At 43.4% G+C, this 45,894-nt stretch carries 39 protein-coding genes, 1 tRNA gene and 2 pseudogenes (1 of these 42 cut by a window edge); 14 read left to right on the top strand and 28 right to left on the bottom strand.

Annotated features, from left to right (window positions below):
- The first annotated feature begins 13 nt into the window (after positions 1-13).
- Complete coding sequence (locus tag KTR07_RS15785) at positions 14-1,669, top strand: MAC/perforin domain-containing protein (protein WP_217315458.1); 1,656 nt, start codon at positions 14-16, stop codon at positions 1,667-1,669.
- Positions 1,670-1,860: 191 nt separating this feature from the next.
- Entirely contained in the window at positions 1,861-2,262 is a 402-nt protein-coding gene (locus KTR07_RS15780; RefSeq protein ID WP_048696497.1) for a hypothetical protein, read from the top strand.
- Between the two features lie 887 nt (positions 2,263-3,149).
- On the opposite strand, the gene KTR07_RS15775 is transcribed toward KTR07_RS15780, so the two are convergent.
- Together KTR07_RS15775 and KTR07_RS15770 are read right to left on the bottom strand one after the other, a co-directional pair.
- The gene (locus KTR07_RS15775; protein ID WP_048696474.1) at positions 3,150-4,385 is read right to left on the bottom strand and encodes an acyloxyacyl hydrolase; all 1,236 of its coding nucleotides are present in this window, start codon (positions 4,383-4,385) and stop codon (positions 3,150-3,152) included.
- On the bottom strand, positions 4,382-5,329 hold the full coding sequence (locus tag KTR07_RS15770; RefSeq protein ID WP_011108824.1) for a hypothetical protein: 948 nt from the start codon (positions 5,327-5,329) through the stop codon (positions 4,382-4,384). Before KTR07_RS15770 ends, KTR07_RS15775 begins: the two co-directional genes overlap by 4 nt.
- Before the next feature lie 137 nt (positions 5,330-5,466).
- Between KTR07_RS15770 and KTR07_RS15765 the strand changes: the two genes are divergently transcribed.
- Positions 5,467-7,206, top strand: a complete 1,740-nt coding sequence (locus KTR07_RS15765; protein ID WP_113747947.1) for an ATP-binding protein — start codon at positions 5,467-5,469, stop codon at positions 7,204-7,206.
- A 4-nt stretch (positions 7,207-7,210) separates the two neighbouring features.
- Here the strand turns inward: KTR07_RS15765 and recO are convergent, their stop codons facing one another.
- Positions 7,211-7,939 carry a DNA repair protein RecO gene (gene recO / locus KTR07_RS15760; RefSeq protein WP_008767625.1) on the bottom strand — a complete coding sequence of 243 codons (729 nt, stop codon included), beginning with the start codon at positions 7,937-7,939 and terminating at the stop codon, positions 7,211-7,213.
- A 141-nt stretch (positions 7,940-8,080) separates the two neighbouring features.
- On the opposite strand from recO, the pseudogene KTR07_RS15755 reads away from it, so the two are divergent.
- The 5 genes and pseudogenes from KTR07_RS15755 to KTR07_RS15735 all read left to right on the top strand — a co-directional run.
- Positions 8,081-8,203 (top strand): annotated as a pseudogene (locus KTR07_RS15755) (integrase); the annotation flags it as partial.
- A 341-nt stretch (positions 8,204-8,544) separates the two neighbouring features.
- Positions 8,545-8,616: transfer RNA gene (locus tag KTR07_RS15750), tRNA-Glu, on the top strand.
- 42 nt (positions 8,617-8,658) lie between these two features.
- Positions 8,659-8,913: a 30S ribosomal protein S20 gene (gene rpsT / locus KTR07_RS15745; protein ID WP_008763686.1), complete on the top strand. Its 255-nt coding sequence runs from the start codon at positions 8,659-8,661 to the stop codon at positions 8,911-8,913.
- 199 nt (positions 8,914-9,112) lie between these two features.
- The gene (gyrB, locus tag KTR07_RS15740) at positions 9,113-11,074 is read left to right on the top strand and encodes a DNA topoisomerase (ATP-hydrolyzing) subunit B (protein WP_113747948.1); all 1,962 of its coding nucleotides are present in this window, start codon (positions 9,113-9,115) and stop codon (positions 11,072-11,074) included.
- 169 nt (positions 11,075-11,243) lie between these two features.
- A complete protein-coding gene (locus KTR07_RS15735; RefSeq protein ID WP_032850788.1) occupies positions 11,244-11,444 on the top strand; it encodes a hypothetical protein in 201 nt (66 codons plus the stop codon).
- Positions 11,445-11,452: 8 nt separating this feature from the next.
- On the opposite strand, the gene KTR07_RS15730 is transcribed toward KTR07_RS15735, so the two are convergent.
- On the bottom strand, positions 11,453-12,034 hold the full coding sequence (locus KTR07_RS15730; protein ID WP_008763683.1) for a DUF3109 family protein: 582 nt from the start codon (positions 12,032-12,034) through the stop codon (positions 11,453-11,455).
- 63 nt (positions 12,035-12,097) lie between these two features.
- The gene (gene gpmI / locus KTR07_RS15725) at positions 12,098-13,612 is read right to left on the bottom strand and encodes a 2,3-bisphosphoglycerate-independent phosphoglycerate mutase (RefSeq protein WP_048696489.1); all 1,515 of its coding nucleotides are present in this window, start codon (positions 13,610-13,612) and stop codon (positions 12,098-12,100) included.
- A 174-nt stretch (positions 13,613-13,786) separates the two neighbouring features.
- Between gpmI and KTR07_RS15720 the strand changes: the two genes are divergently transcribed.
- Positions 13,787-16,258: a TlpA disulfide reductase family protein gene (locus KTR07_RS15720; RefSeq protein WP_118337238.1), complete on the top strand. Its 2,472-nt coding sequence runs from the start codon at positions 13,787-13,789 to the stop codon at positions 16,256-16,258.
- 632 nt (positions 16,259-16,890) lie between these two features.
- On the opposite strand, the gene KTR07_RS15715 is transcribed toward KTR07_RS15720, so the two are convergent.
- Positions 16,891-17,136, bottom strand: a complete 246-nt coding sequence (locus KTR07_RS15715; protein WP_080979946.1) for a hypothetical protein — start codon at positions 17,134-17,136, stop codon at positions 16,891-16,893.
- A gap of 204 nt (positions 17,137-17,340) precedes the next feature.
- Here KTR07_RS15715 and KTR07_RS15710 point away from each other — a divergent pair, with 204 nt between their 5' ends.
- Positions 17,341-18,270 carry a magnesium transporter CorA family protein gene (locus KTR07_RS15710; RefSeq protein ID WP_008763680.1) on the top strand — a complete coding sequence of 310 codons (930 nt, stop codon included), beginning with the start codon at positions 17,341-17,343 and terminating at the stop codon, positions 18,268-18,270.
- A gap of 175 nt (positions 18,271-18,445) precedes the next feature.
- Here KTR07_RS15710 and KTR07_RS15705 read toward each other — a convergent pair whose 3' ends face one another.
- The 3 genes from KTR07_RS15705 to KTR07_RS15695 form a co-directional block, all read right to left on the bottom strand.
- Positions 18,446-19,903 (bottom strand): DUF5723 family protein, encoded by a 1,458-nt coding sequence (locus KTR07_RS15705; protein ID WP_008767614.1) that lies wholly within the window; start codon positions 19,901-19,903, stop codon positions 18,446-18,448.
- A 172-nt stretch (positions 19,904-20,075) separates the two neighbouring features.
- The gene (locus tag KTR07_RS15700; RefSeq protein ID WP_008763678.1) at positions 20,076-20,678 is read right to left on the bottom strand and encodes a ribonuclease HII; all 603 of its coding nucleotides are present in this window, start codon (positions 20,676-20,678) and stop codon (positions 20,076-20,078) included.
- A gap of 465 nt (positions 20,679-21,143) precedes the next feature.
- Complete coding sequence (locus KTR07_RS15695; RefSeq protein WP_008767612.1) at positions 21,144-23,348, bottom strand: sodium-translocating pyrophosphatase; 2,205 nt, start codon at positions 23,346-23,348, stop codon at positions 21,144-21,146.
- A gap of 391 nt (positions 23,349-23,739) precedes the next feature.
- Here KTR07_RS15695 and KTR07_RS28445 point away from each other — a divergent pair.
- Positions 23,740-23,934, top strand: a pseudogene (locus KTR07_RS28445) (GH36 C-terminal domain-containing protein); the annotation flags it as partial.
- Positions 23,935-24,107: 173 nt separating this feature from the next.
- Here KTR07_RS28445 and KTR07_RS15685 read toward each other — a convergent pair.
- From KTR07_RS15685 to KTR07_RS15640, 10 genes are all read right to left on the bottom strand, one after another.
- On the bottom strand, positions 24,108-24,431 hold the full coding sequence (locus tag KTR07_RS15685; RefSeq protein WP_008767610.1) for a heavy metal-binding domain-containing protein: 324 nt from the start codon (positions 24,429-24,431) through the stop codon (positions 24,108-24,110).
- A gap of 306 nt (positions 24,432-24,737) precedes the next feature.
- On the bottom strand, positions 24,738-25,949 hold the full coding sequence (locus KTR07_RS15680) for a cysteine desulfurase (RefSeq protein WP_008767609.1): 1,212 nt from the start codon (positions 25,947-25,949) through the stop codon (positions 24,738-24,740).
- A gap of 12 nt (positions 25,950-25,961) precedes the next feature.
- Positions 25,962-27,305, bottom strand: coding sequence for a Fe-S cluster assembly protein SufD (sufD, locus tag KTR07_RS15675; protein WP_008767608.1), 1,344 nt, complete (start codon positions 27,303-27,305; stop codon positions 25,962-25,964).
- Positions 27,306-27,307: 2 nt separating this feature from the next.
- Positions 27,308-28,060: a Fe-S cluster assembly ATPase SufC gene (gene sufC / locus KTR07_RS15670; RefSeq protein WP_008763669.1), complete on the bottom strand. Its 753-nt coding sequence runs from the start codon at positions 28,058-28,060 to the stop codon at positions 27,308-27,310.
- A gap of 15 nt (positions 28,061-28,075) precedes the next feature.
- Positions 28,076-29,530, bottom strand: coding sequence for a Fe-S cluster assembly protein SufB (gene sufB / locus KTR07_RS15665; protein WP_008767607.1), 1,455 nt, complete (start codon positions 29,528-29,530; stop codon positions 28,076-28,078).
- Entirely contained in the window at positions 29,508-30,038 is a 531-nt protein-coding gene (locus KTR07_RS15660) for a CvpA family protein (RefSeq protein WP_008767606.1), read from the bottom strand. Before KTR07_RS15660 ends, sufB begins: the two co-directional genes overlap by 23 nt.
- Before the next feature lie 79 nt (positions 30,039-30,117).
- Positions 30,118-33,240 carry a translation initiation factor IF-2 gene (infB, locus tag KTR07_RS15655; protein WP_008767605.1) on the bottom strand — a complete coding sequence of 1,041 codons (3,123 nt, stop codon included), beginning with the start codon at positions 33,238-33,240 and terminating at the stop codon, positions 30,118-30,120.
- 52 nt (positions 33,241-33,292) lie between these two features.
- Positions 33,293-34,612 (bottom strand): transcription termination factor NusA, encoded by a 1,320-nt coding sequence (gene nusA / locus KTR07_RS15650; RefSeq protein WP_008763665.1) that lies wholly within the window; start codon positions 34,610-34,612, stop codon positions 33,293-33,295.
- A gap of 2 nt (positions 34,613-34,614) precedes the next feature.
- Positions 34,615-35,082, bottom strand: a complete 468-nt coding sequence (rimP, locus tag KTR07_RS15645; RefSeq protein ID WP_008767604.1) for a ribosome assembly cofactor RimP — start codon at positions 35,080-35,082, stop codon at positions 34,615-34,617.
- 154 nt (positions 35,083-35,236) lie between these two features.
- Positions 35,237-36,478, bottom strand: coding sequence for a toll/interleukin-1 receptor domain-containing protein (locus KTR07_RS15640; protein WP_008767603.1), 1,242 nt, complete (start codon positions 36,476-36,478; stop codon positions 35,237-35,239).
- A 156-nt stretch (positions 36,479-36,634) separates the two neighbouring features.
- Here KTR07_RS15640 and KTR07_RS15635 point away from each other — a divergent pair, with 156 nt between their 5' ends.
- Positions 36,635-37,030 (top strand): hypothetical protein, encoded by a 396-nt coding sequence (locus tag KTR07_RS15635; RefSeq protein ID WP_217315457.1) that lies wholly within the window; start codon positions 36,635-36,637, stop codon positions 37,028-37,030.
- A gap of 39 nt (positions 37,031-37,069) precedes the next feature.
- On the opposite strand, the gene KTR07_RS15630 is transcribed toward KTR07_RS15635, so the two are convergent.
- Entirely contained in the window at positions 37,070-37,768 is a 699-nt protein-coding gene (locus KTR07_RS15630; RefSeq protein ID WP_008767602.1) for a SprT family zinc-dependent metalloprotease, read from the bottom strand.
- Positions 37,769-37,903: 135 nt separating this feature from the next.
- Between KTR07_RS15630 and KTR07_RS15625 the strand changes: the two genes are divergently transcribed.
- Positions 37,904-38,689 carry a head GIN domain-containing protein gene (locus KTR07_RS15625; RefSeq protein WP_008767601.1) on the top strand — a complete coding sequence of 262 codons (786 nt, stop codon included), beginning with the start codon at positions 37,904-37,906 and terminating at the stop codon, positions 38,687-38,689.
- Positions 38,690-38,864: 175 nt separating this feature from the next.
- Here KTR07_RS15625 and KTR07_RS15620 read toward each other — a convergent pair whose 3' ends face one another.
- The 6 genes from KTR07_RS15620 to KTR07_RS15595 form a co-directional block, all read right to left on the bottom strand.
- Entirely contained in the window at positions 38,865-39,341 is a 477-nt protein-coding gene (locus tag KTR07_RS15620; RefSeq protein WP_008767600.1) for a hypothetical protein, read from the bottom strand.
- A complete protein-coding gene (locus KTR07_RS15615) occupies positions 39,331-39,840 on the bottom strand; it encodes an RNA polymerase sigma factor (RefSeq protein WP_008763658.1) in 510 nt (169 codons plus the stop codon). Before KTR07_RS15615 ends, KTR07_RS15620 begins: the two co-directional genes overlap by 11 nt.
- A 61-nt stretch (positions 39,841-39,901) precedes the next feature.
- Positions 39,902-40,675, bottom strand: a complete 774-nt coding sequence (gene argB, locus KTR07_RS15610; protein ID WP_008767599.1) for an acetylglutamate kinase — start codon at positions 40,673-40,675, stop codon at positions 39,902-39,904.
- 59 nt (positions 40,676-40,734) lie between these two features.
- Positions 40,735-42,627 carry a biosynthetic arginine decarboxylase gene (gene speA / locus KTR07_RS15605; RefSeq protein WP_008767598.1) on the bottom strand — a complete coding sequence of 631 codons (1,893 nt, stop codon included), beginning with the start codon at positions 42,625-42,627 and terminating at the stop codon, positions 40,735-40,737.
- A gap of 117 nt (positions 42,628-42,744) precedes the next feature.
- Positions 42,745-43,272 (bottom strand): shikimate kinase, encoded by a 528-nt coding sequence (locus KTR07_RS15600; RefSeq protein ID WP_113747950.1) that lies wholly within the window; start codon positions 43,270-43,272, stop codon positions 42,745-42,747.
- Positions 43,273-43,332: 60 nt separating this feature from the next.
- Positions 43,333-43,935, bottom strand: a complete 603-nt coding sequence (locus KTR07_RS15595; RefSeq protein ID WP_048698593.1) for a nitroreductase family protein — start codon at positions 43,933-43,935, stop codon at positions 43,333-43,335.
- Between the two features lie 138 nt (positions 43,936-44,073).
- Between KTR07_RS15595 and KTR07_RS15590 the strand changes: the two genes are divergently transcribed.
- Complete coding sequence (locus tag KTR07_RS15590) at positions 44,074-44,709, top strand: viroplasmin family protein (RefSeq protein WP_008763654.1); 636 nt, start codon at positions 44,074-44,076, stop codon at positions 44,707-44,709.
- Positions 44,710-44,721: 12 nt separating this feature from the next.
- On the opposite strand, the gene KTR07_RS15585 is transcribed toward KTR07_RS15590, so the two are convergent.
- Both KTR07_RS15585 and KTR07_RS15580 read right to left on the bottom strand, forming a co-directional pair.
- On the bottom strand, positions 44,722-45,153 hold the full coding sequence (locus KTR07_RS15585) for a GtrA family protein (protein WP_048698591.1): 432 nt from the start codon (positions 45,151-45,153) through the stop codon (positions 44,722-44,724).
- A gap of 44 nt (positions 45,154-45,197) precedes the next feature.
- A protein-coding gene (locus tag KTR07_RS15580) for a glycosyltransferase family 87 protein (protein WP_117981584.1) crosses the window boundary here: on the bottom strand, positions 45,198-45,894 show its 3' portion. 464 nt of this gene lie beyond the right edge of the window; the window shows 697 of its 1,161 coding nt (coding positions 465-1,161); its start codon lies off the right edge, out of view; the stop codon is at positions 45,198-45,200.

The following is a 45,894-nucleotide window of genomic DNA, read 5'->3' as shown; positions in this document are numbered from 1 at the left end:
TGTTCGATTTGCTATAGCGATTCTTTTTTATACGGGTACTTTATCGGGGGCTTACTTTGCATCCTGCACAAATGATATTGAGAATCTCGACATTATTCCGACAAATAATGGACAAAATACAGAAGGCAACATTATACTACAAGAAAGAAATCCAAATCTTCCCTTACCCTTAATAAAGAAGTTCATATTAAACAAGCCACAAACCAGAAATAGCGTTTCAGGCGAAGACAGAACCTTCCTTGGATACAGTTATAAAATAAAAAATGGGGATTATATACAAGGAAGCATAAATAGTTTAGGCTTTCCAATAATAGACATTGACTCTATAAGAAAATATAGACCTTCTTATCTACAAGAGAAACTTATAACTGTAACAGAGACTAATATTTTCACTTATAATAATCTCGACAAATACTTGTATGATTCAAGATTTGGCAAAAAGGTATCATCTGAGTTTACTTTCAATCCTAAAGTTTTCGCAACAGAAAAAAAGGAAGCAATCACAAAGTTATTCGGTAATATAGAAAAAGCTACTTATGGTAAACTCGAAGTTTCTTTTCTAAAAGGGCAATCCACATTAAATCATTTACCAAGTTCAAGACTATGGTATATAAGCCAATTTCAGAATCATATTTTCACAAATATCCTATATAATGCCCCAATGGCATCCATACTTAACGAATTTGGTGAATTCATATTAACAGATTATTTTACAGGAGGAAAGGTTTATGCCTTATTCGCAAGCAAAGCCAAAGAAGGGACAACCGCTCAACAAAAAGAAGATGACATGTATACTTCTATAAACACTTCAGTAATTAACCTCAATAACGCTACTAGTATTAATTTAGGTTTCAACGGTTCCAACTTTGACGCAACAAAAACCTTTAAAAGTACAGATACTTATTTAGATATGAAAACATTTGGAGGGGAAGTAAGTCAAAGCGTAGCAATAAATACAAAAGTTTCTAATATCAATATAGACTTAACACCGTGGAGATATTCTTTAAAAGACATGGCTAACAATACAATGATAGATATAGCAGACAATAGCCTGTATCCTCTATCAGCCTTTGTACTCGAGCAAAATTTCAAACAACGCCTTGATGACACCTTCAACGAGATACTACCTGCGAACAAAGAGCTAGTACCTCCACGCATTGAAATCGTGAGAGTTCTCGCCCGTACAACACCTTCCAATGAAGCTCTTTATGATGTAGCAGCCGTTTTAGTTACAAGGCAAACAGATAGAATAATATTGAGTGACGCTATGGCGTCATCCGCTACAGATGAAGAATTAAGAAAAAATGAGAACAATGAAGTTTTCATGCAGAAAGTAGAAAAAATAGCAACTGAAAAATCTAAGTTTTTTAGTTCTGACATAGAAATATCATATAATAAAGAGACTAAACTGAATCCTACTTTAAAATCACCATTATGCATAGAACTAACAGGATTTAATGAAAGAAACTTTTATAGATTTTATTATGAAAAGACTAATATTGAATATATTTACGATCCTGCTACTCATCTTTGCTTATCATATTACATAAATAAAGGGGACGATAGAATCTTAGATATCTATGGCATTAGAAACTGGATAGAATCACTACCTGAAAAGAAAATATCAATAACAACATTAGCAAATTCATATAAAATCATTGGATTATAGACATTGAGGATAATCGCTAAAACACGAAATCAAGTAGACATCAACTCATATAAAGACAATAATTCATTTGTCCTGTTAGAGTTGAAAACAGATGCTTATGTATGTAAGAATCATGTTAATATATAAACTATTTTTGTAAATTGAAAACTTAATTAGATATGAAATATAATATAAAACAGTCCTCTTTATTGATGCTCTTCGCTTTGTTTTTAGTAGCTTTTTGCTTTATAGCTTGTGATGATCAGGACAATGAAGAGCAGGAACAGGTGGGGCAACTCACTCCCGAAGCTCTCTATCAAACTTCATGGCGTGGCACCGGACATTGTGCCGCATGGAGTTTGAAAGATAGAGGTATCGGTATACAATTCGTAGATACCCAAAAAGGAAAAGTGGTTTGGGAAGATTATGATGAATTTGATATTACCTACATGATAGAAGGGAGCTATATTACATTTAATGATATTGCGTTTCAACTTGCCGGGGCTCCTTGGGTAATTAAAAGTTATACCAAAAATCACATAACTCTTATACAAAATGAAGCTAGTCCTGATAAAGATAAAATAGCTACAATAGAGTTGGATAGGGTAGACTAATTCTTTAAAAGATATAGTTTGAGGTTATAAATTCCTCTTTCAAGTTGTATTGATAATGGAATGCATTTAACAATTAGTAAAGTGCTATATTATAACTAGAAGAAAGAGTGTATCAAAGGCCAGATAGAAGTATCATTCTATCATTCAGAGCGTAGTGAAGAATCTTTTCTTTGATATAAATAAAGAGTAGATCCTTCGGCAAGCTTAGGATGACAGAGCAAAATGATAGCAGTCTTCAATAAATTATTAAGTAGAGTCTGCTGAATTACAAATACCTGCTGCTTGTTAAAATCAAATTTTAGCGAGCGCAGGTATTGAAATTCAAAGATTAATTGATTAGAGTCTCAATTTAACAAGAAATTGAGCATTTCAAACAAGGTATGCAGAAGTTCTTAAGGGGACCTAAAGGCTAGGCCATCTATTTAGATTAAAAATAAACAAGGACATAAAAAGTAAATAAATGAAAAATAGTTATGTCTATAATATTTTTATCATACTTTTGTACAAACTACAATACACAACATTATGGCAAATAGACTGACCATGGATATAATAACAAAAATAATTTCGGAGAAGAAACTTTTTTGGATAAGTTTCGCTATAATCGGTTATTTTTGTTTATTATATCTAAATGCCTATTTCGCAAAATCTGACTTAGTTTTCATAGGGTGGATTCAAGAACTACTAACGATACCATTTATACTTTTTCAGTTTATACTTTTGATCATATCGATTTTGTACTGTATTAAAGATACATTTCGAGTAAATAGATATTCGTTTGGGAGTTTCTTCATTTTATTGACTAATAATCTATTTGTTATCTGTAGTCTAATCTTCAGATAAATATAGTTCAAAAGCGAAGTGTTTCTTGAAAACTACAGCCCCTTTCACCGCTTATCGTGAAATCTATATCCAATCCCCAACATTAAATTGTTAGGGTCTTTAAACTTACTCAACTGATACCCCACGTGCAAAAACAAATGGCGGGTAACATAAGTTTTGAGAGCCAATATTTGATAGAAACCTTCCGTATCATCGCCACTATATATCATATTTCGTCCGATACCGACATTAATGGAGAAAATAGGCATCACCAGTTCTGCCCGAAGAGACAACCCCACCGCAAATTGTTCGCGGAATGGAGGACGGTGAAACTTTATATCATCCCCATAAGTTCCTACTAGCTTATAGTCCTTAATATTAGCACTCTCGTCAAATTGCGCATCCACAGAAAGTCCTGCCCGGAAATAGTTATTGAAATTATACATCGGGGCAAAATTGAGACCTACAATACCGAACGAACCGGGAACCAAAGTGGGGATACCTTCTTTAACGAATCCTCTTTTGCGAGTGGCACCGTATACCAACAAGTCATAGCTGACGTGTGGCTTTATGTAAAGACGTTTGGGAGCAATTGCTCCGGACGCCTTATCTTCGGCATTAAAGGTACGTACAATGCCGACTCTCCCTCCGATAGTATTGAGACCTCCATTGGGATAACGCGTATTTCCATTGGAGAAATGAGTGAAGTCTACCCCTGCTGCTAGTTTCCACTGTGGATAAAACTGCCAGTTCAAGACAAAGCCCAAATTGATATACGCATTGATTTTAGAACCGATAGCGTCATTGTACCAATTGCTATGTTCATCATATTGTTTCCAACCGAAAGAAGCACCGAAATTCCACTCATAATCCAACGACAAACAGGATGAAAGTCGTACAATAGGCGCCCCTTGAAAAGCATATACCGCCACTGGATTTCCCAGTTCAGCGGAATTATAAAATGTATTATGCGAAACACCGATGCCCTGATAGGCATGAGGATACAACCTCCCCAAATAGGAATCTTTGCTGAACTGGAAAGCATACTTCAAGTGCAGGGAAAGTGACCGATCAATTTTCTGCCGTTGTGCATTATCGCCTTCAAGGAAACTGTTTGTCGGAGCTACATAGCCCGGACGAACGTCAAAACCGATCTGATGGATGAGGGCATGGTTGGTGCTGTCATTCGCTTGTCGGACAGATTTCACTACTGTCTGAGCGTCCAATTTGTTGCCGACTGCTGAAAGCAGCAGCAAGCAGATTATATACAGAGACCGTCTGGTATTCATATTTCTACTCATTTGATATTCTCGCGTGCTATGTAACATTTTCCGGGCATTTTACTTTGCAACGTACCGGTTATAGTGCGCTGTCTCCCATTCTTAGGGTGAACAGCATAAAGGGTGTACTCCGTTTCGAACCACTCACATTCTAACAGCACGATGATACGTTGGGTAGTTTTAGGCGGGATAGAAATCTCCTTCTTCTCCGTATCAGGGAAAGGCAAAGGCAGCGCTTGCTGCTCAGACGTATATTGCGCCTGTACACCGTTCATTCCCAACCATTCGTTTTCCATGCTTGGTATCTCTACTGTCGGATTATCTCCTCCCAATAGTCGGAAAGCCTCAGGGTCATCGCTTTTGAACACCACTTCATGGTGGGCGTCCTTGTAAGGGAATAACAGGCATGGGGAGGGAGTACCTAAATTATTAGATTGTATAAAACTCATAGTTTCTTCCAGTCTCCATTCATGAGAATACCCATTTAAAGAATAAGTGATATGATCGAACACATATCTGTCCGACGGAGTAATTTGAACATATATTTCTTGTGATTCATACTCATTGCTCACTACAAGCATGAATCTAAAGTAGTCGTTACGGACGTTTTCGCCCACCGTTATCTTTAGCTCTTTGGGGTTACTGCGTTGAATGATGAAATCGGTCAGCTTTTCATTGCACACAATCTTACCTAATCCTTTCAGGTAGACATCCTGGTTTCTCATTATCAGATTGTCGTCGGCATCATAAACTTCATATTGATGGGTAAAGTCACTATCGTAAGTATACATCCAAACCAAATCCCAATTGGAGGATGCAAAACGAATAGTTACCTCATCACCATTCCCGTCCAAAGTAAATTCGGTATCGGAAGTCCGGAAGTCGTCGACGAATACATCATCGTTACAACTATAAAGTCCTAATAGAATAAGAATATATGCTGTTAAGTTTACGATTGTTTTCATGTCGGTCGTTATCTAGTTATTTTGTTGACGACAAAAGTAATACATATTTTTAGAAGAGAGTTATTATCACCCCTGTTTAGTTGCCACATAAAGGAAAATAAACTATTTTTGTTCTCAACATTAAAGAGGGAGCAATTATGGATGCAGCAATAAAGAAAATACCTTATGGGATGACGGACTTCGAGAGAATAATTCTTGAAAACTATTACTATGTAGACAAAACACAATATATCGCCAAAGTAGAAAAAGTGACCTCCTTCTTCTTCTTTGTCCGTCCTCGACGTTTCGGAAAAAGCCTTTTCCTAAACATGCTCGGTTTATACTACGACATCAACCAAAAAGATAAATTCGAGAAAATCTTTGGTAATCTTTATATAGGCAAGCATCCTACGCCTGATCGCAACAAATATCTGGTGCTTACACTCAATTTCAGTAGTGTAGCCGCCAATATGGATCGTTTGGAAGAAACATTCAACACCTATTGCAAAATCGTAATGGATGGATTTGCAGAACGAAACGCTCATCTGTTAGGGAAAGAAGCCGTTGAAAAGCTACATGAATTAAAAACAGGAGATGCCTTATTGGGATCACTGTGCCAAAGCGCCCAAAACAAGGGACAAAAGATATATCTTATCCTTGATGAGTACGATAACTTTGCCAACAATATTCTGGTAGATTATGGTAATAAACGTTATCGCAGCATCACTCATGGCAGCGGATTCTTCCGTAGTTTCCTTAAAGTGGTAAAAGACTATTCAAGTTCAGTGATCGAGCGCATCTTCCTTACAGGCGTAAGCCCCGTAACAATGGACGATCTCACTAGCGGATTCAACATTGCGGATAATTATAGCAGTTCACCTATCTTTAATAATATGATGGGATTTAATGAACAAGAAGTACGCACTCTGATCGATTATTACAAAAGTTACCGGGAACTACCGCACACTACAGATGAACTAATAACCATCATGAAACCATGGTACGACAATTACTGTTTCGCCATGAAAGCGCTAAAGGAACCGTCTATGTACAATTCAGATATGGTGCTCTATTTCATGAATCATTATATGCTGAATGAAGACATCCCTGACAATATGCTCGATGCTAATATTCGCACCGACTACAACAAGCTGCGCCACCTCATCCACGTAGACAAAACTTTCGGTGAAAATGCAAGCGTTGTACAAGAGATTGTTGAAAAAGGTTCTACTACCGGAATCATTGCAAACAGTTTCCCAGCCGAAGACATTATCAAACCGGAAAACTTTAAAAGCCTACTCTACTATTACGGCATGCTAACCATCAGCGGAATGGAAATGGGTGAGCCCATACTGAGCGTCCCCAACTGGGCAGTGCGCGAACAACTTTACGGTTACATGGCAGACATCTACAAAGATTCCGCCGACCTATATCTGGAGACAGATAAGCTGGTGGACCGAATGAAACGAATGGCATACAAAGGAGAATGGGAAAATTGCTTCACATACATTGCCGACCGCTTGAATGCCCAAAGCAGTGTTCGCGAGTTCATAGAAGGTGAAGCTTATGTAAAAACCTTTATTTTGGCTTACCTCGGATTGACACATTATTATATTGCCCGCCCCGAATATGAAAGCAACAAAGGATATGCAGATATCTTTCTGCAACCTCGTCTACTGCAACTTCCCGACATGGTATACAGCTACTGTATCGAAGTGAAATATGCAAAACGGGATGCTTCTGACACCGAGATAGAAAAATTGCTGTCCAATGCCAAAATACAACTGAAACAGTATGCAGCAAGCGAATGGATTCATCAAGACAAAGGGACTACAGAATTAAAGAGTATCGCATTAGTATTCCAAGGCTGGAAACTGGTGAGAGTGGAAGAAGTATAAACTGCTAATCAAACAATTCTTTCAGTACATCCAGCGACTTTAATGCAGGAAAATCCGGCAGATGCAAACGATAATAATCATTCATAATCGTCAGGCAGCGAGTGCGTTCCGCACGGCTCATGCCAAATAAGTGCATCGTCTCATAGTTCATGCGCATCAGCTGGCGAAGACGTCCAGCCTCTTCGGGATTAATATAAGAAGAATGCAACTGTGGACGAGTAGAAGTGAAACAGGCATTCAGCAAATCAAAGTAATCACCGGTGTGATAATCTTCCAGATTCGGATACAACCCCAAAAAACGGGAAAGACGCATCAGAAAAACCAGATGGAAATTGGCAAACCCTTCGCGACATTCGTCCAGCCAAATGACAGAATGCTGCAAATAAGCGAACAACGGACGGTTTTCAGCCTCTTCACGGATAGCACGATACAGAAACTCTGCCAGAAAAAGTGCCATTGAAGACTTGTACGGGTCATAAGGAATGGAGGTAAAAGGATAAAAAGACTTCGCCTCTTTTACCCGATAGAGAGTAGCATTCGGACGGAAATCCGCCTCAAACTCAATGAAAGACAAAGGCTGGAAGAGCACTGACTTGACTGCCGCCTTCCGCGAACGGGGTACAGGAACGAGAAAAGAAGTCCGCCCGGATAACTCCGTGTACATATCTACAATGATAGAAGTATCATTATATTTAAGCGTATGTAGAACTATTCCTTTCGTCTTTTGCAGCATAATGCACTCCTCTTTTTATCATTCCGGAACAAAACTACAAAAAAATGTTTGGCAATCGGGAGCTTTTTAGAGGCGTTAACAACAAAAAAGATTGCTATTTTTGTTATACTCCCTGAAGAACAAGTAAATATAGACAAGAGTATGAAAAGAAAAAGTAATAAAAACAGCTTTACCGGATGCGCAAAAGCATACATCCGGAATCTACAAGAAGAGGGTCGTTACTCGACGGCACATGTATACAAAAATGCAATTCTGATTTATACATGAAGCAGAAGGTGCAAATAATACACCTGGCTATATCTATAAACACTTTACTTTTCTCATAATTCACAACTATACTCCTTAACCTTTATATATAATAAGGTGTAAATATAGCACATTATTCATAGTCTTATAGACGAAGATATTTTTTTCGAAAAATCGCAATCTCATATTTTATTGAAAATCAAGCACTATAGAGTCACCATACAGAAAAAAAGAGAAAAAACTACATATTTTTTTCATGAATTGTTTGTCAGTTTCAAAAAAGTTCCTACCTTTGCATCCGCAATCGAGAAACAAACACTGATTCGAGAGAGCAAAAAGCAGAAATGCAACAACAGGATGGCCCGTTCGTCTATCGGTTAGGACGCAAGATTTTCATTCTTGAAAGGGGGGTTCGATTCCCCCACGGGCTACAAGTAAAAAGAATAAAGAACTAAAAAAATAGATTAGTCGAAATGGCAAATCACAAATCATCACTGAAGAGAATCAGACAAGAAGAGACAAGAAGACTTCATAACAGATATTATGGTAAGACCATGAGAAATGCTGTTAGAAAACTTCGTGCAACTACTGACAAAACAGAAGCTGTTGCAATGTATCCTGGCATCACTAAGATGTTGGACAAGTTAGCTAAGACAAATGTTATTCACAAGAACAAGGCTAACAATCTGAAATCTAAGCTGGCTCTTTACATCAACAAGCTCGCTTAATAATAGAAAAATAGCAATTCTATATAGCATTCAGGCTGAACTTTTAAGTTCGGCCTTTTGTGTTTATAAACCATTGAATATCAGATTACTTTCCCATTCACTAATTCCGCTTTTATTCTGCATTTTTCACCTCCGAAACTTCGCCAACTCGACAATTTTCACTATATTTGCTCTGTTATTATAACTTAGAAAGGCAATTATGAGCGAAGAACAAATCACTCCCAATAACGGGTCTTATTCTGCGGATAGCATCCAGGTATTGGAAGGTCTTGAAGCAGTGAGAAAACGCCCTGCGATGTACATCGGTGACATCAGCGTAAAGGGACTTCACCACTTGGTATACGAAATCGTTGATAACTCCATTGACGAGGCACTGGCCGGGTATTGCGACCACATCGAAGTGACAATCAACGAAGATAATTCAATCACCGTACAGGACAACGGACGTGGTATTCCGGTCGACTATCATGAAAAAGAAAAGAAGTCGGCACTGGAAGTAGCAATGACCGTACTGCATGCCGGAGGTAAGTTCGACAAAGGGTCGTATAAAGTTTCCGGAGGTTTGCACGGTGTAGGTATGTCTTGCGTAAATGCACTGTCAACACACATGACTACACAGGTATTCCGTGATGGTAAAATCTATCAGCAGGAATATGAAATCGGTAAGCCGCTTTATTCTGTGAAAGAAGTGGGTGTATCGGATATTACAGGAACCCGCCAACAATTCTGGCCGGATGATACAATCTTTACCGAAACGGTATATGATTATAAAATTCTGGCTTCACGTCTGCGTGAGCTGGCGTACCTGAATGCAGGTCTTCGCATCTCACTGACCGACCGTCGGGTAGTGAATGAAGAAGACGGCAGCTTCAAGAGTGAAGTATTCTATTCTGAAGAAGGGCTGAGAGAGTTTGTACGCTTCATCGAGTCTTCACGTGAGCACTTGATCAACGACGTTATCTATCTGAACTCTGAGAAGCAGGGAATACCTATTGAAATAGCTATCATGTACAATACAGGATTCTCCGAAAATGTACATTCCTATGTCAATAACATCAATACAATCGAAGGAGGTACGCATCTTGCCGGCTTCCGCCGTGCACTGACCCGTACGCTGAAGAAATACGCCGAAGACAGCAAGATGCTGGAAAAGGTGAAAGTTGAAATCTCGGGGGACGACTTCCGCGAAGGTCTGACTGCCGTTATTTCCGTTAAAGTTGCCGAACCACAGTTCGAGGGACAGACCAAAACGAAGTTGGGTAACAACGAAGTAATGGGTGCCGTAGACCAGGCTGTCGGTGAAGTACTGGCTTACTACCTGGAAGAACATCCAAAGGAGGCAAAAACGATTGTAGACAAGGTAATCCTTGCTGCCACAGCACGCCACGCAGCAAGAAAAGCCCGTGAAATGGTACAACGCAAGTCTCCGATGTCCGGAGGCGGTCTGCCGGGTAAGCTGGCCGACTGTTCGGATAAAGACCCCTCAAAATGCGAATTGTTCCTCGTCGAGGGAGACTCGGCAGGTGGTACTGCCAAGCAAGGACGTAACCGTATGTTCCAGGCCATCCTTCCGCTACGCGGTAAGATTCTGAACGTCGAAAAAGCGATGTATCACAAAGCACTGGAAAGCGATGAAATCCGCAATATATATACGGCACTGGGTGTCACTATCGGAACAGAAGACGACAGCAAAGAGGCTAACATCGAAAAGCTGCGCTATCACAAGATTATCATCATGACCGATGCCGACGTCGATGGTTCTCACATCGACACACTGATCATGACATTCTTCTTCCGTTATATGCCGCAGATTATTCAGAACGGTTATCTGTACATCGCTACTCCCCCGCTCTACCTCTGCAAAAAGGGTAAAGTAGAAGAGTATTGCTGGACAGACGCGCAACGCCAGAAGTTTATCGATACCTATGGCGGTGGTCTGGAAAATGCGGTTCATACACAGCGTTACAAAGGTTTGGGTGAAATGAACGCCCAGCAGTTGTGGGAAACAACTATGGATCCCGACAACCGTATGCTGAAGCAAGTAAACATCGATAATGCCGCTGAAGCCGATTACATCTTCTCCATGCTAATGGGTGAAGACGTAGGTCCGCGCCGCGAGTTTATCGAAGAGAATGCAACATATGCGAATATCGATACATAATTTTAATATTACGTTTTTATAAACCAACCTCACATCTTACAACGAAGAAGCGTCGGCAAGCGAAGGAAAATCCTCCGTACCGGCGCTTTTCTATGTCTTAATAAAACCTAACAGTTAAATCTTTTTCCGGTCAAAATCACTATCTTGCCGGAAATGAAGGAGGACACTTATGAAAACGACTACCCCAAATCCTGTATTTGCCAAGATCAGACTCTATCTCAGAATCCTGGCATCCTGTGTGATTGTCACTTGCCTGTTCCTAATTATTATCCATCCGGAGGCATGGATTACTCCGGCTTGCATTATCGTAGCTATGATCTGCCTGTTATTTCTTCTGATACGATCCAAACGCAAAGAGTCGAGGAAATGAAAGAAATATCATATCATATCATGCGCCTTTAATTCCTTCACTGCGACTTCCAATTCCTGGTACCACTTTTCGCCGAATTTACGGATCAGAGGTTCTTTCAAGAATTGGTAGACAGCCACGTTTTCTTTTTTCCCCAGCAACACAGCCGCTTTACACACATCCCAACGATGATAGTTCACCGCCTTATAAGGTCCGTAATCTCCAATCCGAATGGGATAGAGATGGCATGATACCGGTTTGTAAAAGTCCGTCTTGCCATCCCGATAAGCCTTTTCGATGGCACAGTAACAACATCCTTTCTCGTCATAGCAAGTAAAGACGCAATCCTTATTATTAACAATAGAAGTCACCAGATCACCTTCCTGATCCGTGTATACGACTCCTTGCTTCTCAATGACAGCACGCGCTTCCGGCGACAGTTCCTCCCATATTATCGGCAGAACCTCTTCCAGCTTTTCCACTTCATCCAATTCCACAGGTGCCCCTGCATCCCCTTCAATACAACATTCGCCCTTGCAGGCGTCCAGATTACAAAGGAACTTTTCCCGAAGGACATCGAAGCTCACTACTACATCTTCTATCTGAATCATAAAACTTATGTGAGACAAAAAGGGCGGAGTATACCCCCGCCCCTTTGGTTATAGCATTCTAAATTACTTAATCAAAATCTGACCGTTCATATCAGCCGGAGCTTCCAGACCCATGATTTTCAGGATAGTCGGAGCCACATCAGCCAGGCGACCGTCTTCTACTTTCGCAGCTTTGTTTTCTGTTACGTACACACAAGGAACCGGGTTCAGAGAGTGAGCCGTATTCGGAGTGCCGTCTTCGTTCAAGGCATGATCAGCGTTACCGTGGTCGGCGATGATGATAGCTTCGTAACCTTGTGCTTTAGCAGCTTCGATTACGTCTTTCACGCAAGCGTCTACAGCCACAACAGCCTTCTCGATTGCTTCGTAGATACCGGTATGACCAACCATGTCACCGTTAGCGAAGTTTACCACGATGAAATCATATTTGTTTTCGTTGATAGCGTCTACCAGTTTATCCTTCACTTCGTAAGCGCTCATTTCCGGTTTCAGGTCGTAAGTGGCTACTTTCGGAGATGGAACAAGGATACGGTCTTCGTTGTCGAACGGAGTTTCACGACCGCCGTTGAAGAAGAAAGTAACGTGAGCATATTTCTCTGTTTCAGCGATATGGAGCTGGTTAAGTCCTTTGGAAGCGATGTATTCGCCCAGTGTGTTGGCAACGTTTTCCTTGTCGAACAGGATGTGAACACCTTTGAAGGATGCATCATACGGAGTCATGCAGTAATATTGCAGTCCCGGGATCGTATGCATACCTGCTTCCGGCATATCTTGCTGAGTCAGTACGACAGTCAGTTCTTTGGCGCGGTCGTTACGGTAGTTGAAGAAGATAACGACATCACCTTCTTTGATGGTTCCGTCGCAGTTGGCGTTTACAATCGGCTTGATGAATTCGTCCGTTACACCTTCATCGTAAGATTCCTGCATAGCCTGAACCATATCGGTAGCTTTCTTACCCTGGCCGTTTACCAGCAGGTCATAGGCTTCCTTTACACGTTCCCAACGTTTGTCACGGTCCATAGCATAATAACGACCGATGATAGAAGCGATCTTGCCTGCCGATTTCTCGCAGTGTGCAGAAAGTTCTTCGATAAATCCCTTGCCGCTCTTCGGGTCAGTGTCACGACCGTCCATGAAGCAGTGAATGAATGTATTGTCGATGCCGTATTCTTTGGAGATGTCGCAAAGTTTGAAAAGATGAACCATTGAGCTGTGTACGCCACCGTTGGAAGTCAGTCCCATGAAATGAACGCTCTTTCCGTTTTCTTTCGCATAAGAGAAAGCAGAAACGATTTCGGGGTTCTGCAGGATGCTGTTGTCAGCACATGCGCGGTTGATTTTCACCAAATCCTGATAAACCACACGTCCGGCACCAATGTTGAGGTGACCCACTTCCGAGTTACCCATCTGTCCGTCGGGCAAACCTACGTTCTCACCACTTGCCTGAAGTTGGGAATGAGGATAATTGTTCATCAGATAATCCCAGTAAGGAGTGGGAGTGTTGAAGATTACGTCGTCTTTCTTTTGGTCGCCTAGTCCCCAACCATCGAGGATCATTAAAAGGGCTTTCTTACTCATAATATTTCAATATTTAAATTATCACTCTGATTTTCGGGTGCAAAGGTACAAAAAAGATGATTACGTAAACGTTTAATCTATGTTAAGTTAAAAGGGAAAAAGAGAGGGAGCTATGGATATTTTTCTTTCTTTGTATAAGGAACTACTAAATGCATTTATTCAAAATTTAATATTATGAAAACGATTCTACTCTGCATGATGCTCATGCTGTCGGGTATGCTCACAGCACAAACCGTCGACAATCCGCCATTCAAAGCCCGTTCGGGAAGTATTGGCAACATCACCCGTATAGAACGCACGCCCGATGGCACGCGTGTTTATATTCACGCCATCTTCCGTCCGCACTGGTGGATAAAGGAAGAAGGAGACAGTTATCTGGAAGATGCAGCCACCGGCAAGAAATACCAGTTCAAGAGTGCGGAAGGCATTGAGCTCAATAAGGAAGTGTATATGCCCGATTCGGGCGAGATGGACTATGTGCTCGTTTTCGAAGCTCTGCCGGAAGAGACGCAGGTCATCCATCTCCTCAGTCCGAGCGATACGGAAGGAAATACGTATGACATATCTTTAGTACCGTCCTCCGGCAAAAACGTTTCGCCGTTGGCGGCAATCAAGGGAAACTGGTTCAAGGCAGATGATTTAAACACCTGGGAATACGGTATCTACGATTCTGTTACGATTATGGACAACCGGATATTTACCAACGAAAACATCCGCAAGAAAGGGAAGCGGGTGGAAATCACCGTCAAGGACAAGCAGAATGGAGACATACGCACCCTGCTGGTCACTCCGCAGAAAGACGGAAGCTGCCAGATACAAGTGAACGGAGAAAAGAATCAGCTGTATACCCGGCAAAGGGGAGCTACAAAGACAATCGCTGCCGACACAGGTTTCCAGCAGTTCTTCCACACAGACACCACCTGTCTGCAAGGGTACATCGACGGCTATGACCGCCGGCTGGGATTTGACACCGGACTCATCTATCTATCCAACCATATCACCCGCCAGGACTACCCGACTGTGATTCAGATAGACGAAGACGGCAGCTTCCTGTGCAAGTTTGTCATCAAGCATCCTGTGGAACAGTCGGTCACGCTTGACAACAACTGGATTCCATTCTATATCGAGCCCGGACAGACGCTTACCATGTATATCGACTGGGAAGCATTGCTGGCACGCAGCCGTGCACGCGACTATTATTTCCTGATCAAGAATACAGCCTACATGGGCCCGTCGGCTTCCCTCTCCTATCTGCTGAAGGAATTCAAGTCGCTGATCCCCTACCGTTACGATGATTTATCCAACGCGCGCAACAAACTGACGCCCAGCCAATATCAGGAGCACATGAAGCCGATTGTCGCCCGATGGGAGCATACAGCCGATTCACTTATTCAGATTTGCCGCCCATCGGCAAAGGCTGCCCGTCTGATCAAGAATAAGGCAGACCTGCAGGCAGGAGGCTTATTCTTCGATTTTCTGATGAGCAGAGATTATTATGCGAAGCAGGATACAGCCAACCAAGCCTTGAAAGTGAAAGAAGAAGATTCTTATTACAACTTCTTGAAGAAGATGCCGCTGAATGATGAAACGGTGCTCACCGATGCCAATGCCAGCTCTTTTATCAACCGGTTTGAATATATGGACGCCTTCAGAACAGCCTATAATTATCATGCACCGCAACCAAAGGATACCATCTCTTACACGTATCCGGAAGAATCGCTTCTCGCTTTCCTTAAAGAGAAAGGAGTAAAACTGAATGCAGAACAGGAGGCAATCAGACTGAAACAGGAGAAACTGGCAGGAACAACCGTCAGAATCCCCTTAAAAGAACTTCAAGAAGAGAATGACAAGGTGAAAGGCTTATACGAAAAAGAAGAAAAACTGGTCCTGGAGTACATCGACAAGCAGTATAAAAACAAGCAGTCAGAGCAAGACATGGACAGAAACTTTATCTCGATGGAACAAAAAACCGGTCATAAGAAAGACAGCATTCTTGCCCGGCTATATGATGTGCCCGATCCTTTGCTTTGGCAAATAGCCAAAGTCCGCAACCTGGGTTTCAGCCTGCAGAATATCAAGACACGTTCCATTGCCCGTGAGTATGTGGACAGTATCAAGCAAAAGCTCACTCACCCACAATTGGCAGAAGAGGCCGAATATCTGTTCGCCAAAACGCATCCGAAGGAAAAAGTCAATTCCTATCAACTTCCGGAAGGCAAAGCCACCAACGTTTTCCGCAACATTATTAAGAATCATCCGGGCAAAGTCTTGTTCGTAGACTTCTGGGCAACGACCTGCGGACCTTGTCGCGCAGGAATAGAAGCGACGGCAGACCTGCGCAAAAAATACAAAGATCATCCGGAGTTCGAGTTCATCTATATCACCGGACAGAAAGACTCACCAGCCGGTGCATATAAGCAATACGTGGAAAAGAATCTGAAAGGAGAAGCCAGCTATTATGTCACCGACTCAGAGTTCAATTATCTGCGCCAACTTTTCCGCTTCAACGGCATTCCGCACTATGAACTTGTGCTAAAAGACGGCAGTATCTCCAAGGAAGAACTGGGGACGCATAGAATCAGAAAGTATTTGGAGGAGCACTTCCCCGTTTCCGAATCTGCCGGACAGGGAGAAAATGCTCAGTAATCCCGACTGAGTCTGGTTGTGACACTTTGACAAGAATGCACATTAAGGATAAGATCAAAGGTCAGTAGCCACTTTCCCAATTGAAAACCGGAGTGGTAGGCATACTTTATAATTGAATAACAATAATTTATGTATTTACCTACCACCTCCCCCTACGGGTACTCCTCCTTCCCGAAGGAGGAGATTTAAGATACTATTGACTTTTTAGTCAGCCCAATTTCAGTTACTATTGACTTTTGCCTTCCTCTTCGACAAATTCAGCATGACAGATACTCTCTAGAAATAAAATGCTTTTCTATTGTCACTTATCACCTTTTGGAGATAACAAGCTGATAATGAATACACTTCTGATGATAATAGCTGGTGACAATAGGGTGATAATAAGGTGATAATAGCCGTAAATCATGCTTTTTATTGTCACTTCACCCCTATTTCATGACTTATTACCTGTCATTTCCTCCCCATCTTATTACCTATTACCTGTTACTTATCACCTGTTACCTATTACCTGTTACTTATTACCTATTACTTATTACTTATTACACCTATCACGCCTCATCCGAGTCTTGACCTTATACCACAAATACGATAAGCTACCAATGCTTTTAGCTCATCATGCCTTTATACTTCCATTAAGCTACCGGCATCTTTACCTGTTCACGGCCGTGACAAGACTTGATCACATCCGTGAGCAGCATTTGCCACGACCGTGAGCAACTCTTACCACGGCCGTGAACAACTAATGATATCGGTAGCTTATCCCAACTTTCCTTATAAGGAAAGTCTACTATATAAGGAGCTAACGGGAACTTCAGCACTATCTTACAAGTGATTTTACCATAGTCAACCAATGAACTCCCCGCACACTGAAAGACCATAAACAACAAGAAAATCTAAAAAAAGCGATGCAAAAGACGGAACCTCGGTTAATTTTCCGTACTTTTGTATCGCTTTTAAATTAAATCATAGAAAAATGGACGATTCAAACCCGCGAACGTGCACTTATAGTATTAATTAAAGCGATCAGAGTCATTGAAAACTGATGCCTCTGCTCGTGTAAACAAACGAAAGGAGGCAATAAGATGAGAACATATCTTTATTGTGAAGCTGGCTTTGTGGAAAAACCGCAATGGCTTCCTAACTGCTGGGTAAACGTAGTATGCCCGGACAACGATGACTTTGAGTTTCTGACTAAAACCCTGAACGTACCCGAATCATTTCTGAACGATATAGCCGATACAGACGAACGTCCGCGAACCGACACGGAAGGCAACTGGCTATTGACGATTCTGCGCATCCCGATGCAAAACGGTCAGAACGAAAGTCTTCCCTTCGGCACCGTACCCATCGGCATCATCACCAACAATGAAATCATTGTATCAGTCTGCTACCACAACACAGACCTGCTGCCGGACTTCATCGAACACACCCGCCGAAAGGGAATCGAAGTCCGCAACAAACTCGATCTGATTCTCCGGCTGATTTATTCGTCTGCCGTATGGTTTCTGAAATATCTGAAACAGATAAATCTGGATATCAGCGCCGCCGAAAAAGAACTGGAACGCAGTATCCGCAACGAAGACCTGCTCCGTCTGATGAGACTGCAGAAAACACTCGTTTACTTCAACACCTCCATCCGAGGAAATGAAGTAATGATCGGAAAGCTGCAAAGTATCTTTCAGGACACTGACTTTCTGGACAAGGAACTGGTAGAAGACGTGATTATCGAGTTGAAACAGGCATTTAATACCGTGAATATCTACAGCGATATCCTCACCGGAACGATGGACGCCTTTGCCTCTATCATCTCCAACAACGTGAATGCCATCATGAAACGCATGACCAGCCTTTCCATTACACTGATGATCCCGACATTGATAGCCAGTTTCTACGGAATGAATGTGGATATCCATCTGGAAGAGATGCCGTATGCCTTTGCACTGATTATCCTGTGCTCTGTCGTGCTGTCGACATTAGCGTTTATCGTATTCCGGAAAATCAAGTGGTTCTAATTCAAGCGACTGCCATTCAAGCAGTTCTAAATCTCCCTTTACGTCAGAGACATAAAAAAGCAGCCTGTCATTCTTAAGACCTGAATTCAAGGTCGGCGATGACAGGCTGCACACAATACGTTTTTTGTTCGATAGAGAATATTAAAAAGAGAATGTTTAAGAGAGAGAAATTATTTTATCCTTCTTTACTGGATTTCTTTCCGCCCAATGGCACAGAAATACCAACAAATCCATTTACTGTCTTTGTACTTTTTCCAAAGAACATATAGTCCGTACCGATAAACAAAGGCCCAAGTTTCACAGCCAAACCAAATGATTTACCAGCACTCTGAATCATAGAATAACTGATTGCCGCATTCAACCAACTTTTCGGACGAATATTAGCCGAAAGTGTAATTTCAGTCTGAGTTTTCGGCTTAGTGAAGCGGGTAGTGGAAAGAGCACCAATCGCCAACCATTTATCCAACAGTTCATACTCAGCACCAATTACTACTGTAGAATGAAGAGAAGTGGTACGAGACTCAACAACATCTTCTTTTTGCAGTTGGAGCATTTCGTAATTCAAAACATCCCCACCTTCCACACGATTCATAAAATCTTGGGCATCCCGCTGGAAATCCTCTAACCCTTCCGGAGTAAGTGCATAGTCTTTGCCATCATAATCCATACTTCCTTTAGCTGTTGCAACACTTGTACTCCCCTTTGACCACTTGATAAAACCCAAATCCAACACAGAAGCAGACACTGTCAAATTATCAAGAATCTTATAAGATGCCCCTAAATCGATGGCACCACCATAACCTGCAATGCCAAATCCGTTAAAATCAAAATCATCAATATAGTGTTTCCGAGGATCAGGATCACTCGTATTTTCCACCAAATCCATTCCTTTGAAAGAGCTCTCAAGACGCGCATTTACTTTCATTTTAGCATGATAATCACGAATCTGATTGACATCAGTAATATCGTTAATGTTTAGTGGCAAATTCGCATCTACATTCATTCCGTCTACCTTCAAATTCAAGTTACCCATACCAAGTAATACCTTAAATTTACCACCTACTGACAAGCGATCATTAATAGCGCGGGCATAACCAATACCAACTTCAGTATAAGCATTTATATTCAATTCTTCCTTTCCAATATCAAATTTTGAATTATTCCAACTGAAACCATCTTGATCAATATCGTGCAAGAAGCTAAACATGGACTTAGGTATCTGAGCACCTAAATCTACACGGGCACCTACATTAACCGACCAAAAGTTCTTTCCTTTATACCATCCGAAAGAGAGAATATCCGTATTGACATTGACATTCAACCGGTTATCATTAGACAAACGATTCATGAATTTCTGATTATTATAGAAACCATCACTATTATCAATAATATCTATAATATCTTGTGTACCCAAAGAATTTGAACTTGCCGATACATTCAACGAACCAATTGCCGGAATATTAAAATATCCGCTAGTCGGTGCCAAAGCCGGATTCAACTGCATACGATAATGAGTACCTTCCATAAAATATGAAGTACGTAAAAACTGCGCATTGGCAGGTAAAACAAAACCCATCATAAGAAGTAAAGCCCCCATGAACTTCTTAGATGCATAAAGTCTGCTTGTTGTCATGATTTTATCTTTTTTTAATTCTTGTTATCGAATGCAAATATATAGCATTTAAGTAACAAATAAAAGCACAAGTCAACACTTTTTTAGCATAAACCGAACATTTTCATGGCTATTTGGAGAAAATTCGTGCTTATTCTGCAAAAATATGTAGAAAGTGAAACAAAAGGAAATATCAGAAATTCAGGTTCAACTGCCCGTCACCAAGCAGATTGAAGGTCATTCGGTGGTAAGGGGTCGTTCCATGTTCGGCGATGGCGGCACGATGTTTTTTAGTCGGGTATCCTTTATTCTTATTCCAGTCATAAAACGGATATTCTTCGTGAAGACGATTCATATAATCATCTCTGTAGGTTTTAGCCAGTATAGAAGCGGCGGCTATCGAGAGGTATTTTCCGTCTCCTTTTATCACGGTAGTATGAGGAATGTCAGGATATTTATTGAAACGGTTTCCGTCGATCAGCAAATGCTGAGGACGGACAGAGAGCTGATCGACAGCCCGGTGCATCGCCAGAAAGGAGGCGCGGAGAATGTTTATCTCGTCTATCTCTTCGGGCGACACCACTCCTACCGCCCATGCCAGCGCTTCTTTCTCTATCACTTCACGAAGTGCGTAGCGTTGCTTCTCGGTCAGTTGCTTCGAATCATTCAGCAGCTCATTCTTGAAATCTTTAGGAAGAATGACGGCAGCGGCATACACTGATCCTGCCAGGCAACCGCGGCCGGCCTCATCGCAGCCGGCTTCTATCAGGTCTTTATTTAAATAAGGTAGTAGCATACTTATTCTTTTTTTCTTATTTGCCACAAAGATAAAGGAAATAAAAAAGGAGACCTCATTCAAAGTCCCCTTTTTCCGTCATTCATTCACACAAACAAGCAATTGTTCCCCAAATATATTCTACCGGTTCACAGCCTTGACGACCGGAACCATCACCCTACCATTCGTTTTACAGATTTTGTTCGTTGATAACATCAGCCTTTCCCCTTAGCCATTATGATAGATTTCTTCCATTTCCCCTTTATAACTTATAATATATCGTCTTGCAAAAGTATCTAAATAATAAGAGACGAGAAAATGGCTTTGAGCGAGTATTTGCATGAAATGCCCCGAAACAGGATCATCTGCCGGAAAAAAGTGATTAAGTGCGCAAAAAAGGTGTTTACCCGGTTCTATATAATCAGAAAGCGATAACCGGACTTATCTCCGGCTATCGCCCTCTTCAATAAACAAACCTTCTTTTAGTTAAAACAAACTCCAGGCGACGGTAAGCCCTGCCATCACAATGGCTACCATGCTCATAAGCTTGATTAAAATATTCAGACTCGGGCCGGAAGTATCCTTAAACGGGTCGCCCACAGTATCGCCTACTACGGTTGCCTTATGCACTTCACCGCCTTTGCCTCCAAAGTTCCCCTCTTCTACATATTTCTTCGCATTATCCCACGCACCGCCTGCATTGGCCATAAAGATAGCCAGCACAAAACCTGTGCTCAAACCGCCGATCAGCAGTCCCAGTACTCCGGTCACTCCGAAGATTAATCCGGTAGCGATAGGCGCAAGGATAGCAATCAGCGACGGAATCACCATTTCGCGCTGCGCACCCTTGGTTGAGATAGCCACACAACGTTCATAATCCGGCTCGGCTTCTCCTGTCAGAATGCCTTTGATCTCACGGAACTGACGACGCACCTCATCTACCATGTGTCCGGCTGCGCGGCCGACCGCATTCATCGTCAATCCACAGAACAAGAACGCCATCATCGAACCGAGGAACATACCGGAAAGAACTTTCGGATTCATCAGCGTCACGTCGTAATAGTTCATGAAATCGACAAAGGTAGCATTGGCGGTTGAGACAACATCGCCGTTCGGCATACTCAGGTCTACTGTCCCCAAACGGGTCAGACCGATACGGATTTCTTCGATATAGGATGCCAGCAAAGCCAGTCCGGTCAATGCAGCGGAACCGATAGCAAAACCTTTTCCGGTTGCCGCGGTTGTATTTCCCAAAGAGTCGAGCGCATCGGTACGCTTGCGGACTTCGGCACCCAGACCGGCCATTTCGGCATTACCGCCTGCATTATCAGCAATCGGGCCGTAAGCGTCCGTAGCCAGTGTGATTCCTAATGTGGACAGCATACCGACAGCGGCAATACCGATACCGTAGAGTCCCATACCCACGTTGGAAAAATCGAAACCGGAAGCAAGCAGGAAGGAGGCAATGATACCCACCACTACCGCAATCACGGGAATAGCCGTAGAAAGCATACCCAGACCGATACCGGAGATAATGACGGTGGCAGGTCCAGTCTTTCCGCTTTCACTCAGTTTCTGAGTAGGGCGATACGACTGGGAAGTATAATATTCGGTAGAACGTCCGATCACAATGCCGACCAACAGGCCGACTACGACAGCGCATGAAATCCAAATCCAGTTGTCCAACTGTAAGAGCCACAGGATTAAGAAGGTAGCAGCCACAATCAGCACGGAACTCAGGTTTGTTCCGAATGCCAGCGAGCCGAGCAAATCTTTCACCGTCGCATTTTCTTTGGTGCGCACGGAGAAGATGCCGATAATGGAAAGCAGAATACCTACCGCAGCAATCAGCATCGGGGCAATAACTGCTTTGAACTGCATGACCGTATCTGCCGAATGTATAAAGGCGGCAGCACCCAATGCGGCAGTCGCCAGGATAGAACCGCAATAAGATTCGTACAAGTCGGCTCCCATACCTGCCACGTCGCCTACGTTATCGCCTACATTATCGGCAATGGTGGCAGGGTTTCGCGGATCGTCTTCGGGAATTCCGGCTTCTACCTTACCCACAAGGTCGGCGCCTACGTCGGCAGCTTTTGTATATATACCGCCACCTACACGGGCAAAGAGCGCCTGTGTGGAAGCTCCCATACCGAACGTCAGCATCGTGGTAGTGATTACGCAAAGTTTATGAGTCGGTGTCAGTGCGTCGGCGGGAATCACCGCGTTCAGCAACAGATACCAGAAAGATATATCGAGCAACCCCAGTCCGACTACAACGAGTCCCATTACCGCACCACTGCGGAAAGCGATTCTCAGTCCGGAGTTCAATGAATTGCGTGCCGCATTCGCCGTACGTGCCGAAGCATAGGTTGCCGTCTTCATACCCAGGAAACCGGAAAGACCGGAGAAGAAACCACCCGTCAGGAAAGCTATGGGAACCCACACATTCTGAACATGAAAGCCATAAGCCATAATTGAAAACAAAATAACCAGCCCAAGGAAAACACAACCTACAATCTTGTACTGTTGTTTCAGATAAGACATAGCTCCCTTGCGTACCGCAGCGGCTATTTTTATCATTTGGGGAGTACCTTCACTCTCTTTCATCATCTGCTTATGGAAGTAATAAGCAAAACAGAGGGCTAACACTGAAGCGACCGGAACCAGCCAGAAAAGAATGCTATCCATAGAATTAATTATTAAAGGGTTTTATGGAGGCTAAAAGTATGGAAATCAAACGAAAAAAGCAAGCAAAAGAGAAAAAAAATCCAACTTGCCGATTGATGCGATAACTCTCAATGAAACGAAGGTAAAACAAGTAAAAAAGTCTTTTGAGAATCCTGCAAAAGAGCATCAGGCCAATAGCTCGTTAGTTAATTTTTAGTCTTATTACGTTAATCGTTAACAAACCCGTTATTTCTATTAAACCATGTTATAAAGCGCCTCACTTTGCCCCGAAAATTTGGAGATAGCCGAAAAGTCCCTATCTTTGTAGTGTGTTTTTCATAGTATTAGATTTAAGGTTAACAAAAGATTGGCTGTCTGGGATAGATAGCCTTTTTTTATGCCCGCAAACTAACTATTGCCTGTTAAACTACAGGGATTGGATGCCAAGAAAATGTATAAGGTAAAAGAAATCAATCTGATGCCGAATAGTAAATCCAGCCTGGCTGCCAACGAAAAGACTTATTCCAGTGATTATCTGATGAAAGTGGGCATAGATGCTTTCACCACTAATCAAGCCTTTAGCCGCGTGATTGAGCTTACGGCAGATAACTTCCTACTGCCTTACTCATGCCAAGCCTTTGGCACGCTTGTGCCAAGGGCTTGGCATAGCAGTGCCAACGCAGTGGCACAACTGTGCCAAAGGCATGGCACAAACATTAAGAACAAAAGGGGAAACACCGTTCGTGGTGAATCCCCTTTCTCATACAATAAAACAATCAACTAATCTTCAATCGTTACAGCAGTTCCGTTGGCAGTTACCATCAGCATACTACCGCTGCCTCCTACTGTTTCATAATCCAGATCGACACCGATCACTGCATTGGCTCCTAACTTTGCTGCCTGTGCCTGCATCTCCTGCAAAGCTGTATCTTTTGCCATACGTAGTACTTCTTCATATGCACCGGAACGACCTCCTACAATATCCCGAATACTTGCAAACAAGTCACGGAATACATTGGCACCAATGATTGTCTCTCCGGAAACAATTCCGTAGTACTTTACTATTCGTTTTCCCTCAATGATGGGAGTTGTAGTCACTAACATGATCTTTTTCTTCTTTTTTAGTTGTTTACTATCCTATTAGACGCAGGATACCCCCAAAAGGTTGCAATGTCACCCTAAAAAAATTGCGGCTATACCGCAAGAATATGCGATATAGCCGCCAATTAGAGTTAAAGAGAGAGAGAATTTATAGAAAGCGCGGTCTCACGACCAACTTAATATACCTAAAATGATTTTTATTCTTTCTTATTAGACGCAGGAAACTTCAAATCACTGCACTTCAAAGAGATTTTTTTAGTTAAAGAATAAAAAAAATCGCTATTCTTGCAGGAATAGCGATTAATATCTTTAGAACATCTGGCTGACGCGTTCGATCCCAGCCACTAATGCGTCCACTTCCGATCGTGTATTGTACATGGCAAATGATGCACGTACCGTACCTTCGATTCCGAGCCGCTGCATCAACGGTTGCGCACAATGGTGCCCCGTGCGGACAGCGATACCTAAACGGTCTAACAATGTTCCCAAATCGAAATGGTGAATATCTCCCACCAGAAATGAAATCACCGCTCCCCGATCTGCCGCCTCACCGAAAATACGCATATTGGGTATTTCCTTCAATCGCTTCAGCGCATACGTCGTCAGCTCGTGTTCATGAGCGGCGATTGGATCGAGTCCGATACCATTAACATAGTCAAGGGCTTTTGCCAGTCCGGTAGTACCGATGTAGTCCGGCGTACCGGCTTCAAACTTGAAAGGCAGTTCGTTGAAGGTAGTCTTTTCAAAAGAGACGTGCTGAATCATTTCTCCTCCTCCTTGATAAGGGGGCATACGATCCAGCCATTCTTCCTTTCCATAAAGCACACCGACGCCTGTCGGCCCATAAACCTTATGTGCGGAGAACACCAGAAAATCGGCATCCAAGTCTTGCACATCCACCTTCATATGGGGGATAGACTGTGCAGCATCCACTAGAAAAGGTACTCCATGCGCATGAGCCGTCGCAATCATTTCCTTGACAGGATTTACGGTTCCCAATACGTTCGACACCTGAACTACACTGACTATCTTTGTACGCTCGGTGAATAACTTTTCATATTCATCCAGCAACAGTTCGCCCTTGTCATTCATCGGAATGACCTTGATGGCAATTCCTTTGCGGGCAGCCAGAAGTTGCCAGGGAACGATATTACTGTGATGCTCCATCACTGAAAGGATCACCTCATCGCCTTCCTGCATAAACTCATCTCCAAAGCTGGAAACAAGCAAATTGATACTTTCCGTCGTACCCCGTGTAAAGACGACCTCATTCGTGCTGCCGGCATTGATAAACTGCCGTACCGTTTCGCGGGAAGCTTCATGCAGTTCCGTTGCCTGCTGGGAAAGGTAATGTACTCCGCGATGCACATTCGCATTCACAGAGTAATACTCATCTACCAGCGCATCCACCACCAGACGAGGTTTCTGAGTCGTCGCACCGTTATCGAAATAAACCAATGGTTTACCATACACCGTACGGCTCAATATCGGAAAGTCTTCACGTATCTTTTGAATATCCATTTTACTTATTCATCATTTACATATTGCACATCCCTGGCACTTGTTCAATTCGCCACGGAAGCGTTTTTCTACCAACAGGTGCAGACGGTCTTTCAATGCATCCAGACGAATCGTATCGATGACTTCATTGACGAATGCAAACATCAGAAGCAAGCGTGCTTCTTTCTCCGCTATTCCGCGTGCACGCATATAGAACAAAGCATTCTCGTCCAACTGGCCCACAGTTGCTCCGTGAGAGCATTTCACATCGTCCGCATAGATTTCAAGCTGCGGCTGCGTGTACATACGCGCATCGCGTGTGGCACAAAGGTTGCGGTTGGTCTGTTGAGAATTTGTATGCTGGGCATCAGGACGTACCAATACCAGTCCGGCAAAAGCACCGGTCGACTGGTCATCAAGCACGTACTTGAATAATTCATTACTGGTACAATTCGGTACTGCATGATCAATGGAGGTATTATTATCCACATGCTGGTTTTTATCAGCGATTGCCATACCGCAAAGATTAATCTCAGCCCCTTCGCCGGCTAGCAGAACTTCTGTTGTATTACGGGTAGTTCCGTTGTGCAGCGTCATGCCATTCAGCAAAACATTGCTGTTTGCTTCCTGCTTCACGTACAGGTTACTGATACGAACCGTACTTGTATGTGTTTCTTCAAGCTCATACATATCGAATACCGCATTCTCTCCGGCAAATACTTCGATCACCTGTGTTGCAAGGAAGTTCACATTATCCATCGCATGATCACAGATCAACAGGCGTGCCTGCGCTCCATCTTCCAGGATGATCAGCACGCGACGGTTCACCATGAAGTTGACATCTGCACGAAGGATATTCACCAGTTGGATAGGCTTCTCTACGATTACGTTCTTCGGAACATAGAAGATGACTCCATCCTGTGCAAAAGCTGTATTAAAAGCTGTTATGCCATCCTTGGAGGTATCAGCCAGCTTACCGTAGTACTTCTTCACCAGTTCGGGATGTTCCGCAGCGACTTCTTTGAGGCTGCCGAAGATGACGCCTTCCGGCAAATGAGTTTTAGGAAGCGCTTTATTATAAAATGCGTCGTTTACCACAAAATACAAGGCTGTGCTCATATTCGGGACATCGCACTTAAACACTTCGTACGGATTGACCGGAATCTGAAGACGGTTAAGGTTCAGGCCGTAATCAGGCTCGAAATACTTACTTATATCCGTGTATTTATACTTCTCCATCTTACGGGTCGGGAATCCGAGACGCTCAAAATCAGCAAAAGCAGCCGCACGGGGTGCATTCAGCACTTCCGCACTATGCTTGCAGATCATGGCTTCCGTCTGAGAGAAGAGATCTATGTATTGTTGTTCTACATTCATCGTTATTCTCCTACTTCTTTCTTAATCCAATCGTATCCCTTTTCTTCCAGTTCCAAGGCTAGTTCCGGCCCGGCAGTTTTCACAATACGACCTTTATAGAGTACGTGCACTATATCCGGTTTGATATAATCGAGCAGACGCTGATAGTGAGTGATGACGATCGTACTTGTTTCGGGAGTCTTGAGCTTATTCACGCCTTCCGCTACAATACGAAGGGCATCAATATCCAGACCGGAGTCTGTCTCGTCAAGAATGCTCAGACGCGGCTCCAGCATTGCCATCTGGAAGATCTCGTTACGCTTCTTCTCACCACCGGAGAAACCTTCATTCACCGAACGATTGGCAAGTTTATTGTCCAGTTCGACTACGGCACGCTTCTCACGCATCAGTTTCAGAAATTCGCTGGCAGTCAACGCAGGCAGACCTTTATACTTGCGCTGTTCATTGACAGCCGCCCTCATGAAGTTCACCATGCTTACTCCGGGGATTTCTACCGGATACTGGAAACTAAGGAAAATACCTTCATGACTACGGTCTTCCGGACTCAACTCCAGCAGATTCTTGCCATAGAAAGTGACCGAACCTTTTGTCACCTCAAAAGCAGGATTTCCCACCAGAACAGAAGAAAGCGTACTCTTTCCGGAACCGTTCGGCCCCATTATCGCATGTACTTCGCCCGGTTTCACCGTCAGGTTAATACCTTTCAATATCTCTTTGCCATTAATGCTGGCATGCAGGTCTTTTATCTCTAACATAAGCTTATTTATTTTTTATCCCACGCTTCCTTCCAACGAAATAGTAAGCAACTTCTGTGCTTCCACTGCAAACTCCATCGGAAGTTTATTTAATACTTCTTTCGCATATCCGTTAACAATCAGCCCGATAGCATCCTCCGTCGGGATACCCCGCTGATTGCAATAGAATATCTGATCTTCGCTGATCTTGCTGGTAGTCGCCTCATGCTCCACCACAGCCGTCTCATTATGGATATCCATATACGGGAAAGTATGCGCACCACATTTGTCGCCCAGCAGCAAAGAGTCACACTGGCTGTAATTTCGTGCATTATCGGCTTTTTCAGCTACACGTACCAGTCCGCGATAAGAGTTCTCGCTATGTCCGGCAGAGATACCTTTGCTGACAATCGTGCTGCGGGTATTCTTTCCCAGATGAATCATTTTTGTTCCGGTATCTGCCTGCTGATAATTATTTGTCACAGCTACAGAATAAAACTCAGCCGTCGAATTATCGCCTGTCAATATGCAGGAAGGGTACTTCCACGTGATAGCCGAACCGGTTTCCACCTGTGTCCAGGACAGTTTGCTGTCCACCCCTTTGCAGTTGCCGCGTTTCGTCACAAAGTTGTAGACTCCACCTTTACCTTCGGCATCACCCGGATACCAGTTCTGAACCGTACTGTATTTCACTTCTGCACGATCATGTACCACAATCTCCACGATAGCCGCATGCAACTGATTTTCATCACGCATCGGTGCGGTACATCCCTCCAGATAAGATACATACGAATCGTCGTCCGCCACAATCAGCGTACGTTCAAACTGTCCCGTATTACGGGCATTGATACGGAAATAGGTAGAAAGCTCCATCGGGCAGCGTACTCCCTTCGGTATGTAAACGAAAGAACCGTCAGAGAACACGGCCGAGTTCAAAGCAGCAAAGAAGTTATCCCGATAGCCTACTACCGAGCCCATATACTTCTTCACAAGGTCCGGATGTTCCCGTACCGCTTCACTAAAAGAGCAGAATATAATGCCTTTCTCCATCAGTGTCTCTTTGAAAGTAGTCTTTACAGATACCGAGTCCATCACTGCATCCACAGCCATTCCGCTCAATGCCATCTGTTCTTCCAAAGGAATCCCCAGTTTATTGAATGTCTTTATCAGTTCCGGATCTACTTCATCCATACTCTTCGGTCCTTCTTTCTTCTTCGTCGGATCGGCATAGTACGAAATTGCCTGATAATCAATCTCCGGAATACGGAGATGTGCCCAAGTCGGCATTTCCAGCGTCAGCCAATGGCGATACGCTTTCAGTCGGAACTCCAGCAGCCATTCGGGTTCATCTTTTTTCGATGAAATCAGACGAACTACATCTTCGTTGAGTCCACGCTCAATAACATCGGTGTGTACTTCCGTGGTGAAGCCATATTTATACTTCTCCTGCGTCAGTTCCTTTACATATTTATTGGGTTCTTCTTGTTGCATCTTTATTATCTAATATATATTGTTGCGTTATATTCTTAGCAGCAGGGAAAAAGATTCCCGCAAACGTTTCCATAGGATAATATAACAATGATTCGCTCTTTTTTGTTGCACTAATTAACTTATTATCGCTATCGATAAACTCTATCACACAGATCACAAGGCTCGTTAACAACAGAAATTTGAGTGCTCCCAATCCACTTCCCAGCCAACGGTTCAGCCACCCCAGTGAAATAGCTTCCATCGCTTTCGTCAGCAAGGACGCCACTAACGTGAATATCAGCGGAACAGCGATCCAGATGACAATAAAAGCCAATACCTGTGCAACCGTCATCGAGTCTGTCACAGCCGGACAAAGCTTCTCCGCCAACGTTGCATACAAAGCCTTTGCTGCCAGCAAACCGACGACCAATCCCAGAATAGAAGCCAGCTGACGGATAAAGCCTTTCATAAAGCCCGCCACCACACCGGCACCTATTATAATAAGGATAATTATATCAATCGTTGTCATTATCTCTTTTTAAAAGAAAAAGGAGGCACGGAGTTGTAAATCCACTCTGTGCCTCCGTATATTCTCGATTCAGTACAATTTATAACGTCTGTTTCACTTCTATTTCTTCGAATGTCTCGATCATATCGCCTACCTTCATGTCGTTGCAGTTCACCAGACTGATACCGCACTCGAAGTTTGTACCTACTTCCTTCACGTCGTCCTTGAAGCGTTTCAGTGCATTGATGTTTCCGGTGAAGATAACGATACCATCGCGGATCAGACGAGCCTTGTCGCTTCGTTTCACCTTTCCGGTCTTCACTACCGCACCAGCCACAAGTCCCACTTTCGTGATATTGAACACTTCGCGGATTTCGATCGTAGCCGTAATCTGTTCTTTCAGTTCCGGAGCTAACATACCTTCCATAGCGGCCTTCACCTCCTCGATTGCATCGTAGATGACGGAGTACTTACGGATATCGACACCTTCCTGTTCCGCCATCTTAGCGGCAGCACCCGAAGGACGTACCTGGAATCCGACGATAATCGCATCCGAAGCAGCAGCCAGTGATACATCCGATTCGGAGATAGCACCCACGCCTTTATGGATCACATTTACCTGGATCTGTTCAGTAGACAACTTGATCAACGAGTCGCTCAATGCTTCTACAGAACCGTCCACGTCACCTTTGACGATGATGTTCAATTCCTGGAAGTTACCCAAAGCAATACGACGGCCAAGTTCGTCCAAAGTCAGGATCTTCTGTGTACGCAAGCCTTGTTCACGAGCCAGCTGTTCACGTTTATTCGTGATTTCACGGGCTTCCTGATCACTTTCAACTACATGGAACGTATCACCTGCAGCAGGAGCACCGTTCAGTCCCAGAATCAATGCCGGTTCGGCTGGTCCCGCTTCTTTCACGCGCTGATTACGTTCGTTGAACATGGCTTTCACACGTCCGTAGCTGGTTCCTGCCAATACAATATCTCCTACTTTCAAAGTACCATTCGATACCAGCACCGTAGCTACATAACCACGTCCCTTATCCAATGAAGATTCAATGATGGACCCTGTCGCATTACGGTTCGGATTTGCCTTCAAATCAAGCATTTCAGCTTCCAGCAATACTTTTTCCATCAAATCTTCCACACCCATACCTTTCTTGGCAGAGATATCTTGTGACTGGTATTTACCACCCCATTCTTCCACGAGATAGTTCATTGCAGCCAGTTCTTCTTTAATCTTGTCCGGATTAGCAGTCGGCTTATCTACCTTATTGATTGCAAATACAATAGGTACACCTGCTGCCATCGCATGATTGATCGCTTCCTTCGTCTGCGGCATCACGTTATCATCGGCTGCCACAATAATGATCGCGATATCCGTTACTTTCGCACCACGGGCACGCATAGCGGTAAACGCCTCATGACCCGGAGTATCCAGGAACGTAATACGGCGTCCGTCTTCCAACTGTACGTTGTAAGCACCGATGTGCTGTGTAATACCTCCGGCTTCACCGGCAATTACATTCGCCTTACGGATGTAGTCAAGCAAGGATGTCTTACCGTGGTCAACGTGTCCCATCACCGTTACAATTGGAGCACGTGGCTGCAAATCTTCCGGAGCATCTTCTTCTTCCACGATAGCCTGTGCCACTTCCGCACTTACATATTCGGTCTTGAAACCAAACTCTTCGGCTACCAGATTGATTGTTTCCGCATCCAGACGCTGGTTGATGGAAACCATCATACCAATACTCATACAAGTTGCAATAACCTGATTGACTGATACGTCCATCATCGTTGCCAACTCGTTAGCCGTTACGAACTCAGTCAGCTTCAGTACCTTGCTTTCTGCCATTTCCTGATCTTCCAGTTCCTGCATACGGTTGGAAGCCATTTCACGTTTTTCCTTGCGGTACTTAGAAGTCTTGTTCTTACCCTTGGTTGTCAGACGTGCCAAAGTTTCTTTTACCTGCTTTGCTACATCTTCTTCGCTAACCTCCTGCTTGATAACCGGCTTCTTGAAGCGATCCTTATTATTATTCTTCTTGTTGTTGTTATTATTATTGCCCTGTCCCTGGCCTTGACCCTGAGGACGGGGATGGTTGCCACCACCTTTACCGGTCTGAGTATTGGGTCTCGGAGCAGCAAAGTTGGAAGTTGCCACATTGTTGACATCCACCTTCTCTTTGTTGATACGATTCCGTTTCTTTCTGGCAGCATCGGCATTATTATCTTTTACGCCCGGTTTTGCCTGTTTACTGTCCTCTTTACGGATTTCCTTGATGATAGCTTCCTTCATCAGTTTCTTCTGATCCTGACGAACTTTTTCTTTTTCTTCGCGTTCACGGCGTTTTTCTTCCTTCGATTTCTTCTTAGGACGGGTAGACTGATTCAATGCAGCCAGGTCAATCTGACCGATGACATTGATCTTCGCACCCAGTTCCGGTTGACGGATTTTAAACACCTCATTTTCTTTCGACGCATTTTCTTCAGTCGGAGTTGTCACTGTTGCAGTTACTTCTGCCGTTCTTTCTACTTTACGTTCTTCTGCCTTCACAGGTGCAGTTTCTACCACCTTCGGCTCTTCTTTCTTTACTTCTTCCACTACTACTTTCTCAACTTCTACCGGTTTTGTCTCCACTGCAAGTTTCGGCGCTACTACTGGCTGTTCTACCGGTGCAGGTTTCGGTGCAATTACTTCCACCTTTTCCACTTTCGGCTCTTCCTTTTTCACTTCGGATTCAACCACTGGTTTCTCAACGACTGTTTTTTCAGCAACGGGTTGCTCTACCACAGGTTGTTCTACTACAGGTTCTACTTTCTTTTCCGGCGCTTTTTCTACTTTATCTGTTCTCCGACCGCTGAATTTATCCAAATCTATTTTTCCGACAGGTTTAAACTTAGGACGTGCATCCTCCGGTACGACTGTCTTAATCACATCTTCCGACTTCGGTTTCTCCTGCTGCTTCTCGAAGCCCTCGATAGATACCGATGCCTTATTACGTTCCTTATTCTGACGTTCCTGGATGAAACGCTCCGATTCAAGTCTAAGGTTCTTGTCTGTACTAAACTCTTTAACGAGCACAGCGTACTGCTCCTCACTAATTTTGGTATTAGGATTAGCCTCAACGGTATACCCTTTCTTTTGCAGGAACTCAACTACCGTCGCGATTCCTACATTCAAATCTCTTGTAACTTTGTTTAACCTTATCGTCATATTTAAAATTTAATGAATAAATGGAGCGAAGAAAATTCAATCGTAATGCATATTACTCTTGTGTTGGTTCAGCTTCAGGTTCCGCCTCTGTCTCAGGCTCCATCTCTGCTGCCGGTTCTTCTTCAAACTCCGATTTCAAAATACGTATTACCTCGTCCACTGTCTCTTCTTCCAGGTCCGTCTTTTCAATCAACATCTCGCGAGGCGCATTCAACACAGCCTTCGCAGTATCGATACCGATAGCCTTGATTGCATCGATCACCCATCCGTCGATTTCATCTCTGAACTCGTCGAGATAGATATCCTCGTCAGCCACATTCTCATCCAATTCACGGAACACGTCGATAGTGTACTCAGTCAACATACTGGCCAGCTTGATATTCAAACCGCCTTTACCAATAGCAAGCGATACCTCTTCCGGTTTAAGGAATACCTCAGCCTTTTTCTCTTCCTCATTCAGACGGATAGAAGAAATCTTAGCCGGGCTCAAAGCACGCTGGATAAACAATGAAATGTTCGATGTGTAATTGATTACGTCGATATTTTCATTGCGTAATTCACGAACAATCCCATGAATACGACTCCCTTTTACACCTACGCAGGCGCCTACGGGATCGATTCTGTCATCATAAGATTCCACTGCGATCTTGGCACGTTCGCCAGGGATACGGGCAATCTTTTTAATGGTAATCAAACCATCATTGATTTCAGGTACTTCCATTTCGAACAGACGTTGCAGGAAAACGGGAGAAGTACGTGACAAAATAATCTTCGGATTATTGTTCTTGTTGTCTACGCGGGCAACCACTGCACGGGCTGTTTCACCTTTACGATAAAAGTCGCTCGGGATCTGTTCAGTCTTAGGCAACAGCAGTTCGTTTCCTTCATCGTCCAGAAGCAACATTTCCTTTTTCCAGATCTGGTATACTTCCGCGTTGATGATTGTACCTACTTTATCAATATATTTATTATAAATACTGTCCTTTTCAAGTTCCAGAATCTTTGAAGCCAGTGTCTGACGGAGATTCAGGATAGCACGACGTCCGAACTTGGCAAAGATCACCTCATCAGTCACTTCTTCGCCTTCTTCGTATGAAGCATCGATTTTCTGTGCTTCCGTCAGCGAAATCTGCATATTGGGGTTTGTCAAATCTTCATCGGCCACAACTTCACGGTTACGCCATATCTCGAAGTCACCCTTGTCCGGGTTCACGATCACGTCGTAATTCTCATCGGTGCCAAACATTTTCGCGATTACGCTACGGAACGACTCTTCAAGTACGCTAACCATCGTCGTTCTATCGATATTCTTCAGTTCCTTAAATTCCGAAAATGTATCAATCAAGCTGATTGTTTCTTCTTTTTTGGCCATAACTATTTAAAGCTAATTAAGTATTTAGTATATTTTATTTGCTCATAAGTGAAGGTTTCGTCCTCTTCGATCAACTTCGGACGCTTGGAACCTTCGAGTTTTACCTTCTTCTGTACGCCTACTGTAAACTTCTCTTCATCGGCATCTTTCAGGATACCTGCCAGTTTACGTCCGTCTCTGGTCACTACTTCCACCTCTTGTCCGATGTGGATGTAATACTGTTGCAGCACTTTAAAGGGTTGTCCGATACCGGCAGAGCCCACTTCCAGTTCATAATCTTCCTCTTCACGGTTCAGTTTCGACTCGATAAAGCGGCTAAGCTCTACGCAGTCTTCAATCCAAACTCCTTCTGCGTGGTCTATTTCGACCACGATCTTGTCATCCGGGCTCACGGTCACCTCTACCAGAAAGTAGTCTTTTCCTTCCAGCCACTCTTCAACAATCTGACAAACAGTTTTCTTTTCTATCATTTATTAACTATATAAGAACAAAAAAAGGAGCTTAATCGCCCCTCCACCTTTCATCCATTTCGGTTGCAAAGATATAAATAATCTATTCGACTACAAAACATTAAAGAAAAAAAGTATGAATTAATAGTCGTATATCAGGCACAAACACCAATATCTAATCATCAACCCAGGAATTCAGATAGTTTTGAGAATCCTTACAGCCTTGAGCTGCGGCTTTTTGGAACCACTTTTTAGCCTTGGCTTTATCTACTGCCACTCCCTGACCGTAAAACAACATGGTAGCAACCGTAAACTGAGCGGATTCCACCCCTCTCTCTGCCGCACGACAAAAATATGGGAACGATTTCGCAATGTCTTTTCTCACTCCATGTCCGTTATAATAAATTGAGCCCAAATTATTCAGCGCCAACGGATAGTCACTCTTTACCGCCTCTTCATAATATTCACGCGCGACATCGTAATCTATTTCCACCCCTTTGCCAAAATGGTACATCATTCCTAAATTATAAGCAGCGGCAGCTTCTCCCATACTTGCAGCTTTCAGGAAACACTCCTGGGCATCTTCAAATTTTCCTTCATCCAGGAAGATAATTCCCAAATCATTGATCTGCCCGGAAGTTATATTTTTAGCTTTCATCAGATATTGCTTTTCAGCCGTAGCCATATCCACAGAAATAATAACTGTCGAAGAATTGGAAAAAGATCCGCTATATTCACATTTCACTTTTTTCCCGTACTCACAGCTATAAACTTCCAGCTGATAGAAATCCTCACTGACAGAATAGTTACCAGTTTCATAAGCATCCAGTTTTCCTTTTCTCTCACCATTCAGGAATATTTCGGCAGCATGATCAGAAGTTACTTTCACTCTCCGCTTAACGAACAGCTGATTGAGCAGTTTTCCGAATAACCCCTGCGCACCGGCATTACTACCGTCTGCAGAAGCGACATTCGAAGCCGGTTGAAAGCCGGGAGGTGAAATTGTATCCACAGCCGGATGTTGCAACAGATCAAGTATGACCGCAGCCAGCTCACTAAACTTCTCTTCCGGATTAGGATAAGCATTCAGCCAGTGTTTATCATTCAGCATCAGTTTCATAGACCCTTTCAGATCAGTAGGATCTATGCGGAAAGGTATAATAGGCTTATTGCTGCTAAAGCCAATATTCAGTTCACTACGCACCCAGCGGGATATTTGAGACGTTTCAGAAAAGACAATCAGGAACACTTTACAGGTCACAATAGCTTCTTCAATAATATCACCATACTCCGCTCCGGGTCTTATGTCACGCGGAGCCATCCAACACTTGATCCTGTTACTTTCTAATGCATGACATATTGCCTGTGCCGTCTGTATATTGGCACTTGAATAGCTAATAAACACTTCATGATCCATAATCTTTATTGTATATATTCAACTTAGGTTTACACACTCCACGACACCGATACAATCCTGAATTCAGACGGATGTTGGTTGCTAAGATAATGAAATTCTTAGTAATACAAAAAATAATTGTATCTTTACACCGCAATAATTAAAAATACAACGGCTATGGCACATCATCTCAACACCAACAAACAGTTTATGGTCAGCAATGGCATTCTGGCTTTTGCCGTCATTTTTGTCGTAGTTATTTTCATTTATATGAGCTTACGCCTGCAACGGGAAAACCAGGCAGAACGACATTATATTGAAACTTATACGATCAGCCTGGTAAAAGGATTTGCCGGAGATTCCATTTCGCTGTTCGTCAATGACAGCCTTATCGCCAATCAAGTCATGCAGGAAGAAGCCTTTACGGTAGAGGTCGGTCGGTTTGCAGAACAAAGCGCACTGATGATTGTAGACAATAAAACGGAAATAGCATCCGTTTTCGATCTCAGCGAGAAGGGAGGAACTTATCAGTTTGAAAAAGAAACGGACGGAATCAAACAGCTTGCTAAATAAGAGTCTGCTTAATATCAGGAGTTCCTTATCCCAAGCATCTTATATCTCTGTGCGATACTTCTTCAATTCTTTACGCAAAGCAAGGGCCTTGCCATCTGTGAACCGGTTCAGCAAGTCCCAGAAACGCTCACCGTGATTCATCTCACGAGTATGGCACAACTCGTGCAGAAGCACATAGTCGATCAGGTGGGAGGGCAACAGGACAAGATAATAGGACAGATTTATATTTTTTCTCGCCGAGCAACTCCCCCAGCGTCCCTGGCTGGAGTTTATCTTCACGCTGGCATAAGACAATCCACATTGCGCCGAAAGATGCTCCAAACGAGGAGGAAGAATACTTTTCGCATTCCGCCTCAAAGATTCTTCAATCACTTTACGCAACCAGTTCTGTAAATTTTCATCAGTAAAATCCGCTTGAGGCGGACAAACGATCTGCATGACACCCAATCGCGAATTAGCCAAAAACTGCTCCTTTTCACCTAAGATGAGAGATAGTTTGAAATGCTCGGCATCAATCTTATAGTCCAAGTCAATCAACGGACGGGCAACCTTCTGACGGGAAAGCAGCAACTTACTACGAAGATTCTCAATAGCACGCTTCACCTCTTTCGTCGTGGTGCCGGGAGGTACAGAAACGTAGACCGCATCGCTTTTGGTACGGAACACCAAACTGCGGGCACGTGGATTGACACGTACTATCAAACTTCCCAATTCATCATCTTCTATCACTGTATCCATTTTCTCCTCCTTAACCGATGCTGCAAAAATAATAAAAAAAGAAGCCGGTGGCGAAAAAAGTGATATTCAATGCAACTTTATAGTAACTCGCAACGTCTAATCCATATAAACTCATATTAAAATCAACTATCAATTATGAAAAGAAACACATTGACTGCATGGCTGCTCGGAATAATTCTGATATTCTCCGCCACCTCCTGTTTTAATGGCCCTATTGTGAAAGGCAGTAAAAACTACATCACCAAAAAAGAGAATCTGGAACATTTCAATGACATCAGCATGTCCGGAAGTGCCAACATCATCTACCAGCAAGACTCCTCCTCCCGCATCGAGATTTACGGTTCGGACAATATCGTAGAACTCCTGGAAACAAAAGTAAACGGAAAAACATTGAATATAAAATTTAAAAAGAATGTCAATATCATCGACAAGGGCAAACTAGAGATCAAAGTTTTCTCACCGGACCTGAACGGACTGACACTCAACGGATCGGGTGGCATTCTCTTTGCGAACGGCATTCACACCGAGGGAGATCTTAAAGTAACGATTAACGGTTCGGGCAATTTAGGAGGAAGCACATTCGATACCGGACATCTGGCCATCTCAATTCATGGTTCGGGTGATGTCAGACTCAAACAAATCGACAGCAAAACCTGCTCTGCAAGCATTTCCGGATCGGGCAACATCACCCTTGACGGCATGACAGGCGCAGCAAAGTACAACATATCAGGTTCCGGCAATATCAAAGCTGCCGACCTGGAAGCTACGGACGTATATGCAGGTATCTCGGGTTCGGGTAACATCAGCTGCTTCGTCAACGGCAAACTAGGCGGGCACGTCAGCGGAAGCGGCAACGTCGCTTACAAAGGAAATCCTCAGGCTATTGATTTCCCTCACAAGAAGCTCCGCAAACTAGACTAAATCCATAAACATCCCAAAAACATAAAAGGGCTACTGCATCTCGCGGTAGCCCATTTATTTAGTTAGTTTCATTATAAAAAATTTGAGAGAATTGAAAACTTCACAGTTTCGCTTTCTATGTTGTTTTAATTAAAGCACACTAACTATATTATATGTTTAAAGCAAATGAAAATGTCTATTCTTTCATAACCTGCACCTTGTTGATCTTCGCAAGGCTGTCAGCCAATGCCTGATCTGCTTTCAGCTCATTTGACAGAGCTACCGACGGTGCGGTCAGCTGTTTACCAATGGTATCCGTTGCCAATACTCTTCCATCATCTCCGGAAAAAGAATGTTGCGCTACATTTCCTAATGAAAGGATGATTGCAATCACAGCAGCGGCCTTGAACAGGGGGATGAATCTTCCTGTCAGTGTCAGACGCTTTGCCTTCACTACCGGAGTTTCCACCTGTGCCAGAATACGTGCGTCAAAGTCTTCGCCCAGTCCTACCTCCTGCTGAACCTGCTGATAAACAAACAAGTTTTTATAGCGGAGCAAATGAGCGGGTACTTCCTCCTTTGTGAAGAAGTCGCGCAACACAGATTCCTCCTCCACGGAAGTTTCGCATTGCCAATATCGCTCCAGGAGCTGTTCTATATCCTTATAATCCATATTCGTCAATTTCTAAATACCTTTGTTTTACCTTTTGTCTGGCTCTGAAAAGGTTCACTTTCACTTGTTCCTCTGTCAGATTCAGAAGGGTTGCAATTTTCTTATAGCTTTCACCTTCAATGTCCCTCAGTTGCATGATAAGCCGCTGTTTTTCGGGAAGTTCGTTCACCAGTCTATTGATAATGTTCATTTTCTCATCATGAACCAACTGGTCATACGGACTGTTTGCATCAGGTTCTTCCTCCATTTCGGGGGTGATTTCCACATTCTGAGCTTCTTTCTTCTGGCTCCGGTCTATAGCCAGATTCTTTGCCACTATCAGGCAATAGGCTTCAACCGATTCAAATTGCGACCACTCATCACGCTTGTTCCACACCCTTATCATGGTGTCCTGAACGACATCCTCGGCTTCTGCCCTATCCAGGGTTATTCTGAGCGCCAGTCGAAAGAGTTTATCCTTCAACGGCAAAATATCGTTTCGGAAGCTGATCTCTTGCATCTCTATAATAATGACGGGCTGGGATACGAAAAGTTACAGACGCCCATTACTTTTTTTTGAATTATTTTTTTATCCGCGTTCCTTCGTTGTCTTTAATCGCTGATGCTAAGGTAATTACAACTTCTGTAACTCCTGCATTAATTGCTTCAAAAGAATTCTCCAACTTAGGAATCATGCCACCTTGAATAACGCCGTCAGCAACGTATTGTTCGAATTCGGCACGGGTAATCTCAGGGATCACACTATCGTCATCATTCTCGTCACGCAGCACACCTTTCTTTTCGAAGCAGTACACCAGCGTCACGTCAAACAGCGCCGACAAAGCCTTTGCCGTCTCTCCGGCAATGGTATCCGCATTTGTATTCAGCATATTACCTTGACCATCGTGTGTCAACGGTGCCATCACGGGCACCACTCCTTTATGAATCAGATCAGCCAGCAAAGAAGCATCTACCTTCTCCACATCGCCCACGAAACCATAATCAACCTCTTTCACCGGACGCTTTACCGATCGGATCACATTCATATCCGCCCCAGTCAGTCCAAGAGCGTTCACTCCACGGGCCTGCAACCCGGCAACAATATTCTTGTTTACCAGACCACCATACACCATCGTTACCACTTTCAACGTTTCCGCATCGGTAATACGACGACCATTTACCATTTTGCTTTCAATACCTAGTTGTGCGGCAATCTTTGTTGCCGAGCGACCGCCGCCGTGAACCAGCACTTTATGTCCGCTGATGGCGGCAAAGTCATTCAACAACTGAAGAAGGGTGGCTTCCTCTTCTACGATTTTTCCACCCACCTTAATTACAGTTAGTTTTTCCCTCATTTTTTATTCAATTCTAATAAGTTTGCCGAATGGAGAACTCAGCTCCGGCACCTTGTCGGTTATTCTAAGTAAGTATAGCCGTAAAGTCCCGAACGATAGTTGGACAGAAACTCTTTACCCTCTTCCAATGATATCTTTCCTTCTTTTACAGACTTGGTCACCCATGTTTCAAGGGTACGTACCAGTTTTTTAGGATTATATTGTACGTAATCCAACACTTCCGCTACTGTCTCACCATCAATAATCTGTTCGATATTATATCCCTTTTCATTCACAGAAACGTGAACAGCATTCGTATCTCCAAACAGATTATGCATATCTCCCAGAATCTCCTGATAAGCTCCGACCAGGAAAACAGCCAGATAGTAAGGTTCTGTTTTCTTCAGACTATGCACAGGCAGATAATGAGCCACATTCCGGGTAGAAATGAAATTTGCAATCTTTCCGTCCGAATCACAGGTGATATCCTGCAGGGTAGCCGAACGCTCCGGCTTCTCATCCAACCGCTGAATAGGCATAATCGGAAATATCTGATCAATCGCCCAAGAGTCGGGCAAGGACTGGAACAATGAGAAATTACAAAAATATTTATCCGCCAGCAACTTGGACAATCCCCGGAATTCATCCGGCGCATGTTTCAAGCCTCCGGCGATCTGATTAATTTCCCGCGTAATGGACCAATACAAACGCTCGATCTGAGCACGGGTCTTCAAATCCACAATACCATGACTGAACAAGTCGAGCGCTTCTTCCCGAATCTGTTGTGCATCATGCCATGCTTCCAGCATCTTATTCTGGTTCAACGAATCCCAGATACTGTACAGTTCCTGCACAAGCTCATGTGCATCCGGAGCGATTTCCTCTTCATCATCCCATTCCGGAAGAGTAGCTGTTTCGAGCACCTCGAAGATCAAGACAGAGTGATGAGCCGTCAATGCCCGTCCGCTCTCGGTAATGATGTTCGGATGCGGGATGCCGTTTTTATCGCTGACATCTACCAATGTAGAAATGGAGTCATTCACATATTCCTGAATAGAATAGTTTACACTACCTTCACTATTGGAAGAACGGGTTCCGTCATAATCAACGCCCAGTCCGCCGCCGATGTCCACAAACTCCACATTGAATCCCATAGAGTGAAGCTGCACGTAAAATTGAGAAGCTTCGCGCAAAGCCGTCTTAATGCGACGAATCTTCGTCACCTGGCTGCCAATATGGAAATGAATCAGTTTCAGGCAATCTTTCAAGCCCTTGCTTTCCATAAAGTCAAGCGCTTCGAGCAGTTCGCTGGAAGTCAGACCGAACTTGCTGGCATCACCGCCCGATTCTTCCCATTTTCCACTGCCGGAAGAAGCCAGTTTAATACGAATACCGATATTGGGCTGCACATTCAACTGCTTCGCCATTTTGGCTATCAGTTTCAGTTCGTTCATCTTCTCTACTACGAGGAAGATACGTTTGCCCATCTTTTGGGCAAGGAGTGCCAGTTCGATATAACTTTCGTCTTTATAGCCGTTACAAACAATCAATGAGTCAGAATCCGTATTGACGGCAATCACCGCATGAAGTTCCGGTTTGGAACCGGCTTCCAGTCCGAGATTGAATTTCTTTCCGTGGCTGATAATCTCTTCTACCACAGGACGCATCTGGTTGACCTTAATGGGATAGATGATAAAATTCTCGGCTTTATACCCGTACTCTTCGGCAGCCTGCTTAAAACAGGAAGACATCTTTTCAATACGGTTGTCCAAAATATCCGGGAAACGCAACAGCATGGGAGATGCCACATCCCGCAATTGTAACTCGTCAACCAGTTCCTTCAGGTCGACGGTCACTCCATCTCTCCGCGGTGTAACAACAACATGACCTGCGTCATTAATACTAAAGTACGAAGTACCCCAACCCGTAATGTTGTAGAGTTCTTCAGAATCTTCAATACGCCACTTTCTCATTTTCTGTTATTCAGTGTTTTTAGTAAATAATTGGATGGCAAAAATACAGATTTATCTACAGGCTGCCAATTAATTGGATATTATTTCTTCCAATTGGTTTATATAACCGGTCTTAATTTATAATTCCAGCAGTTCCTGCAGACGTTGCACAGATGATTCAATCTGCCAGCGGTCTTCCAGTTCGTCCGCATTAAAGATATATTGCGCCTGCGTATAAAAAGGTGCGCGCTTTTCAAGCGCCTGAATGATGAAATCCATTAATTCATCATCTTCCTTTCCCTGAAGAATGGGACGTTGCTGCTTGGCAATACGCAAGCGTCTGAACAGCACATCGGGATGTACATTCAAGAAAACGGTTTTCCCCGTCCGGTTCATAAACTCCATATTGTCATAAAAGCAGGGTGCTCCCCCGCCTGTAGAGATAACGACGTTCTCAAACTCAGCTACCTCATGAAGCATATTTCTTTCCAACTCTCGAAATCCGGCTTCCCCCCGTTCCGTGAATAGTTCTCCGACAGTTTTATGAAAACGTTCTTCGATATACCAGTCCAGATCAATGAACGGGATATTCAGTTTGCGGGCAAAAGCCTTGCCCAAAGTAGTTTTTCCGGCACCCATATAGCCGGTAAGGAAGATACGAACCATAAATGATTAATTTTGCTCACAAAATTAATCATTTAATGAATAATGAAGAATGATTCTCTATTATTTAAAAACTTTTATCCGTTCTTCCAGTGGCTGGAACTCTTTTTCTCCCGGCTGATTGACAGGCACTCCGAACGGCATTTCCGCAATCAGATGCCAATGTGCAGGCAAATTCCATGCCCGACGCACCTCATCATCAATCAATGGATTATAATGTTGCAGGGAAGCACCGAAGCCCACATCTTCAAGCATCACCCAAACAGCCAGCTGATGCATCGCCGAGGTTTGTAATGACCATCCGGGGAAATTCTCCTGATAAGACGGGAAAGCTTCCTGAAGCCCCTTCACCACCTTCTGATCTTCAAAGAACAGCACCGTACCATATCCACAGGCAAAGGAATTGTCAATCTTTTCTTCGGTTTTCGCAAACGCTTCTCCCGGCACAATCTTCCTCAACGCATCTCTTACAATGTTCCATAACTTTTTATGAGACTTGCCAAGAAGAAGCACCACACGGGTAGATTGAGAATTGAATGCCGACGGCACGTGTCTCACTGCCAGATTGATAATGCATTCTATCTCCTGATCCGGAATAGGTGACTGGTCGGTAATCGAATAATAAGTCCGACGATTCTTCAAAGCTTCACTAAAAGTTCTTTCCATAATAGCTCCTTTCTTAATTTTATTTTCTTAAACTCCTTATAAATTAGAACAAGCTTCTCTGCCAACTTGTTCGATTCCGGAATATATTTGTACCTTCGCACCGTCAATGCTGTTGACATAATCATTCATTATCAGAAAATGGCTAAAGAAAAGTTCTACGTAGTATGGGAAGGAGTGACGCCGGGAGTATATGCTTCCTGGACGGATTGCCAGCTCCAGATCAAGGGTTATGAAGGTGCAAAGTACAAATCGTTCGACACCCGCGAAGAGGCGGAACGTGCACTGGCCTCGTCACCTTACGCCTACATCGGCAAGAATGCGAAGAAAAAAACGGAAGCTGCCCGAACCGGTTCCGATACACTGCCTGCTTCCGTCATTGACAATAGTCTGGCAGTCGATGCTGCGTGCAGTGGCAATCCCGGTCCGATGGAGTATCGGGGAGTACACGTGGCAAGCCGCCAGGAAATTTTTCATTTCGGCCCGATGAAAGGTACAAACAATATCGGAGAGTTTCTGGCCATCGTGCACGGACTGGCGTTGCTGAAACAGAAAGGATTTGATATGCCCATTTATAGCGACAGCGTGAATGCCATCAGCTGGGTGCGACAGAAAAAATGCAAAACCAAACTTCCGCGGAATGAAGAGACTGAAGAACTCTTCACAGTGATAGAACGGGCAGAGAAGTGGCTCAGGGAGAACACTTACACCACCCGTATTCTTAAATGGGAAACCAAAGTGTGGGGAGAGATTCCGGCAGACTTCGGCAGAAAATAATAGCCGGGAAGTCTATTCTGCGACTTGATCAGCAGCCTGTTCCTTCTTATGTTTAAACACAAAGCGGAGCATCAGAAAATTAGTGGGAACAGCCACAGCGAGCACACACAAGGGAGCTATCTCCTGATCTACATTCAGATACAGGAACAAATTGAACAATCCCATATGTATCAGATAGTTCACCAAATGGCTGCCTCCAAATCCCAAAGCCCTTTTCAAAGAAGGGTTGCTACGGAACGTGAAATAAGAAGTCAGAAAGAAATTACAGATAAAACTCGTCACATAGCCTATCGTGTAGGCAATATTCAAGTTGGTCATTTCGTATTCCTGCAACAGATAATAAACCCCATAATGTATTCCGGCGGCCAACGTTCCCACCGTGCAATAACGAATAAACTGGTAGCGTTTACTCTTCGATTGAAATACTGATTTTACAATTTCCATTAGTAAGTAGTTTTAGTTTTATAGTTCAGATGTTTCATTTTCATTCAGTCAGATGGACGCACGAAGTCCTGAGTCAGTTGTTCCCACACTATTTTCAGCCATATCAAGGTGCAAGGCAAAGCCTTTAAAGCATAAGGCTTCACATAATCCATCCTTATGAATCTTGGGAAAAGATCGGTAGTAGACAAAGAAGTCAGTAGAATACAGAATATAAGTAGAAACAAGTTTAACCCCGGTGTAGTGGCCTGTGTAGGTGTCTTTACATACCAGATTCCAACAGCAATCATAGCAGTCAGATAGCCATAGGTTTCAGTGCCGGTGCTAAATAGCACCATAAACAAAAGTGCAGAGGATAGAAACAAGAATCTGAAAGATTCATTTCCGTATTGCCGGATGCGTAAATAAGGAAGGGCAAACAAAATCATTCCGGGCACGATTATCCATAAATCGCTGAATGAGGCTCCCGTTATCCGATGTAACATACCCAGCAAAGATATGTTTTGATTGACGCTAAACTGATTCAGCCCATTCTTATAGACAAGCACATCGAACCATTCTTTATATGAATGAACGACATATTCCGGAGAAGCATAGAGCATCGGAAGCAAAAAAACGATCACTGCCCAAAAGACTAATCCGCCGACGAGTTTCATTTTGTGTTTCGAGAATAAAAAGAAAGCCAGTCCGACTATCCCATAAAGTTTGGTCATAGTCCCAAATACAATCATCAAAGCAGCCCAA

It is taken from the genome of Bacteroides sp. MSK.20.82 (assembly GCF_019052485.1).
In the GTDB taxonomy this organism is placed as follows: Bacteria; Bacteroidota; Bacteroidia; order Bacteroidales; family Bacteroidaceae; genus Bacteroides; species Bacteroides thetaiotaomicron.
This window is presented reverse-complemented; position numbering and strand designations above follow the sequence as displayed.

Bases quoted from the DNA above. Each gene is read 5' to 3' on its own strand.
- gyrB (WP_113747948.1), top strand. From the start codon at position 9,113: ATGAGCGAAGAACAAATCACTCCCAATAACGGGTCTTATTCTGCGGAT.
- KTR07_RS15615 (WP_008763658.1), bottom strand. From the start codon at position 39,840: ATGCAAGAGATCAGCTTCCGAAACGATATTTTGCCGTTGAAGGATAAA.
- KTR07_RS15715 (WP_080979946.1), bottom strand. From the start codon at position 17,136: ATGGTCTTTCAGTGTGCGGGGAGTTCATTGGTTGACTATGGTAAAATC.
- KTR07_RS15770 (WP_011108824.1), bottom strand. From the start codon at position 5,329: ATGAAAACAATCGTAAACTTAACAGCATATATTCTTATTCTATTAGGA.
- KTR07_RS15720 (WP_118337238.1), top strand. From the start codon at position 13,787: ATGAAAACGATTCTACTCTGCATGATGCTCATGCTGTCGGGTATGCTC.
- KTR07_RS15585 (WP_048698591.1), bottom strand. From the start codon at position 45,153: ATGGAAATTGTAAAATCAGTATTTCAATCGAAGAGTAAACGCTACCAG.
- KTR07_RS15625 (WP_008767601.1), top strand. From the start codon at position 37,904: ATGAAAAGAAACACATTGACTGCATGGCTGCTCGGAATAATTCTGATA.
- KTR07_RS15600 (WP_113747950.1), bottom strand. From the start codon at position 43,272: ATGGTTCGTATCTTCCTTACCGGCTATATGGGTGCCGGAAAAACTACT.
- KTR07_RS15680 (WP_008767609.1), bottom strand. From the start codon at position 25,949: ATGGATATTCAAAAGATACGTGAAGACTTTCCGATATTGAGCCGTACG.
- KTR07_RS15775 (WP_048696474.1), bottom strand. From the start codon at position 4,385: ATGAGTAGAAATATGAATACCAGACGGTCTCTGTATATAATCTGCTTG.
- gpmI (WP_048696489.1), bottom strand. From the start codon at position 13,612: ATGAGTAAGAAAGCCCTTTTAATGATCCTCGATGGTTGGGGACTAGGC.
- KTR07_RS15735 (WP_032850788.1), top strand. From the start codon at position 11,244: ATGAAAACGACTACCCCAAATCCTGTATTTGCCAAGATCAGACTCTAT.
- rpsT (WP_008763686.1), top strand. From the start codon at position 8,659: ATGGCAAATCACAAATCATCACTGAAGAGAATCAGACAAGAAGAGACA.
- KTR07_RS15705 (WP_008767614.1), bottom strand. From the start codon at position 19,903: ATGACAACAAGCAGACTTTATGCATCTAAGAAGTTCATGGGGGCTTTA.
- KTR07_RS15695 (WP_008767612.1), bottom strand. From the start codon at position 23,348: ATGGATAGCATTCTTTTCTGGCTGGTTCCGGTCGCTTCAGTGTTAGCC.
- KTR07_RS15660 (WP_008767606.1), bottom strand. From the start codon at position 30,038: ATGACAACGATTGATATAATTATCCTTATTATAATAGGTGCCGGTGTG.
- speA (WP_008767598.1), bottom strand. From the start codon at position 42,627: ATGAGAAAGTGGCGTATTGAAGATTCTGAAGAACTCTACAACATTACG.
- KTR07_RS15765 (WP_113747947.1), top strand. From the start codon at position 5,467: ATGGATGCAGCAATAAAGAAAATACCTTATGGGATGACGGACTTCGAG.
- KTR07_RS15595 (WP_048698593.1), bottom strand. From the start codon at position 43,935: ATGGAAAGAACTTTTAGTGAAGCTTTGAAGAATCGTCGGACTTATTAT.
- KTR07_RS15780 (WP_048696497.1), top strand. From the start codon at position 1,861: ATGCTCTTCGCTTTGTTTTTAGTAGCTTTTTGCTTTATAGCTTGTGAT.
- recO (WP_008767625.1), bottom strand. From the start codon at position 7,939: ATGCTGCAAAAGACGAAAGGAATAGTTCTACATACGCTTAAATATAAT.
- argB (WP_008767599.1), bottom strand. From the start codon at position 40,675: ATGAGGGAAAAACTAACTGTAATTAAGGTGGGTGGAAAAATCGTAGAA.
- KTR07_RS15700 (WP_008763678.1), bottom strand. From the start codon at position 20,678: ATGCTACTACCTTATTTAAATAAAGACCTGATAGAAGCCGGCTGCGAT.
- KTR07_RS15710 (WP_008763680.1), top strand. From the start codon at position 17,341: ATGAGAACATATCTTTATTGTGAAGCTGGCTTTGTGGAAAAACCGCAA.
- sufC (WP_008763669.1), bottom strand. From the start codon at position 28,060: ATGTTAGAGATAAAAGACCTGCATGCCAGCATTAATGGCAAAGAGATA.
- KTR07_RS15590 (WP_008763654.1), top strand. From the start codon at position 44,074: ATGGCTAAAGAAAAGTTCTACGTAGTATGGGAAGGAGTGACGCCGGGA.
- KTR07_RS15730 (WP_008763683.1), bottom strand. From the start codon at position 12,034: ATGATTCAGATAGAAGATGTAGTAGTGAGCTTCGATGTCCTTCGGGAA.
- KTR07_RS15630 (WP_008767602.1), bottom strand. From the start codon at position 37,768: ATGGATACAGTGATAGAAGATGATGAATTGGGAAGTTTGATAGTACGT.
- KTR07_RS15640 (WP_008767603.1), bottom strand. From the start codon at position 36,478: ATGGATCATGAAGTGTTTATTAGCTATTCAAGTGCCAATATACAGACG.
- nusA (WP_008763665.1), bottom strand. From the start codon at position 34,612: ATGGCCAAAAAAGAAGAAACAATCAGCTTGATTGATACATTTTCGGAA.
- infB (WP_008767605.1), bottom strand. From the start codon at position 33,240: ATGACGATAAGGTTAAACAAAGTTACAAGAGATTTGAATGTAGGAATC.
- KTR07_RS15620 (WP_008767600.1), bottom strand. From the start codon at position 39,341: ATGGATTATAAGGATATAGAACAGCTCCTGGAGCGATATTGGCAATGC.
- sufB (WP_008767607.1), bottom strand. From the start codon at position 29,530: ATGCAACAAGAAGAACCCAATAAATATGTAAAGGAACTGACGCAGGAG.
- rimP (WP_008767604.1), bottom strand. From the start codon at position 35,082: ATGATAGAAAAGAAAACTGTTTGTCAGATTGTTGAAGAGTGGCTGGAA.
- sufD (WP_008767608.1), bottom strand. From the start codon at position 27,305: ATGAATGTAGAACAACAATACATAGATCTCTTCTCTCAGACGGAAGCC.
- KTR07_RS15685 (WP_008767610.1), bottom strand. From the start codon at position 24,431: ATGTTAGTGACTACAACTCCCATCATTGAGGGAAAACGAATAGTAAAG.
- KTR07_RS15635 (WP_217315457.1), top strand. From the start codon at position 36,635: ATGGCACATCATCTCAACACCAACAAACAGTTTATGGTCAGCAATGGC.